Consider the following 56,540-nt stretch of genomic DNA (forward strand, 5'->3'; position numbering starts at 1 on the left):
ATGCGCTCGTGGCAGTCGTCCACCAGCTTGATGGCCGGCGTGCGTCAAGGTCCGACGACGATGCGCCGGGGCACTCGCATCAGGTTTCCGGCATTTGGGATTCCGACAACGGTGATTTGGCCGGGAAGCCATGCGCGTGGTGTGCGCTGTGGCGTGAGGTCAAGGCACTCGTACAGGAACAGGGAGGCAGCGATGCATCCCTATAAATCTCGCCCCATCGCTGATATGCACGTCTGGCTGACACCGCCAGATATCATTGGTCGCCTGGGCGACTTCGATCTTGACCCGTGCGCCGCACCAAGCCCCCGTCCGTGGGATACCGCGTTGCGCCATATCGAACTGCCGGAGGATGGCTTGACCGCCGATTGGCGCGGTCGAGTCTGGCTTAATCCGCCCTTCGGCGCCCACACTGCTGCATGGCTGGAGCGCATGGCCGCGCACGGCGACGGCATCGCGCTCGCGTTTGCCCGCACCGAGACTCGCATGTTCCAGAGATTCGTGTGGCCCCGCGCCCATGCAGTGCTGTTTCTAGCTGGTCGTCCTCACTTTTATCGACACAACGGCGGTCGGGCGCCAGGAAATTCTGGCGGCCCCATCTGCCTGATTGCCTACGGCGACATCAACCGAGCGGCACTGCGGAACAGCGGGATTCCTGGCGCCCTTGTAGAGACCAAAGAAATTGTTGGAGAACCTCATGATAACCAAAACTCACATCGCCCTGCCGCCGCTGCCAGACATGAGTAGCGGCGCTCTGAAGCTGGTATTCGAGGAATACGCCCGCGCAGCGAAGTGGCCTGAACAGATCAAATAATCCGGGTCATCGAGACGACCCGGCAAGCATGGAACATACCCCGCTGATGCGGGGTTTTTGTTGGGAGCGACTATGCCAGGAGATTTGTACCTGACGCCTGCCGAGTTGTGCGGCCTGACGGGCTACAAGACCCGTCCCGGCGTATCAAAATGGCTGGAGCGCAATAGCTGGCCTCACGCCGGATGCGGAAAAGACGGCTGGCCGCGAGTGCTGCGGCAGTATCATGATGACCGGATGATGGGATTAGCGCCTGCTCGAAAGAAAGCGGCGCCCGAGCCCGCGTGGAGCGTGACATGACCGCCAAACGCACGAAAAATACCAAGCTGGGCCTGTTGCCGCGCATGGACGCACGGCGGCGCAAGGACGGCGGCTACACGTACCGATACCTGACTTACGACCGCCAGTACATCAACCTGGGGCGCGACCGAGCCGACGCCATCCGGCAGGTGCTGGAATTCGAGCGTCGCGCGCCGACCACCGGCACCGTGCAGGAACTGGTCGCGGAATACCTGCAGAGCGCGAACTTCAAAAACGACATCGGCGCACGCACGCAGACGGACTACATCGGCTACAGCAAGCAGGTACTACGCATTTTCGGGGCCATGCAAGCGTCTGATGTCATGCCGCCGCACATCGCCCGCTACTTGCGCATCGAGCGGGCCAGCGCGCCATCACAGGCGAACAAGGAAATGGCGATGCTGTCGAGCGCGTATCAATTCGGCATCGAAGCGGGCATGGTGGCGTCCAATCCCTGCCGGCAGGTCAGAAAGAACAAGGAGCGCCCGCGCACCAGGTGCCCATCCTGGGCGGAAATCGAATCGTTCTGCATGACGGCCAAGGCCCGGGGCCCATCGTCCCACATCATCGGCCTGATGGCGAAATTCATCGCCCTGACCGGGCGGCGTCGAGCCGAGTTCATTCGCATGACAAAAGGCGATCTGACAGACGATGGTATCCGCGTGGTCTATGCCAAGGGCCGAGTTGATGACCCGGTAAAACGCGGCCTGATCGAATGGTCGCCAGCGCTTCGCGCGGTCATCGATGAACTCAAGACCGTGGATCGGCCGGTAGGGTCAGTTTACTTGTGGACGAATCGGGCCGGGCAGCCGTATACCGAGCAGGGTTTCAAAGCCATGTGGGCAAAGATCATGGGCACCTGGGGCGGTGAGCGATTCACTTTCCATGACCTACGGGCCTACTACGTGAGCGTGATGGTCGAGCGACAGCAAAATCCGGAGACTCATGCGAACCCCGCGACAACGCGCAAGGTCTATGACCGCAGGCGGGTTGTAAAGATCAAATCCAGCGCCTAAAATCGTGGTGACAGACCTTCGGAAACCCGCATGAACTCTATGTGGTGTTTTCGATCCATGTCACCAAATTTGCCCCGAGAAGCGCTTAAACGCTGACGTTTATACCGGATTGTGATTCCGGTTGTCGTGGGTTCGAGCCCCATCGGTCACCCCAGATTTTTTATCGCCGGGCCTGCCCCGGGACAAGAACGGCCACCCCGGCCAACAGCCGCCAAGAACGCGGTACGACAGTGAGGCTCCCGGATCGACCGGGCTGGCGGGGACGACCCCGCCCGATTGCATCCACGCGGTGACGGCACCGCCGCAGCGGACCGCTTTCACCATGCACATCCACGACCGCCCGTTATCCGAACGCGTCTTTCACGCGCTGACGTTCGAAATTCTCGCCATCTTCATTTCCGCCCCGCTGGCCGCCTGGCTCACCGGACACGGCGTCTTCGACATGGGCGTACTGACCGCCGTCATCGCCACGATCGCAGTGCTCTGGAACATGCTCTACAACTGGCTGTTCGACCGCCTGCAGGCGCGCGTCGGCTTCGACCGCACTTACAGTGTCCGGGTGGCGCATGCCTGCGGTTTCGAGGGCGGCCTGATCCTGATCGCCATCCCCTTCATCGCCTGGTGGCTGGGCATCTCGTTCTGGCAGGCCCTGCTGCTGGACATCGGCTTCGTGCTGTTCTATCTGCCCTATGGCTTTCTTTTCAACCTGGGGTATGACAAGATTCGGCAGAATCTGATCACCACTGACTGACGGTCCGGCAGCGCGTCCGGACACTACGGAAACGCCCCATGAACACGCCTCTGGACGCAATGCCGGCTCCCCAGGCCCCCGACTGGTCCCTGGCCCCCGAGGGCTGGGACTGGTCCGCGCAAGACGCGGACGGGCGCTGGTACTGGTATCGCACCGAACCCGTGCCCGGCATCGGCGGCGGCGTCTGGCGCTCGAATTCCCGCAACCAGCAATACGCCGCCACCGGCCAGCCCAATCCGGACTGGTTCGATTCCCTGCGGCACCGGCCATGAACGCGCTGGCCGATTTCCTCCAGGCCTACTGGCCACATCTGACGGCCCTGCTCTCGCTGGCCTTCAGTCTGGCCGTCGCGGCCCAGGCGGCCATGCACAAGAACGATGTCCGCGCGGCCATCGCCTGGGTCGGCGTCATCCTGATGTCGCCTTTCGTGGGCGCCCTCCTGTATCTGGTCGCGGGGATCAACCGCATCCGCCGCGACCAGATGTCCACCCAGCGCAGCCTTCTGATCAAGGACTACGTCGACAGCGCGCACCCGACCTTCGGTGACGTCGGACCGATCTCCGCCCCGCAGTTCGCCTCGCTGCGGGTGCTGTGCGATCAGGTCGGCCGGTTTCCGCTGCAGGACGGCAACCACATCACCCTGCTCGACAGCGGCGACCAGGCCTATCCCGCCATGCTGCACGCCATCGACGAGGCCGACCACTGCATCGCGCTCCAGAGCTACATCTTCGACCATGACCGCATCGGCCTGCGCTTTGTCGATGCCCTCAAGCGCGCCCAGGCGCGCGGCGTCGAGATCCGGGTGCTGATCGACGCCATCGGCGCGCGCTATTCGCGCCCGCCCATCCTGCGCCTGCTGGAACGCAACAGCATCCGCACCGACCGGTTCATGACCAATCCCCTGGGCCTGCGCACGGTCTACGCCAACCTGCGCAGCCACCGCAAGATCCTGTTCATCGACGGCCACCTGGGCTTCACGGGCGGCATGAACATCCGCGAAAGCTTCATGGCGTCCCTGACCGGACGACGCGCCGACATCGACACGCATTTCCGTATCGAGGGCCCGCTGGCCACCCAATTGTTCGCCGTCTTTGCCAATGACTGGGAATTCGCCACCAAAGAACGCCTGCAGATCGAGGACTGGGTCCGGGTCACCCCGCGGGCGCCCGCGCCGCAGGTTCCGGCGCGCTGCATCCGCAGCGGTCCCGACCGGTTCATCGCAGCCACGCACCGCGTGCTGCTGGGCGCCCTGGCCGTGGCGCAGCACCATGTGCGCATCCAGTCTCCCTACTTCCTGCCCGACCAGATCCTGATCGGCGCGCTGAACACGGCTGCCCGCCGCGGCATCCAGGTGGACATCGTGATCCCCGGACGCAACAACCTGCGCCTGGTGAACTACGCCATGACCGCCCAGCTGGCCCAGGTCATCGAGGCCGGCTGCCGCGTCTGGCGCTGCCACAAGAACTTCGACCACTCCAAGCTGCTCACCATCGACGACGCCTGGTCCTATGTAGGCTCCTCCAACATGGATCCCCGCAGCCTGCGGCTGAATTTCGAACTCGACATGGAGATCTACGACCGCCCCCTGGCCGAACAGATCGCGCAACGCATCGACGCGGATATCGAACGATCCAAACCCGTGACCCTCGAATCCCTGAAGGCCCTGCCCTACCTGAAGCAACTGCGCAACCGGATCATCTGGCTGGCAAGCCCCTATCTCTGAGGCCCCGCCCGCCCGGCCTCCGCGCTGCGCCGGCACCGCGCCGGAGCCGACGACGCACCGGCGTATGATGACACCTGTCCCACCTTTGCGCAGGAGTCCGATTTCATGAACCCGTCCCGGCCCGATTCCCACGACATGCCCTGGCACGAACAGACCCTGGTGCTGCATGGCGATGCCGTCTGCGGCCAGGGGGCCGACGTGGTCTCGCCGATCCACTACAGCGCCACCTTCCGCGCCGAAACCGCCGAACAGTTCTCGGAAATGGCCACCACCGTGCGGCCCGCGACCTTCTACACGCGCCACGGCAACCCGGTCAACAAGCGCGTCGAGGCCATCCTCGCCAGTCTGGAAGGCACCGAAAGCGCCTTGCTCACGGGTTCGGGCATGGGCGCCATCTGCACCACCATCCTGGCGCTGCTCAAGGCCGGCGACCACGTGGTCGCCCAGGAACGCCTCTACATGAGCACGGCCAAGCTGTTCTCGGAGGTGCTGACCCGCTACGGCGTGCAGGTCAGCTTTTTTGACCAGACGGACCTGGACAGCCTGCGCGCCGCGCTGCGGCCAAACACCCGACTGATCATGGTGGAGACGCCGGTCAACCCCAGCCTGTCCATCACGGATCTGGCCGCGGTGGCCGACATCGCCCGGCCGCGCGGCATCCTGACCGTGGCCGACAACACCTTCGCCTCGCCGCTGAACCAGCGTCCGCACGACCTGGGCATCGACATCGTGGTGCACAGCGCCACCAAATATCTGGGCGGCCACCACGACCTGATGGCAGGCGCCATCTGCTGCAGCGACGCCTTGGCCGAAACCATCTGGAAAATGCACGTCACCCTGGGCGCGGTGCTCTCGCCCATGGATGCCTGGCTACTGCTGCGCGGCCTGCGCACGTTGTCGCTGCGCATGGAACGCATCAACGCCAACGCCCTGGCGCTGGCGCGCTGGCTGGAGACCCGGCCGGAAGTCGAACAGGTCTTCTATCCCGGCCTGGAGAGCCATCCGCAGCACGCCCTGGCGGCGCGTCAGATGCGCGGCTTCGGGGCCGTGGTGGCCTATTCGATCCGGGGCGGCTATGCCGCCACCCAGCGCTTCGTCACCGCGCTGCGACTGGCGACCCAGGCCGTCAGCCTGGGCGGCGTCGAGACCCTGGCCGTGCACACCGCCTCCATGTGGGCCAGTTCCATGACCGAAGCCGACATGCAGGCCGCCGGCATAGAACCGAACTTCGTCCGCATGTCGATCGGCGTGGAACACGTCGATGACCTCAAAGCCGACCTGGCCCAGGCGCTGAATGAGGCAGGACGATAAACGGTCCCTGCGGACCGTTTATCGCCCACTGGTCCACAGCTAGTTCAATCCGGCCCTGTCCAGCCCGTACAGGGCATCAGCCGAACCCGGCACCGGCTGGAACGCCACCCCCAGGCGATTCCAGCCGTTGATGGCCACGACCAGAAAGCTCAGGTCGGCCAGTTCCTTTTCCGACAGGTGTGCGCGCGCACGTTCGAACAACGCATCGGACACGCCCTCGGGCGACAGCCGCGTCAGGGCCTCGGTCCATTCCAGAATGGCCTTTTCCCGGGCCGTGAACAGGGGCGACTCGCGCCATACCGCGACATGATGCAGGCGCAGTTCGCGCTCGCCCTGAATCCTGGCCTCCTTGACGTGCATGTCGACGCAAAAGGCGCAGCCGTTGATCTGCGATGCCCGCAGCGTCACCAGATGACCGATTTCAGCCAGAAAGGGATTGGCATGCAGCAGCTGGCTGAATTCGCTGTAATGACGTGCGGCTTCGGGTGAAGCCTGAAAATAATTCAGACGTTGGGTCATGGTCAGGCGCTTCCTGGAAAGACAAGAGAAGAATGTCCCGTCATTTTGCGCCGTTTTGACGCGGAACGCGTCCTGCGGGATTCAGCCGGGCTGCCCCTCATGCGCGCCCTTCACGAGGCGGCCGCCCCACTTGAGGCCCGCCCCACGGCAAAAGAAACACCCCGGCGGCCGATCAGGACCGTCGGGGTGCGAGAGCCCCGGGATAGCAACAGGCAGCGCCCGCCCGGGGAAAACAGCGGGATGGCGGCGGAGCCCGGCCGCCATCCGGACGATCAGTGCGCGCTGGCGGCAGCGGCGCCGATCCCGGTTTCGCTGCGCACGGTCTGCGCCTCGAAACCGGCCCGGTCGATGCGGCCGCGCTCGCTGTTGTCCGTCACGGAGAACAGCCAGATCGACACAAAACCGATCGTCATGGAGAACAGCGCCGGAGACGCATAGGGGAACCAGGCCGAACCCGCCGGATTGCCCAGCGTGGCCTCCCAGACGGACGGCGACACCACCGTCAGGCCCACGGCGCTGATCAGGCCGGCAAAGCCGCCGATCATCGCGCCACGCGTGGTGCAGCCCTTCCACAGCACCGACATGAACAGCACCGGGAAATTCGCCGAAGCCGCCACGGCGAAGGCCAGCGACACCATGAAGGCGATGTTCTGTTTCTCGAACGCGATCCCCAGCGCCACGGCGATGATCCCGAGGATGACCGTGGTGATCTTGGCGACCTTCATCTCCTGTTCGCGGGTGGCATGACCGTCCTTGACCAGGGTGGCATAGATATCGTGCGACACGGCGGAGGTGCCCGACAGCGTCAGACCGGCCACCACCGCCAGGATCGTGGCGAAGGCCACAGCCGACATGAAGCCCAGGAACACATTGCCGCCCACGGCGTCGGCCAGGTGCACCGCAGCCATGTTGCCGCCGCCGATCAGCGCGCCGGCCGCATCCAGGAACTGAGGATTGGTGGACACCATCACGATGGCGCCGAAGCCGATGATGAAGGTCAGGATGTAGAAATAGCCGATCCAGGACGTGGCCCAGAACACGGACTTGCGGGCCTCGCGCGCATCAGGCACGGTGAAGAAGCGCATCAGGATGTGCGGCAGACCGGCAGTGCCGAACATCAGCGCCATGCCGAAGGAAATGGCGCTGATCGGATCCTTGATGAAATTGCCCGGACCCATGATGGACTGTCCCAGAATGCCCGCCTGCGCGGCATCCTTGCCGGCCGTCAGGGCAGCCTGCGTCTTGACCTCTACCGCAGCGGCGAACAGGCGCTCCGGCGAAAAGCCGTAATGCCCCAGCACCATCAGCGCCATGAAGGTCGCGCCGCCCAGCAGCAGGGTCGCCTTGATGATCTGCACCCAGGTGGTGGCCGTCATGCCGCCGAACAGCACGTAGACCATCATCAGCACGCCGACCACGACCACCGCGATCCAGTATTCCAGGCCGAACAGCAGCTTGATCAACTGGCCGGCGCCGACCATCTGGGCGATCAGGTAGAACGCCACCACCACCAGGGTGCCCGACGCCGCGAAGGCGCGGATCGGCCCCTGCTTGAAGCGGTAAGCCGCCACATCGGCAAAAGTGAACTTGCCCAGGTTGCGCAGCCGCTCGGCCATCAGGAAGGTCAGGATCGGCCAGCCCACCAGGAAGCCGATGGAATAGATCAGGCCATCATAGCCATTGATCATCACGGCGGCGGAAATCCCCAGGAACGAGGCGGCGGACATGTAGTCCCCGGCAATCGCCAGACCGTTCTGGAAACCGGTGATGCCCCCGCCGGCGGTGTAGAAATCGGCGGTGGAGCGGGTCCGGGACGCCGCCCATTTCGTGATCCACAACGTCAGGAGCACGAACAGACTGAACATCGCGATGGCGGTCCAGTTGGTGGGCTGCTTCTGCAATTCGCCCAGGTCGCCGCCCGCGGCCAGCGCGGTCGAGGCCAGGGTCGCCAGGCTCAGCGCGCTCAGGGCGCGCACAGTCATGCGGTTCATTGTTCTGTCTCCTGTACGATCTCGCGGGTCAGGCGGTCGAATTCGTGATTGGCGCGACGGACGTACAGGCCCGTGATCAGCACGCTGAACACGATGACGCCGAAGCCGACCGGGAGGCCCCAGGTCATGACGCCTTCACCCAGTTTGAGCGCGAAGAGCTCCTTGTCGAACGCGATCACGCCAATGAAGCTGTAATACACCACCAGCATGATCACAGCCAGTGTCCAGCCGAAACGCAGCCGCGTGCGGCGCAGATACTGGTATTTTGGATTCGACACAATCGATTGTGTCCGCTTGTCTCCCATATTGTTCTCCTGAGTGGATGAGCGGGATAATTCGTATGGTGCGGTGCAAGATAGAAATCTGACCTTACAAGGGCCTTACATACGCCCCAACCGCTTGATTGATCAGGGAAAACACCTACCCAGGAATGCGCGTTAGAATCCAGGATCCGGTCCATCCGATGCCGCCGCGCCACACGCGACCGTCCGCGATCGCAGCGGATCGACAGACACGCGATCCGACCGCCCTTAGCTCAGCTGGATAGAGCAACGGCCTTCTAAGCCGTAGGTCACTGGTTCGAATCCAGTAGGGCGGGCCACCAGCTCACTGGCGGCATCCCGCAGTGCAACACCCTCCATTCTTGGCAGAGGAACACATCATGGCCTGGTCGGCATCCCGGTACACGATCTTCGAGAACGAACGCACCCGCCCGGTCCGCGACCTGCTGGCGGCAGTGCCGACGCGCCACCCCGCGCGGCTGGCCGACCTGGGCTGCGGCCCAGGCAATTCCACCGAAGTCCTGCGGACCCGCTATCCGGATGCCTGCATCACCGCGATCGACAGCTCCGGCGAGATGCTGACCGCCGCCCGGGCGCGGCTGCCGGAGGTCGATTTCCAGCAGACCGACATCGCCGTCTGGCAGCCCGAGGCCCCGCTCGATCTCATCCTGGCCAATGCCTCGCTGCAATGGGTTCCTGACCATGCCGCGCTGTTCCCGAGGCTGGCGGGCTTTCTGGCGCCCGGCGGCAGCCTGGCCATCCAGATGCCCGACAATCAGGACGATCCGTTCAAGACCCTGATGCGCGAGACGGCCACCGATCCCCGCTGGTCGGACCGCATCGGCCACGAGCGCAGCACCCGCTTTGCCGATCACCCCGTTCCCTGGTACTACGACCTGCTCAGCGCCTCTTGCGGCACCGTGAACATCTGGCGCACACGCTACTGGCATGTGCTGCCCGATGGCGTGGACGGGATCGTGGCCTGGTTCAAGGGCAGCGCCCTGCGGCCCTTTCTGGCGGCGCTGGACGAAGCCGAGCAGGCGCTCTTTCTGGCACAGTACCGCGATGCGCTGGTCCGGGCCTATCCGGTGCAGGCGGACGGCTCGGTGCTGCTGCCGATGCCGCGGCTCTTCCTGGTCGCCACACGTCAGGGCTGACCGGACTCAGGCTTCAATCTTCTGGCACCCTCGATCAGGCAGCTTGCCCTCCCTGAAGGGATCAGCCTGCCCTGACAAAACTGTCCTTCTCCCGTCTGGTGACGCCCCACCCACTCGCTAGACTTGCGACTGGCACGCGCATCAATGCCATGACACAGTCCATCACCGTATAGAACAGTCTGCTCATATGATTTCAAATAAGGCACCGCAACTAAAATTGGTTGCTGCCAGTCTGTTATGACCAGGCATGAAAAACTGATCACCAAACTGCAAAACCCCTCCGCCCCCTGATCAGCCACGAGGGCGTCACGGTCGCTGAACTGGCGCGCGCCTTCCAATCGGCCATCGATGAACATCCGGACGATTGCGATCAACTGGACCACAAACCGGAAATCCCATGCAAAGGTTCGTTCAACACGAGCAGACATGGCCAGGCGGAAACAAACCCCCGAAGACACACCGCGAAACGCGCTCCCCGCCCGCAAATGCTACAGTTCCAGGCACCATCCCGCCTTTGATTTCAACACCATGCGTCACCCTTGGCCTACCGGCTCGCACCCCGCTTTTTCTTTCGCCATCGGCTGCCTGTGCCTGATGGCCGGCTCCGCCCATGCGGGCCTGTCATACCGCCTGACCAGTCCGCAGGCCAGCCCCGGCAGCACGATCGAACTCGAAGGCCTGCTGACCAACGACACCGGCGCGGCGCTCTCGAGCCCGGTCACGCAGGAACTGACCGGACAGTGGGTGGATGCCCAGGGCCGGGCCATGCCCGCGCATTTCCAGCTGCGGACTTCGCCGGACGCCATCGACCTGCCTGCCAATACCTTTACCCGCATGGCCTGGAGCGGCCAGGTCCCGCCCGGCGCACACGGCCTGCTGACCCTGCGTCTGGACGGCGTGGTCAATACCTTGCTGGCATTGCAGGTCGGCGGAACCGGATCGCCGGGCACGACGGTGACGGCGCAGACGGAATCAGGCATGGCGACGACACCCGCGCCGACTGCCGTGACGCCGGCCCCGGCGCTCGCGCCCCTGCCGGCGACGGCGACAAACGCCTCCGAGGCTTCCGAACCGCCCCTGTCCCCTTTCGACACGTTCCGCAACGCGATTTCGCCTTACGAACCGATCTATTTCATGGTCGGCAACCGCGATGGCGCCAACGCCCGCTTCCAGGTCAGTTTCAAATACCGCCTGTTCAGCCCGGACGATCCGGCCCACCCCGGTTTCATGGACAACTGGTATCTGGGCTACACGCAGACCGCGTTGTGGGACCTGCATTCGGACTCCATCCCTTTCGTGGACACTACCTACAACCCCAGCTTTTTCTGGGCCCGCGACACGCTGTGGGAGAGCACCGGCAAGCGCTGGTCCCTGGGGCTGAATACCGGTCTCGAGCATAAATCCAATGGCAAGGACGACGAGGACTCCCGTTCGCTGAACGATCTCTACATCCAGCCGGAGTTCAACTATCGATTCGATGGTGGCAGCACGCTGAGCTTCCAGCCGCGCTTCAAATACTATGTCTGGACCGACCGCGACATGGATTACCCCGGTTCCCTGGGCTACGTGGACTGGAAGCTGCGCTGGGCCCAGGACGACGGCCTGATCCTGTCGGGCCTGTACCGTCAGGGCACGGAAGGCCGCAACGCGACGGAACTGACCGCCGCCTGGCCCCTGAAACGCACGTTCCTGCACATGAACGGCCATCTGTACATGCAGTATTTCCGGGGTTATGGCGAGACGCTGCTGGGCTACGATCAGAAATCCGGCTCGCAACTGCGCATCGGCATCGCGCTGGTGCCCTGAGGAAACCACGCCATGTTCACCCAGATCGGGATTTTCGCCCTGGCCTCCCTGGCGCTGCTGATGCTCAGCCGCCTGCTGCTGACGGCCTGGCTCTGGCCCCGCGTCCAGGCGGCGGGCGGCCCCTGGCCGATCTTCCGCTGGGGCCTGCGCATCGACCTGAACCAGATCGCCATGTGGGCCGGGATCCCGCTGCTGCTGGCGCCCTGGCTGGGCGACCGGCCGGTCGCCATTTTCCTGACGGGGATCTGGCTGCAGGTCGTCTGGCTGCTGTTCGTGCTGCTGGAGGTCTCCACGCCCCAATTCATCCAGGAATACGACAGCCGCCCCAACCGGCTGTACATCGACTATCTGAAATACCCGAAAGAGGTCTTCGGCATGCTCTGGAAAGGCTACAAGCCGGTCCTGCTGGGCGCCGCCGTGGGCCTGGGCCTGGCCGCCTGGCTGGGTCACACGCTGTTCGCCCGGGCGCAGCCCGACGCCCTGCCCGCCTGGCCCTGGCGCATCCTGCTGACGCTGGTTTTCGCGGCCCTCATCGCGCTGGCCATCCGGGGCACGCTGGGCCATCGCCCGATCAACCCGGCTTCGGTGGCCTGGTGCGGCGACAGCCTGCTCAACACGCTGCCGCTGACATCCCTGTACAACGTGCTGTTCGCCCTGTACGCCATCAAGAACGAGCGGTCGGCGGCCGATGTCTACGGCGACCTGCCCGACCCCGAACTGCACACGATCATCCAGACACAGGCAGGCCTGCCGCCCGGTCCGGCCGGGCTGCCTACCTTGCACACGCAATCTCCCAGCCAGCCATCGGCGCGCCCCCGCAACCTGGTCCTGATCGTCGAAGAGAGCCTCGGGGCCCAGTATGTCGGCAACCTGGGCGGCGCGGGTCTGACGCCCTGCCTGGATGCCCTGGCGGCCGGGGGCTGGAATTTCACTCGCGCCTACGCCACCGGCACCCGCTCGGTGCGCGGCCTGGAGGCGGTCACGGCGGGCTTTCCGCCAACCCTGTCGGACGCCGCGCTGCGCCTGAGCGGCGCCCAGAGCCGGTTCTTCACCCTGGCTCAACTGCTCAAACGACACGGCTACCGTTCGCGCTTCATCTACGGCGGAGAGGCCCATTTCGACAACATGAAAAGCTTCTTCCTGGGCAACGGCTTCGACGAGTTGCACGACCTGCCGACCTTCGATGCGCCGGCCTTTGTGGGCACCTGGGGAGCCAGCGACGAGGACATGTTCGACAAGCTGCATGCGTTGCTGTCGCAGGGCGGCCCACAGCCCACCCTGCACCTGGCTTTTTCGGTCAGCAACCACACGCCCTGGGAATACCCGGCCGGCCGCATCCCGACCGACGGCGATCCGGCCACCGTCGAGAACACAGTGCGTTATGCCGACTGGGCCATTGGCCGCTTTTTCGAGCAGGCCCGCGCCAGCGCCTACTGGAACGACACGGTCTTTCTGATCGTGGCCGACCACGATGCCCGCGTCGGCGGTGCCCAGCGCATCCCGCTGCGCCATTTCCACATTCCGGCCCTGATCCTGGGCGCGGGGGTCGAAGCATGTCGCGACGAGCGCATCATCAGCCAGATCGATCTGCCGCCGACCCTGCTGTCATTGATCGGCATCGACGATGCCCATCCCATGATCGGTCACGATCTGACGCGCACCCACACGGGCGGGCGCGCCATGATGCAATATGAGGAGCACTACGGCTACCTGCGCGGTGACACGCTGACAGTGCTGGAGCCACACCAGCCCGCGCATTTCTATCGTTACGAAGTGCCTGACGGCTACGCGCCACTGGCCCCGGATCCCGAACTTGGCCGCATCGCGCTGGCCCATGCCTTGTGGCCCACCTGGGCCTACCGCCACCAGGCCCATACGCTGCCGGAACTGCGGCTGCCCGGTCAGCCCTCATGATAGAATTTGCGGTCCAGTCGGGGCGTAGCGCAGCCTGGTAGCGCATCTGCTTTGGGAGCAGAGGGTCGCATGTTCGAATCATGTCGCCCCGACCAACCATGTTCAAGGAAACCGCAATGTCTTCTTCCTCATGTGACGATCTGGGCAAACTGATTCTGCGCCTGGGCCTGGGCATCATGCTGTTGCTGCACGGCCTGGCCAAACTGGATGGCGGCGTCGGCTGGATCGTGGACATGATGGGCCAGCGTGGTCTGCCGGGTTTCGTGGCCTACGGCGTCTATATCGGCGAGATCATCGCGCCGATCCTGATCATTCTGGGCCTGTTCACCCGCCTCGCGGGCCTGCTTTCCGTCGTCAACATGCTGTTCGCCATCGGCCTGGTCCACATGCCCGAACTGCTTAGCCTCGGTCGGACCGGCGGCTGGGCCCTGGAGCTCCAGGGCATGTTCCTGGTCGCCAGCCTCGCGGTTGCGCTGCTGGGCGCGGGAGGCTACAGCCTGGGCGGACGCAACGGCCGCTGGAACTGATCCCGGCCGGCCCCCTCCCGCACGAAACAGGGCCCGCGCTGGCGGGCTCGATGACCCCGCAGTACCATGTCCTCCTCGTCCCCGCCCGCATCGCAGGGGACACGACAAGGAGACATCATGCTGCACGCGCAAGGCGACTATCGGCAGACCCGGGATGCATTCGCCTGGGTGGTGCCTGAACGCTACAACATCGGAGTGGATGTCTGCGACCGCTGGGCCGACGGCAGCGGTCGTCTGGCCTTGATCGTGGATCGCGGTGACGCGCCGGCGCGGCACTATACCTTCGATCAGCTCAAGCACTGGTCCGACCGGCTGGCACTGGCGCTGCGCGCCCGGGGCGTGTCCCGGGGCGACCGGGTGGGCATTCTGGTACCGCAATCACTGGAGACGGCGCTGGCCCATCTGGCGGCCTACAAGCTCGGCGCCATCGCCGTGCCGCTGTTCACCTTGTTCGGCACCGACGCCCTGCACTACCGCCTGAGCCATTCGGGCGCCCGCGCGCTGATCACCCACACCGAGAGTCTGGCCAAGATCGCCGCGATCCGTCAGGACCTGCCGGATCTGGGCTGTGTGCTGGACATCGATGCGGAGTCCGGCGACACCTCATTCTGGGAGGCGGTCGAGTCGCAGGACGGGCTGGGATTCGTTCCTGTGGAGACGGCCGCCGACGATCCGGCCGTCATCATCTATACCTCCGGCACCACGGGCAAACCCAAGGGCGCCTTGCACGCGCACCGGGTGCTACCCGGCCATCTGCCGGGGGTGGAGATGTCCCATAATTTCTTTCCCGATCGCGCCACGCTGATGTGGACGCCCGCAGACTGGGCCTGGATCGGCGGATTGCTGGATGTCCTGATGCCGTCCTGGCACCACGGCGTGGCCGTCCTGGCCTGCCGCTTCTCGAAATTCGACGCCGCCACGGCCTGGCAACTGATGGCCAAGCATCGGGTCAGTCATACTTTTTTGCCGCCCACGGCCCTGAAGATGCTGCGCACGCTGCCGGATCCCGAACGCCTTGGCCGCCTGAGTCTGGTCTCGGTGGCCAGCGGCGGCGAGTCCCTGGGACCGCAACTGATCGATTGGGGCCGCCGGACGCTGGGGGTGACGATCAATGAGTTCTACGGGCAGACCGAGTGCAACATGATCGTCTCGTCCTGCGCGACGCTGTTCGAGCCTCGCGTGGGCGCCATGGGCCGGCCGGTACCAGGCCACGATGTGCGCATCATCGACGAGGACGGCCGGATTCAGCCGCCGGGGGTCGAGGGACACATTGCCGTGCATCGGCCCGATCCGGTGATGTTCCTGCAATACTGGCGGAACCCGGAGGCCACCGCCGGTGCCTTCATCGGAGACTGGCTGGTAACGGGCGACCGGGGCCTGCGCGACGAGGAGGGTTTCCTCTGGTTCAAGGGCCGGGGCGACGATGTGATCACCAGCGCCGGCTACCGCATCGGTCCGGGGCCGATCGAGGACTGTCTGCTGGGCCATCCGGCCGTGCGCATGGCGGCGGTGATCGGGGTGCCCGACCCGGAGCGCACGGAGATCGTCAAGGCCTGTATCGTCCTGAACGAGGGCTATGCAGGCGATGCCGCGCTGATCGCGGAAATCCAGGATCATGTGCGTCGCAAGGTCGCCGCGCATGAGTATCCCCGGCTGATCGAGTTCATGGACAGTCTGCCGATGACGACCACGGGCAAGGTGCAGCGCGGCCTGCTGCGGGAGCGGCATCTGGGGGGGTAGCTCATAGGGGGCTTCTCAAGCCGGGGCGGCCCTCCACCTCGCAACTTGTACGCCGCTCGGATGAAACAGGCACGAAACAGTCCGCAGGGACTATTTCATGTCCTGTTTCATCCAAATCTCCCTGTAATGTAGTCTTCGGTTTCTTTGCGGGAGGGCTTGATGAAGATCTGGTCGGTGTGGCCGAATTCCATCAACTCGCCCAGGTACATGTAGGCGGTGTAGTCGGAGCAGCGCGCGGCCTGTTGCATGTTGTGGGTGACGATGACCACGGTGTAGTCGGATTTCAGTTCGGCGATGAGTTCCTCGATTCTGGCCGTGGAGATCGGGTCCAGCGCGGAGCACGGCTCGTCGAGCAGCAGGACTTCGGGCTTGATCGCCACGCCGCGCGCGATGCACAGGCGCTGCTGCTGGCCGCCGGACAGGCCGTTGCCGCTTTGCCCAAGCTTGTCCTTGACCTCATTCCACAGGGCGGCCTTGGTCAGGGCCCATTCCACGCGCTCATCCATCTCGCCCTTGCTCAGGCGTTCGAACAACCGCACGCCAAAGGCGATGTTGTCGTAGATACTCATGGGAAACGGCGTGGGTTTCTGGAACACCATGCCGACCTTGGCGCGGATCAGGGAAATATCCAGCCGGGAATTGAGCAGATCCTCGCCGTCCAGTTCGATGGAGCCTTCGGCGCGCTGGCCCGGATAGAGCTCGAACATGCGGTTGAACGTGCGCAGCAACGTAGACTTGCCGCAGCCCGACGGACCGATGAAGGCCGTGACCTTGTTTTCGGCGATATCCATGTTGATATCGCGCAAGGCGTGGAAACTGCCATAGTGAAAGTTCAGGTTGCGCACAGCGAGCTTGGTGCGCTCTTGGACGTCAGGCGAGGTCGAAATCATGGTCGGCATCGGATTATTTGTGGAACAGGCTGCGGGCAGCAATGTTGATCCCCAGCACCAGCAGGGTGATCAGCGTGGCGCCCGCCCAGGCGAGCCGGTTCCAGTCCTCGAACGGGCTGGCGGCGTACTGGAAGATCACCACCGGCAGGTTGGCGATGGGCGCATTCATGTTCAGCGACATGAACTGGTTGTTCAATGCGGTAAAGAGCAGGGGCGCGGTTTCGCCGGCGATACGGGCCACAGCCAGCAGAATGCCGGTGATGATGCCCGAGCGCGCGGCCTTGTAGCAGATGAAGACGATGACGCGCCACTGCGGGCAGCCCAGGGCCGCGGCGGCCTCGCGCAGGCTGTTGGGCACCAGGCTCAGCATGTTGTCCGTGGCCCGGACCACCACCGGGATGACCAGGATCGCCAGCGCGAAGGCGCCCGCCCAGCCGGAATAATGGCCGACCTGCGCCACGTAGATGGCGTAGATGAACAGGCCGATGATGATGGAGGGCGCCGACAGCAGCACATCGTTCAGGAACCGTGTGGCCGGCGCGAGCCAGCCCCGGCGGCCGTATTCGGCCAGATAGGTGCCGGCCAGCACCCCGATGGGCGTGCCGATCAGGGTCCCCACGGCCGACATCAGCACGCTGCCGATGATGGCGTTCAGCAGACCGCCGTCCGCGCCGGGGGGCGGCGTGCTCTCCCACAGCAGCGATGGCGACAGGGCGGCGCCGCCCTTGATCAGCAGCGTCAGGATGATCCAGGCAAGCCAGAACAGGCCCGAGGCCAGCGTCAGGCCCGAAAGCCCGAGCATCAGGCGATTGAACAGACGCCGGCGCCGGTAGATCGGATTGTCGATGACGATAAGAGAGTCGGATACAGGCATCAGTGCTTGGCGCCTTCCTTGCGCGATAATTTCAGCAGCATGAATTTCGACAGGGCCAGCACCACGGTCGTGATCAGGAACAGGATCAGGCCCAGTTCGAGCAGGGCCGATTTCTGCAGGCCCCCGGCCTCGTTGAATTCATTGGCCAGCGCCGAAGCGATGGAATTGGACGGCGAGAAGATCGAAGCCGGCAGGTTGAAGGCATTGCCGATCACAAAAGTGACCGCCATGGTCTCGCCCAGCGCGCGGCCCAGGCCCAGCATGATCCCGCCGATGACGCCGTGTTTGGTGTAGGGCAGCATGATCTTCCAGACGACTTCCCAGGTGGTGCTGCCCAGGCCATAGGCGGATTCTTTCAGCAACGAGGGCACCTGTTCGAACACATCGCGCATCACCGCCGCGATGAAGGGAATGATCATGATGGACAGGATCAGGCCCGCCGTGAACAGGCCGATGCCCATCGGCGGTCCGCCGAACAGCTGTTCCAGCACCGGGATCCCTTCGAAAAAATCGACCATGTACGGCTGGACGTATTCCTGGAACAGCGGCACGAACACGAACAGGCCCCACATGCCGTAGATGATGGACGGAATCGCGGCCAGCATCTCGATCGCCACGCCCAGCGGACGGCGCAGCCAGACCGGCGCGAGCTCGGTCAGGAACATGGCGATCCCAAAGGACACCGGCACCGCGATCAACAGCGCAAGAAAGGCGCTGATCACCGTGCCCAGCACCGGCACCAGCGCACCGTAACTGTGCCGCACGGGGTCCCAGTCATTGGTCCACAGGAACGGCAGACCATATTCGGTCAGGGAGTCCCGGCTGCCATAGACTAACGACGCCAGGATCCCGGCCAGCAGGATAAAGACGAAAAACGCAAACAGGCGGGTCAGGTGCCGAAAACCGGCATCCACCAGGAGGCTGCGCTGCGTATTGGCCATGAAGGATTCATCCGTGGCGACAGGGCCCCCGAATCACCGGGGACCCGCATCGGAATTCAAAGGTTGTTATTTTCCCACAAACGAAGCGGCGCACGACCGCGCGCCACTTCGCCGGAGCGTGACGGTCCGGCTTATTTCCAGACCGCCGAACCGTCCTCGCCGCGCACCTGCTCGGCCCAGAGTCCGCGGATCTTGGCGGTCACGTCATCAGGCAGCGGCACATAGTCCAGTTCGCGGGCCATGTCACCGCCTTCGCGCCAGGCCCAGTCGAAGAAGGCCAGGACTTCACGGGCGCGCGCGGGATCGGTCTGCTTGCCATGCACCAGAATGAAGGTCGCCGCCGTGACCGGCCACGATTCCGCGCCCGGCTCGTTGTTCAGAACCAGACCCATGCCCGGTGCGGAGCTCCAGTCGGCATGCGAGGCCGCCGCGGCAAACGCTTTCTGCGAGGGCTGCACGAACTGGCCTTCGCGGTTCTGCAGTTGCGCCCAGGCCAGACCGTTCTGGTGCGCATAGGCGTATTCCACGTAGCCGATGGAGTTGGCCAGCTGGCGCACGTAGGCCGCGACGCCTTCGTTCCCCTTGCCGCCCTGGCCGGTGGGCCACTTGACCGCCTTGCCCTGACCGACCTGTTCCTTCCAGGTGGGGGACACCTGGGACAGGTAGTTGGTCCAGCCGAACGTCGTGCCGGAACCGTCCGAGCGGTGCACCACGACGATACCCTTGGCGGGCAGCGTCAGGTCCTTGTTCAGCTCGGCGATGGCGGGATCGTTCCATTTCTTGATCTTGCCCAGGAAGATGTCCGCCAGCACGGGACCGGTGAGCTTGAGCTGGCCTTCCTTGATGCCCTTGACGTTGACGACCGGCACGGTGCCGCCGATGACGGCGGGGAACTGGACCAGGCCGTTCTTTTCCAGGGCATCGGGTTTCATCGGATCGTCCGTGGCGCCGAAATCGACCGTCTTGGCGATGATCTGCTGCTGACCGCCACCGGAACCGATGGACTGGTAGTTGATGCGATTGCCGGTGGTCTCATGGTATTTGGCGGCCCACTTGGCATAGATCGGATAGGGAAAGGAAGCGCCCGCTCCCGTCAGGTCGGCGGCATGCGCCGCGACGCCCGCGGCGGCCATCATCGTCAGGCCGGCGGCGCATTGCGTCAGAAATCTTTTGAACATGTCTTGAACCCTATATGGTCTGTAATGATCGGCGGTCGCGGAGGTTCCCGGACCGTCAGGACGACATGGTAGAGGGTTGAAGTGACAGTTTCATGACAGTGCGCTCGCGGCTTGCACGCCGCTCGGATGAGACAGGCACGAAATAGTCTCTGCGGACTATTTCGTGCCTGCCTCATCCCAATCTTGCCATGAGGTGTTGATGGAGGTTGAACGGGACGCGGCGATTGCGCACACGCAAGTAGCGGCCGTCGGGCTGGGCGGCCCAGGCCAGCTGGTTGTCCCGCCAGGCGAAGGTGAAGGCCTCGTCGATGACCCGGCGGCGCAGGGTCTTGTCCAGCACCGGGAAGGCGATCTCGACACGCCGCAGGAAATTGCGATCCATCCAATCGGCGGAAGACAGATACAGGGGCTCGGCGCCATCCTGGTAGAAATAGAACACCCGCGAATGTTCCAGGAAACGACCAATGACCGACCGCACCCGGATACGGTCGGACAGACCCGGGACGCCGGCCTGCAGCGCGCAGGCCCCGCGCACGATCAGATCGATGCGCACCCCGGCCTGACTGGCCTCGTACAGAGCGCGGATCACCGCAGGCTCCAGCAGGGAATTCATCTTGGCGCGAATCCGGGCCCGTTTGCCCGCACGGGCGAATTCGGTTTCGGAACGGATCAGATCGAGCACGGTCGAATGCAGGGTGAAGGGCGACTGCAACAGCAGCTTCAACTCACGACGCGCGCCCAGGCCGGTGAGCAGGGAAAACACCTGATCCATGTCCTCGCACATCTGCTGATTGGCCGTCAGCAGACCGAAGTCGGTGTACAGCCGCACCGTGCGCGGATGGTAGTTGCCGGTCCCCAGGTGGCCGTAGCGGCGGATACGGCCGTCCTCGCGGCGCAGGACCAGGGCCATTTTCGCGTGAGTCTTGTGCCCCACCACGCCATAGCTGACGTGGGCGCCGACTTCTTCCAGCCGCGCAGCCCAGTTGATGTTGGTCTGCTCATCGAAGCGCGCCATCAGTTCCACCACGACCGTGACTTCCTTGCCGGCGCGCGCGGCCGACAGCAGCAGACTCATCAGCTCGGAGTCCTCGCCGGTGCGGTAGATGGTCTGCTTGATCGCCACGACCTTGGGATCCATCGCCGCGCTGCGCAGAAACATCAGCACCGGCTGGAAGGACTGGTAGGGATGATGCAGCAGGTGATCGCGCGCCGCGATGGCCGCGAACAGGTCGTCGGGCTGCTCCAGGTCGCGATCGAACGGCGCAGGCACATGGGGCCGGTAAGGCGGGTACTCCAGGTCGGGACGGTTGACCCGGTTGCACAGTTGCATCAGCCGGGCCAGATTGACCGGGCCATTGACGCGATAGGTGTCGGCCGCCCCCAGACTGAATTCACGCTGCAGGAACAATTCGAGATCGGGTGGCATGGCGTGCGCGATCTCCAGACGCACCGAAGCCCCGAAATTGCGCTGCGACAGCTCGCCCTGGAGCGCCTGACGCAGGTTGGTGATTTCTTCTTCGTCGACGAACAGGTCGCTGTTGCGCGTGACCCGCCATTGATAGCAGCCCTGGACATTCATCCCTGGGAAAAGATCGCCGACAAAAGCACTGATCAGGGTGGTGAGCAGCATGAAACCATCGGGAATGCCCGCAATCTCGGCGGACACCTTGACCATGCGCGGCAACGCGCGCGGGGCCTGGACGATGGCGATATGCCCCTCACGACCGAAAGCGTCCTCGCCACTGAGCGCGACGATGAAATTCAGACTCTTGTTGTAGACGCGCGGAAAGGGATGCGCCGGGTCCAGGCCGATGGGTGTCAACAGCGGCATCACATCACGCCGGAAAAGCCCATAGGCCCATTCCCGCTGCAGATCGGTCCAGCCCGTGGAATAGATCAGGCCCACCCCGTGTTCCATCAGCTTGGGCATGACCTCGCCGGTCAGCAGGCGGTTCTGCCGGTCCACCAGCGCATGCGCCACGCGCTGCACCCGGTCGAACGCCTCGTCGGGCGTCATGCCGTCCACGCCCTTCATGTCCGGCGTCTGGCGCTGCTGCTCCTTGAGGCTGGCCATCCGGATTTCGAAGAACTCGTCCATGTTCGAGCCGACAATGCACAGGTAGCGCAGGCGTTCGAGCACAGGCACATCCGAGCGCTCGGCCATGGAGAGCACCCGCTCGTTGAATTTCAGCACTGACAACTCACGGTTCAGAAGAACCGGCATTTCCTCGACGGCCCGCATGCGCGCCTCACAATCCTGTCATGAATCGGCCACTATAATCTCACAGTGTGACATTTTCTGGTAACACCATGAACGACCGGCTGGCCTCGATCGACCTGGGATCCAACACATTCCGGCTGTCCATCGGACGTATCGTGCGACACGAGGGCGCGGTTCATCTCTTGGCCGAGGACAAGCTGCGCGAGCAGGTCGCCCTGGCCAACGGCCTGGACGAGCACAAGCGCATCGACGCAGCCACCGTGGATCAGGCACTGGCGGCGTTGCGCCGCTTCGGCGAGCGCCTGCGCGGGTTCTCTCCGACCAACGTCCGCGCGGTGGCCACCAACACCTTCCGGGTGGCGCGCAATGCCGCCGACATCCTGCCCCAGGCCGAACACGCCCTGGGCTTTCCGATCGAGATCATTTCCGGCCAGGAAGAAGCCCGCCTGATCTACCTGGGCGTGATCCAGGACCTGCCGCAGTCGGGCCGCCGCCGGCTGGTGGTCGACATCGGTGGCGGTTCGACCGAATTCATCATCGGCGAACGCGATCAGCCCCTGGAACTGGCTTCCCTGGAACTGGGCTGCACGACCTGGACGCGACGCTTCTTCCCCCAGGGCGGCATCACCGAAGCCCGGATGCAACAGGCCATTCTGGCGGCTCGCGGCACGGTCGAAACCATCGCTGGCCGCTACCGCAACCTGGGCTGGAAAGAGGCCTACGGCTCGTCGGGGACCGCCAAGGGTCTGCTGGCCATTCTGACCGAGAACGGCCTCAGTACCCGCGACATCACGCTCAAAGGCATGGAGCGGCTGCGCGCCGCCCTGGTGGACGCGGGCGAGGTCCGCCTGGAGGCCTGGGCCGGCCTGAAACCCGAGCGGGTCCCTGTGCTGCCCGGCGGCCTGGCCATCATGATCGCCCTTTTCCAGGAACTGGGCATCGACCGGATGCAGGCGGGCGACGGCGCCCTGCGCATGGGCGTCCTGCAGGATCTGCTGGGCCGCGATCTGCACCGCGACCAGCGTGACGAGACCGTGCGCCAGATGCGCGGCCGCTACCGGCTCGACGCGACCCAGGCCGGGTTCGTGCATCGCCTGGCGCTGCAACTCTTCGACCAGCTCGATCTGGCATCCGACCCCGACACCCCCGAGTTGCGCCGGGCGCTGGCCTGGACGGCCGAACTGCATGAGATCGGTCTGCTGATCGCCCGCAACGACTATCACAAGCACAGCGCCTACATCCTGGAAAACGCCGACATGCCGGGTTTTTCACGCCATGACCAACAGCTGCTGGCGTTCCTGGCGCTGGGCCATCAGGGCAAACTCGCCAAGGTGCGCATCTACACGCCCAGCCGGGCCCGCTGGCTGGCCCTGTGCTGCCTGCGTCTGGCCGTCCTGCTGCTGCGCCGACGGGAATCCCTGGATGCCCTGCCCCTGAGCCTGCGGGCGCAGGCCCAGCACATCACACTGCGTCTCCCGTCGGACTGGCTGGCCGCCCATCCCCTGAGCGGCTTTCAACTGGAAAAAGAAGCCGCCATCTGGCGCAAGGCCGGCTTTACCATGGAAACCCTCGCAGACTGAACGCCCCACCGCGGACAGGCATCCGCCATGCCACGCGCGGGGGTGCCGCAGGCGCCTTCTATGCGATCCCGAAATGCCGCCGATAGCGGGCATCCAGCCATTCCAGGTCCAGCAGGATCGGAAAATCGGCCGTATGAAAATCCGGGTCCCAGGCCGGCGCCCCGCAGATCGTCGCCCCCAGCGCCAGATAGCCCTTGATCAGCGGCGGCACGCGCGCGGGCAGCGTGCTGTCCAGGCGATCCACCGGATAAGGATGCAGCGGCCGGATGCGCGGCGTATCGGGATGACGCGCCATCAGGGCGAGCGCCCGGCGCCAGACCTCCGAAGCCGTGGCGCCGCCGTCGCGCAGACTGACGCTGGCACAGCCCAGCATGTAGCGATAGCCCCCCTGCGTCATGACCTGAGCCAGCCCGGACCACAGCAGCATGATGGCCGACCCGTGCCGGAACCCGGCGTCAATGCAGGAGCGCCCGACCTCGACCAGGCGCGGGCGCAGCGCCGCCAGCGGCGTCAGATCGAACTCGGATTCCGAGTAGTAGCCACCCGCCTGGCGCGAAGCCTCGGGCGTGAGCAGCCGGTAGGTGCCCACCACCTGACCGGAGCCGGTATCGCGCACCATGAAATGCACGCACCATGGATCGAAAGGATCCACATCGCGATCGCCCACGGCATGCGGGAACACCGCCCCCATGTCCTCCGTGAACACCCGGAACCGCAGGCGTTGCAAGGCCTCCAGATCCGCCTGGTGATGTGCGACGGTCAGCGCCAGTCCACCGGCTTGCACCCCGGGCCAGTCTATGCGTTTCATCGTTCCCGCGTACTGGGAGGAAGGCTGAGTGAGCATGGCAGATCCCCGAAAATCACGACATCGGGATTATTCTGCCACTCCTCTATGTGAATCATGTGACAACGGCGCTCAGGCCAGTTTGACCGCCACGAGCCGTCGCACCCCATCCTCGGCCAGCGCCTCGTCGTCGGCCTCGACCATGAGGCGCAGCTTGGGTTCGGTACCCGATGCGCGGATCAGAACCCGGCCCCGATCGCCCAGCATCGAGCGCACCTCGTCGGAGACCTGCTTCAGAATGGCATGCGTCTGCCAGTCCAGCCCGGGCGCCAACGGGACATTGACCATTTTCTGAGTGTACATGGACAGGTCGGCCACCAGATCCGCCAGGGACGCATCGGCGTGCCGCATCGCCGCGAGCACCTGCAACGCGGCCACGATGCCATCGCCTGTGGTGTGGCGATCGAGACACAGCAGGTGACCGGAGCTTTCGCCGCCGTACAGCCAGCCGTGACGGTGCAGGACCTCGAGCACGTACCGGTCGCCGACCTTGGCGCGCTCGAACGGAATGGCAAGCTCGCGCAGACGGCGCTCGAAACCGAAATTCGTCATCAGCGTGCCGACGACACCCTCGATGGGCTGCGTGCGCGCGCGATCGCGCACGATGGCATAAAGCAGCTCATCCCCATTGAACAGGCGGCCGGAAGCATCCACCATTTGCAGGCGGTCGGCGTCGCCGTCCAGGGCGATGCCCAGGTCCGCCCCCTGGGCGGACACGGCCGCAACCAGGGTCTCGGGATGCGTGGCGCCCACTTTTTCGTTGATGTTGAAGCCATCAGGCTCGCAACCGATCACGGAGACGTCGGCCCCCAGTTCGCGGAACACGTGGGGCGCGATGTGATAGGCGGCGCCATGGGCGGCATCCACCACGATCTTCAGGCCCTGCAGGTCCAGCTCGCTGGGGAAGGTGCTCTTGCAGAATTCGATGTAGCGCCCGGCGGCATCGCTGATGCGCCGCGCTCGGCCCAGGCCGGCCGAATCGGCGCAGCCCAGTGGCTCGTCCAGCAAAGCCTCGATCGCGGCTTCGGTCTCGTCGGGCAGCTTGGCGCCGGCCCCGGAAAAGAACTTGATGCCGTTGTCGTAATGCGGATTGTGGGATGCGCTGATGACGATCCCGGCGGCCAGGCGCCAGGCCCGCGTCAGGTAGGCCACGGCGGGCGTCGGAATCGGGCCGGCCAGCATCACGTCCACCCCGGCGGCCGAAAGCCCGGCCTCGAGCGCGGATTCGAGCATGTAGCCGGAGATGCGGGTGTCCTTGCCGATGACCACGGTGGGCCGTCCGGCGGACGATGCGCCACGGGTCAGCACCCGGCCCGCCGCATAGCCCAGCCGCAGCGCGAACTCGGCGTTGATGCGGTCGCCGCCGACGATGCCGCGCACCCCATCGGTCCCAAAATATTTGCGTGCGCTCATGCACGGACTCCTTGTTCGACAGCCGACCATACCCGCAAGGCATCCACGGTGTCGGCCACATCATGGACGCGCAGAATATGCGCGCCTCGCATCACGCCGGCCAAGGCCGCCGCCACGCTGCCACCCAGGCGCCGGGACGCGGGCCGCCCCGTGACGGCGCCGATCATGGACTTGCGCGACACACCCAGCAGGCCGGGATAATCCTGGCCCACGGCCTGCGAAAACTGCTGTAGCAAAGTGTAATTGTGCGCCACCGTCTTGCCGAATCCAAATCCGGGATCCAGGACGATGCGGTCGGCCGCGATCCCGGCCTGGCGCAGGCGCTGCGCCCCTTGCGCCAGGAAGTCGTGGATTTCCGTGACGACATCCCGATAGACCGGGGCATCCTGCATGGTGCGCGGCTCGCCGCGCATGTGCATCAGGCACAGCGCGCAATCGGCCCGCGCAACGGCCTCGACCGCCCCGGGCGCCGAGAAACCACGGATGTCGTTGATCATGTCGGCGCCCGCCGCCAGGGCGGTCCGCATCACGGCGGGCTTGCAGGTATCCACCGACAGGGGCACGCCGCAATCGCCCAGGGCCTCGATCACCGGCATGATCCGGCGCAGTTCCTCGTCGGCGGGAACCGCCTCGGCGCCGGGTCGCGTGGACTCGCCGCCGATATCGAGCAGGTCGGCGCCCTCATCGAGCAGCGAGCGCGCATGCGCAATGGCCTCATCGGCTCGGAAATGGATGTTGCCGTCGGAAAACGAATCCGGCGTGACGTTGACGATCCCCATCACCAGGGGGCGCTCCAAGGACAAGCGGAAACGCCCGCACTGAAGATGGTCAGGCATGGAAAATCAACGGTCGTGTCAGACGGGCGTCGTGGCGGGGCCTTTGTCGTTGCTGGCGGCCGGCTGGCCGGCCGACGGGGTCTTGGGCGTATCGCCCCCCGAGGACGGCGGCTGCGGCGCGCGCGGCGGACGGCCCGACATGATGTCGTCGATCTGCTCGGCGTCGATGGTTTCCCATTCGAGCAGCGCATTGGCCATGGCGTGCATCTTGTCCTGGTTGGACTCGATCAGGTTGCGCGCCACCCCGTACTGCTCGTCGATGATCTTGCGGATCTCGGAATCGACCTTTTGCATGGTCGCCTCGGACACGTGCGTGGTCTTGGTCACGCTGCGTCCCAGGAAGACCTCACCCTCGTTCTCGGCGTACACCACGGGGCCCAGGGAATCCGTCATGCCATAGCGCGTCACGATGTCGCGGGCGATGGCGGTCGCGCGCTCGAAATCGTTGGAGGCGCCGGTGGTCATCTGGTCCATGAAGACTTCTTCGGCGATCCGGCCGCCGAACAGCACCGCGATGGTGTTCAGCAGACGTTCCTTGTCCATGCTGTAACGGTCGTTCTCCGGCAGCTGCATCGTCACCCCCAGGGCGCGTCCGCGCGGGATGATGGTGACCTTGTGGACCGGATCGGTCTTGGGCAGCAGACGCGCCACCAGCGCATGGCCGGATTCATGATAGGCCGTGTTGCGGCGTTCTTCTTCGGGCATGATCATGGAGCGGCGCTCGGCGCCCATGATGATCTTGTCCTTGGCCTTTTCCAGGTCGTTCATGTCCACCGTGCGGCCATTGCGACGCGCCGCGAACAGCGCCGCCTCGTTGATCAGGTTGGCCAGGTCGGCGCCGGAAAAGCCCGGCGTGCCGCGCGCCAGCACATTCGGATCGACGTTCTGGGCGATGGGAACCTTGCGCATGTGGACTTTGAGGATCTGCTCGCGGCCACGGATATCGGGCAGCGACACGACCACCTGACGGTCGAAGCGGCCCGGGCGCAGCAACGCCGGATCCAGCACGTCAGGACGGTTGGTGGCGGCGATCACCAGCACACCCTGGCCGGTTTCGAAGCCATCCATCTCGACCAGCAACTGGTTCAGGGTCTGCTCGCGCTCGTCGTTGCCCCCGCCCAGACCAGCGCCGCGCTGGCGACCCACGGCGTCGATTTCATCGATGAAGATGATGCAGGGCGACTGTTTTTTGGCGTTCTCGAACATGTCGCGCACACGGGCCGCGCCGACACCGACGAACATCTCGACGAAATCGGAGCCCGAGATGCTGAAAAACGGCACCTTGGCTTCGCCGGCAATGGCCTTGGCGAGCAGGGTCTTGCCCGTGCCCGGCGGGCCGACCATCAGCACGCCGCGCGGGATGCGGCCACCCAGACGCTGGAATTTGGTGGGGTCGCGCAGAAAATCGACCAGTTCCTGGACGTCTTCCTTGGCCTCGTCGCAACCGGCGACGTCCGCGAAGGTGATGGTGTTGTTGTTCTCGTCCAGCATGCGCGCGCGCGACTTGCCGAAGCTGAACGCCCCGCCCTTGCCGCCGCCCTGCATCTGGCGCATGAAGAAAATCCACACCCCGATCAGCAACAGCATCGGGAACCATGAAATGAACAGGCTGGCCAGGAAGGAAGGCTCCTCGCGGGCCTTGCCGGACACCTGGACACCGTTCTTGACCAGCTCGGGCACCATCCACAGGTCGCCCGGCGAGGTCAGACTGTAGGAACGGCCGGATTCCGGCGACACGTAGATCGTGTCGCCCTGAATGTCGACCTTGTTGATGCGGCCGGCACGGGCGTCGTTCATGAATTGCGTGTAGCTGACCGAATCCCCGCCCGCGACCGGGCGTCCATCGAACTGCTTGAACACCGTAAAGAGCACGAGCGCGATCACCAGCCAGACCGCAACCTTGGAAAACGAGTTGTTCAAAGCCAACCTCCTGGGTGTGTACTGCTGTCCGCCCGCCATGTCGGGCGCCGAGACCGGCACCGCTCAATTACAACAAGCTGACAGATACGTCAATATTTCATTCTACCTGAATCCGCCGTGCGGACGCAGCGCCGCGCAGGGCAAACCGCACGGAATCCAGACAACGGGGCAACCACGGACGGGGACCGCCTCATGGCTGCGCCGACGGGACATCCTTGAAGCCTCGACCGACCAGGAAGGTCTCGGAGGATTCGTCCCGCGATGCCTTGGGCTTGCGCTCGACCACCCGGACAAAATGCTGCTTGAACAACTGCACGATCTGTGAAAATCCGCTGCCGTGAAAGGCCTTGACGATCAAGGCACCCTCGGGCTTGAGGTGACCGCAGGCAAACTCGAGCGCCAGTTCGCAGACATGGGCGATGCGGGCCGAATCCGCCGAGGCCACCCCCGACAGATTGGGGGCCATGTCGGAAATCACAAGGTCCACGGCCTGCCCTTGCAAGCGCTCATGCAGATGCGCCAGGATGTCATCCTCGCGGAAATCACCCTGGATGAACTCCACCCCCGCGATGGGCTCCATGGGCAGCAGGTCCAGCGCCAGCACGCGGCCATCGATCACGCCCCCCGCCGTCAGCAGGCGTTCGCGCACGATCTGCGACCAGCTGCCCGGCGCCGACCCCAGGTCCACGACCACGTCGCCGCGCCGCAGCAGTTTTTCCGTATCCAGGATTTCGGTCAGCTTGAACGCGGCACGGGCCCGATAGCCTTTCTGTTGCGCCATTTTGACGTAAGGATCATGAATATGCCGCTGGACCCAGGCTTTGGAGAATTTTTTCTTGGCCATTCTCGTACAATTTCACTATGCCGAAACTCGAACTGACCTCTCAGCAGCGCAGCGCCCTGCGCGCCGCCGCTCATCCCCTGCACCCCGTCGTCATGATCGGCGACCGCGGCCTGACTGCCGCCGTGCTGGAAGAAATCGACCGCTCGCTGGCGGCCCATGAACTGATCAAGGTCCGCGTCGCCGGCGCCGAACGCGCCGAACGCGACACGATGCTGGCCGAGATCTGCGAAACGCTCTCTTGCGCCGCCGTGCATCATCTCGGCAAAACGCTGATTATCTATCGACCCGATCCGCTTGCGCAACAAGCCGCCCAGGCCGCCGAAAACACCACCCGGGCCGTGCGCCGCAAATCCGAGCCCTACGTGCCCAAAAAGCAGGCGGCGCAGCCCCGGGCGGCCCGCACCGCCGCCGGTGTGCGCCGGCAAGACCCGGAAAAGCAGCCCGCACCGGATGCCGCGCCGAAAACCCGCCGGGCGGAATCCAAACCCCGCCCGGCCGACGGCAGCCCGGCCACCAGACCGGCACGGGGCAATCGCGCCGATGCCGGTCACGGTATCCCGCGCCGCAGTGGCAGCGCGCTGTCGCTGCGGGCCGGCGCCCGGCGCGGCCGCACCAGCCGCTGATCATCCTGGGCCGACGCCGGATTGCGAGGATCGGGGCATCCCTCCGCCTCGCCGCTTGCAGGCGGCTCCGGTTCGGCAGGCACTGAACCGTCCGCAGAGACGATTCAGTGCCCGGACCCACCCTCACCGATAACTGACCGAACAGACCTCATATTCGCGCACGCCGGCTGGCGCGCGCACTTCGACCACGTCGCCTTCGCTCTTGCCGATCAGCGCCCGCGCAACGGGGCTGGACACCGAGATCATGTTGGCGCGGATGTCGGCTTCCAGGTCACCGACGATCTGATAGGTCAGGCGCTCGCCCGATTCCAGATCCTCGATCTCGACGGTCGCGCCGAACACGGCCTGGCCGGCCACATCCAGATCGGCCGGATTGATGATCTGGGCGTTGGACAGGGTGCCTTCCAGTTCCTGGATGCGGCCCTCGATGAAGCCCTGACGTTCACGCGCGGCATCATATTCGGCATTTTCGGACAGATCGCCCTGGGCGCGCGCTTCGGCGATGGCGTTGATGACTTCGGGGCGGTCCACCGTCTTCAGACGGTGCAATTCGGCCTGTAAGCGCTCTGCCCCGCGAACTGTCAAAGGAATCGCAGACATAATTTCGACTCAAAAGTAAAAAACGCCCCATGCGCGGGACGCCTGACAACGAAAGAGATGGGCGAAGTGTGGTGGTTCCGGCCCGCTGAGGGCTGCCTGATCACGCATGCCCGCACTCAGGGGTCATGCGAAACGGTCACGACATGACGTCATCCGCTTGCTGATCGGGTGGCCTGCCGGTTCGCCCGTGAAAAACCCCGGCCAGAAACCGGGGTGCTGTAGGGATATTGTGGGCAATCGGAAGGGAAAAAGCAAGCGCTATCCACCGGATTTACAGCGGGTTGCATGGGCAAGCGCCACGCCCGCCGCACAGCAGGCGCGACGGGCCACTCAGCGTTTTTCCCGGCGCCCCCGCAACAGCGCGTGCAGCAGGATGGCGCCGAAAGTCGCGGTGCCGATGCCGTCGAGCTTGAACCCGCCGATGGCCATCGAAAAATTGCCCGCGCCCAGCACCAGCGTGACCGCCGCCACGATCAGGTTGCGGTTGTCGCTGAAATCGACCTGATTGACCACCCAGATGCGCGCGCCCGCTATGGCGATCAGACCGAACACCACCACGGACATGCCGCCCAGCACCGGGGCCGGGATGGCCTGGATCACCGCGCCGAACTTGGGCGAGAATCCCAGGACCAGCGCCACCAGGGCCGCCACCACGAACACCAGGGTCGAATAGATGCGGGTCGCCGTCATCACGCCGATGTTTTCCGCATAGGTCGTCACCCCGGTGCCGCCCAGGGCGCCGGAAATCATCGTCGCCACGCCGTCGCCCATGAAGGCGCGGCCCAGGTACCGATCCAGGTTCTGGCCGGTCATGGCGCTGACCGCCTTGATGTGCCCCAGGTTCTCAGCCACCAGGATGATGGCCACCGGCGCGATCACGCTGATGGCGTGCGATTCGAACACCGGCGCCGTCAGCGTCGGCAATCCCAGCCAGGGGGCGGCGGCGATGGCGGAGAAATCGATCGGCTTGCCCAGGCCCAGGCCATTGGCCAGGATCAGATAGAGCACGCAGGCGACGAACAACCCCACCAGAATCAGCAGACGCTGCACCAGGCCACGGGTATAGACCGCCACACCGCCGACACACAGGATGGTCAGCAGCGCCATGGAGGACTCGAACAGCGAACCGCCCATCGCCCCCTTGGCCGCGATCGGCGCCAGATTCAGGCCGATCACGGCCACAACGGCACCGGTGACCACCGGTGGCATCCAGTGGTCGATCCAGTCCGCCGCCCCGCCCTGACGCGCATTGAGCAGCGCGGTCAACAGGCCGATCCCGGTATAGATCAGGCCGCAGATGACGATGGCGCCCAGTGCCACGCCCATGTTCAGGTTCGGCCCGCTGCCCGCATACCCGCTGACGGCGATCACGCCGCCGATGAAGGCGAAACTGGAACCCAGGTAGCTGGGCACCCGGCCACCGACGAACAGGAAGAAGATCAGGGTCCCCACACCCGACATCAGGATGGCCGTATTGGGATCGAAACCCATGATGAGCGGCGCCAGAATCGTCGAGCCGAACATGGCCACGACATGCTGCGCACCCATGGCCACGGTCTGGGGCCAGGGCATGGTTTCGTCGGGCTGGACCACGGCGCCGTCGGCGGTGCCGGAAACGCGGCGCCACGTGGGGAAATAAGAAGTTGTCATGAAAGCGTCATGGCCGGGAGGCCTTCCGGAAAAGAAACGTGGATGAGAGAAATTCGAAGATCAGGCTGGCCGCAAGTGTAAGGCGGCCATCCACGCCCTCGCAAGATGGCGGCATCCCGACGGGCAAGGGCCAGCCCCGTCCCGCCCGCAGCGCCGGTACCAGCGCATCGGCATGGCGGAGCTTCATCGGGACCGGCACGACCTGGGAAAACCCGCCCTGCCCGGGGTGCTCTACACTGTCGCTTCGCTATCCTGAATACAACCTCGAACCCGGCCTGACCTGGATTTTCCAGAACTGGATCTTCCCCGAGCACAAGGGCGGCGCCGCCCACATGGGGCGCGCGGCCTTTTTCCAAGGGCGACCGTTCCGGGAATTTCGTGACGCTGGCCAGCGGCCTGGACGGCGACGACGAGGCGCTGCCGATCCGGGACGAAACGTCCCTGCGCATCACCGCCCTGGACGACGCTGAGCTGGTCCTGGTGGACGCGGCCGAGGCTTGAGGCCCGGCCGCGAAGAGGCCCGACACGCTGCGACCACACCACGGCGCAATGCTGCCACACCACGGTGAGGTACCGCTACACCACGGCCCGATGCCGCTGGATGCAGGTCTCCAGGACCGTTTCCCCAGGACGGCTCCACCAGTCCTCGGAAAAGATCTCGACCTCGCACAGGCCGGCATAGCCGGCCGCCTCCATCTCGCGGCGGATGCGCTTGAGTTCGATGACGCCATCCCCCATCATGCCGCGATCGTTCAGCAGATCGCGAGTGGGCGCCAGCCAGTCGCACACATGGTAGGCCAGCAGCCGCTCGGCGCCCGCACGCCGGATCTGGGCATGCAGTTTGGGGTCCCACCACACGTGATACACGTCAACGGCCACGCCCAGCATGCCGCTGCGGTCGGGATCGAGCGCATCGCACAGGTCCAGCGCCTGTTCCAGGGTATTGATGCAGGCGCGCTCGGCGGCCTGCATGGGATGCAGCGGCTCGATCGCCAGCGGCATACCGACCGAGCGGGCATATTCCAGTGTGGCGGCGATTCCGTCGCGCACCTCGCCGCGCGCCCGCGCCATGTCGGTATAGGCCGGCCGACCCTGCAAGGCGCCCGGCAGCGCGCCCACCACCAGGACCAGGCAGGGCGCGTCCAGCGTCTTTGCTTCGTCCACCGCGCGCCGGTTGTCCTCCAATGCCGCAGCCCGCCCGGCGGCATCAGCGGCCGGAAAGAATCCGCCGCGGCAATAACCCGACAGACCGATCCCTGTGGCCCGCAACTGGCGGGCAATGGCCTCCAGCCCCACGGCCGCCACCTGATCGCGCCAGGGCGAGATGGCCCGGATCTCGCGCCGGGCGCATTCATCGATGATCGTGTCCAGCCGCCACTGCTTGCGCACCGTGGCGGTATTCAGGGACAGCAGCGCATGATCCTTGGACAAGTCCCGCATGCCGCGCCCCTCAGGATTGATGAATGCCATGCACAGCGAGCCATTGCACCATGCGCTCGACGGCGAGGTCGGGACGTTCGAGCACCCCGGCCTGATCCGCCAGCCGGAACAGCTCGGCCATGTGCTGGACCGAACGCGTGCTCTGCTGTCCGCCCACCATGGAGAAGTGATCCTGGTGGCCATTGAGCCAGGCGACGAAGACCACCCCCGTCTTGTAGAACCGTGTCGGCGCCGCGAAGATATGGCGCGACAGCGGCACCGTCGGCGCGAGGATCTCATGAAAGCGCGCCGTCTCTCCAGCGGCCAGGGCGGCCAGCGCCGCGCTGGCCGCCGGCGCGATGGCATCGAAGATCCCCAGCAGGGCATCACTGTGCCCGTGGGTGGGCAATGCCCCCGCGCCATCGCCGGCGATCAGCTCGGCATAGTTGAAATCGTCGCCGGTGTACATGCGCACGCCGGCCGGCAGACGGCGCCGCATCTCGATCTCCCGGCCCTTGTCCAGCAACGAGATCTTGATCCCGTCCACCTTGTCCGCATGGGCGGCGATGACGTCCAGCGCGGTATCCATCGCGCGCGAGACATCCTCGCTGCCCCAATAGCCTCGCAGCTGCGGATCGAACATATCCCCCAGCCAGTGCAGAATCACCGGCTCGCGCACTTGCTCCAGGATGCGGCCGTAAACCCGGGCATAGTCCTCCGGACCCCGCGCCACACGCACCAGGGCGCGGCTGGCCATGAGGATCAGCCGGCCGCCCAGGGCCTCGATGGCGCCGACCTGCGCCTCGTAGGCTGCGATGACATCGTCCAGGGTGCGCGCCGCTTCCGGCGCCAGATGATCCGTGCCGCAGCCCGAGGCCACCCGGGCGCCGGGCACGTCCCGCGCCGCGTCGAGCGAACGGCGGATCAGTTCGAGCGACGTCGGCCAATCCAGGCCCATGCCGCGCTGTGCCGTGTCCATGGCCTCGGCCACCCCCAGGTCCAGGGACCACAGGTAACGGCGATAACCGAGGGTGGCGTCCCAGTCGATGGCGCAATCGATCCAGGGATCGACAGCTGCGAGCGGGTCCGCAACCACATGCGCCGCCGAATAGGCGATCCGGTTGAATGTCGCGCCGCCGGTCGCCTGGGGGACAGGCACGCCGCGCAGGGTATAGGTTTCAAGCCCGCCAGATGATGTGGGCAACAGGATACGTCCGCTCATGACCCTCTCCTCAGTTCTTCGGGAACAGCGCGGGCACATCGATCCAGCGGCGTTCCTGCCAGCTCTGCAACGCCGTTTCGACCAGTTGCACGCCCTTGGCGCCCTCCTCGAGGGTCCAGCGGAAGGGCGCATCGGCCGCGATGTGGCGGATGAAATGCTCCCACTGGATCTTGAAGCCATTGTCGTAGACCTCCGTATCGGGCACGATCTGCCACTGTTCCATGAAAGGCATCTTCTGCTTCTCGTCGGGATTCCAGATCGGACGCGGCGTGCTGACCCGGGGCTGGACGACGCACTCGGTCAGGCCGGCGACCGCCGAACCGTGCGTACCATCCACATGGAAGGTCACCAGATCGTCGCGACGCACACGCGTGGTCCACGAACTGTTGACCTGCGCGATGACCGGCTCGCCGCCATGGCCTTCGAGCTGGAAAGTGGCATAGGCCGCATCATCGGCGGTGGCTTTGTAGGGCCGGCCCTGCTCGTCCAGGCGCTCGGGAATGTGCGTCGCCCCCAGGCAGGAAACGGACCGGACCTCGCCGAACAGGTTGTCCAGCACATAACGCCAATGGCAGACCATGTCGAGGATCATGCCGCCGCCGTCCTCTTTGCGATAGTTCCAGGACGGGCGCTGGATGGGCTGCAGATCGCCTTCGAATACCCAGTAGCCGAATTCGATGCGCACTGAAAGCATGCGACCGAAAAAACCCGAACGGCGCAGCATGTCCAGCTTGCGCAGGCCCGGCAGGAACAGCTTGTCCTGCACGACGCCGTGCTTGATGCCGGCCTCCTGCGCCAGGCGGCAGACCCGGAGCGCCTCGTCCAGGCCGGTGGCGATGGGTTTTTCGCAGTAGATATGCTTGCCTGCGCCGATCGCCCGGGCCAGGAGGTCCGGACGCATCTGCGTCGTGCCCGCATCGAAGAACACCGTGTCCTCCGGGTTGGCAAGGGCGGCCTCCAGATCATCGGTGCAACGCTCGATGCCGTGCGCCTGGGTCAGGGCCCGGACCTTGTCCAGGTTGCGGCCCACCAGGATCGGATCCGGCATCACCCGGTCGCCATTGGCCAATGCCACGCCGCCCTGGCGACGGATCGCCGCGATAGAGCGGATCAGATGCTGATTCATGCCCATGCGTCCGGTGACGCCATGCATGATGATTCCAAGACGTTGCGTGCTCATGGAAGTCCTTTCACTCAATAAACGGAACGCATCGCGTCCCAGGAAACATGACCGCCGGCCACCCCGGTCGCAAAACCGGCGCAGTCGAGGCCGCTCAGATCAATGCCGCCGCCGTCGATGCGCAAACGGACGGCGCCTTCGGAATGCGCATAAAGCGTCGGGAACGCCCGCAGGAATCCGTGTTGCTCTGCCTGCGGCGCACAGGACAGGCCATTGACGTAGTGATGTCCGTTGCGTTCGACATGGGCCAGGCCCAGCCAGCCCACCAGGGCAAGATCCTGCTGAATGCCCAGCCCCGCCTGCATCGTCAGATCCTCGCCCGACAGGAAAAAGGCACGGCCGGTGTCCCGCGACCAGGCCGCGCAGCGCGCCGCATTGAGCACGGACTTGTAGAAACCCTTGCAACTCTTGCTGGATACGCCGGTGTAGCCCATGGCCCGCGCCCGGGGGAACGCATCGACGGTGGCGTCCGACTCATCGATCAGCAGCGGGACGCGCGCGGCCAGCGCCGAGACATCCGTGTCCAGCGTCTGCGCGCGCGCCAGCGGCTGCTCGATGAATGCCAGACGGTTCGCCAGCGGCGCCAGCGCGGGCATCCGTTCCAGGTGATCGAGGAATTCGGCCAGGTGCGCCGCATCACGGTACTGTTCATTGCCATCGAGCGTCACCCCATCCATGACGTCGCGGATCACCGGCACGATCTGCGCGAGACGATGCGCATCCGATTGCGCGTCGCCCGACAACTTGAGCTTGAAATGGCGATGACCGTACCGGGCGACAGCCTGCGCGAGACAGGAGGGCAGGCCATCTGTCGGGGCGTCCTGCGGCGGAGCGATGAGCGCATCGGTCAGCCCGACCGTATGCCGGGCTGCGATCTGCCGCCCGGCATACGACGCGGGGTGCGCGGCCAGGAAGGCGTCCAGATCAAAACCGGCCAGGTCACCGGCCAGGCCGGACGCCTGCACACGCATGCCGGCAGCATTGGCCGACATGGCCTCGCCAAAGCTCACGCCCAGGGCATGGCAGGCCGCATCGAACACGGCGCGATCCACCAGCGCGGGGCCGTACGAGGCCACCAGCCCGGGCAGGCCACACCGCTGCGCGGTTTCATGGATGGCCCGGTAATGACGGGCAAAATGTCCCCAGGCGGTATCGGAACAGGGATCAGACACATAGGCTTCGCGCGCCAGCGACAAGGCCTCGCGCAACTGGATGAAATTCAGTTCCTGCGTCAGATCGGGGGACTTGTCGAACCACTTGGGGATCATCATCTCGGCCGCGCAGCCCGTCTCGGTGCGGCCATTTTCCAGCCGGATGCGCACGCGGACGTAGACCTGCGGGCAGCCGGTCACCGTCGCGGCGCCAAATCTGAAGGGCAGCCGCAGCTTGACATCACGCTCGGCAAAGCCGATGTCCTCGATCACAAAACGAATGGCATGCATGCTCGTATCCCGCCTCGGGCGGGTCTCAGTGATCCAATATGCCCTCGGAGTAGAAGTGCGCGCGGATCCGCCTGGCGTACTTCGCGAACTCGGGCGAGCCCATGACTTCCAGCGAACGCATGCGCGGCAGATCGATGTCATAGACCGCCGCGATGGAACCTGGACGCTCGCTCATGACAATGACCCGGTCCGACAAGAAGATCGCCTCGGGAATGCTGTGCGTGATCAGAAGGACCGTCTTGCGGGATTCGGCCCAGATCCGTTGCAGTTCGAGATTCATTTTCTCGCGCGTCATGGCATCGAGCGCGCCGAAGGGCTCGTCCATCAGCAACAGCGCGGGGTCGTGCAGCAAGGCCCGGCAGATCGAGGCGCGCTGCTGCATGCCGCCCGAAAGCTGCCAGGGATACTTGCGTTCAAAGCCCGACAGGCCGGCCATCTCGATCAGCTGGAGCGCGCGCTCGCGCGCCGGCCCCATCGGCATGCGGCGCATTTCCGCCTGCAGCAGGATGTTGTCCAGCACGCTGCGCCAGGCCAGCAGGACCGCGCTCTGGAAAACGATGCCCACGTCCTTGCGGGGACCCGAGATGGGCTGCCCCGCCAGAGACAGCCGGCCCTCGGTGATGGGCAGCAGGCCCGCCACCATCTTCAGCAGGGTGCTCTTGCCGCACCCCGAAGGCCCGACGACGGACACGAACTCGCCCGTGCGGATGCTGAAATCCAGCGGCTTGAGGGATTCGACGTCGCCATCGCGGGTCTGGTAGACCTTGGTGACGCCTTCGGCTTCGATCAAGATGTCATCGGACATGAGTCGGTCTCGTGCTGCTTCAGTTCTTGGGGAGATAATCCAGGGTCACGTAGTCGGACGGCTTGCCGCGATGCGCCGGATCGACACCGCCGTACTCGACCAGGATGTCCAGGGATTTGTCGACATTGTCCATGGTGACGCGGAACGGCCGCTCGTTCCTGGTCTCCTCGGTGTGATAGAGCTCGATGCTGCGCTTGAGGCCGACCAGCAGCGTCTCGGGCACCCCCGCCTTGGGCTTGGCTTCCAGCATGGCATCCACGGCGGCCTGCGGATCTTTTTCGGCGGCTTCGACGGCGCGCGTCGAGGCGCGCATGAACCGTCGCGCCAGATCGGGATGCTCGGCAAGCCAGTCCTTGTTGACGATGAGGCCGGAACTGATCTGATTGACGCCGGAATCGGCGAAACGGATCGGATAGACCGGCTTGCCGGTCGCATCCTGCAGCTTGATGGCCTGGTCCATGACGTAGCCCAGCAGCATGTCGGCGCGGCCCGTCATGACCGCATTGAGCTTGGTCTGGGCATCCCCCGAAACGATCTTGATCTGCTTGGGGTCGATCTTGTTGGCCTTGAGAAAGATCGGCCACATCTGCGACAGGGAATCCCCCGGCGTGACCGCCACCGTCTTGCCGACGATCTGCTGCGGCGTCCGGATGCCCTTTTCCTCGAAACTCATGACTGACATGGGGCTGATCTGGAACAGGACACCGGTGGAGATCAGCGGCGCTCCCTTGGCTGCCGCCTTGATCATGGTGGTGATGTCGATGTAGCCGAAATTCACCGACTCGGCCGCCACCGCCTGGGCGGTCACGGCCGAACCCCGGCCTTCCTGGATGTCCAGGTTGATGCCTTCTTCGGCGTAATAGCCGAGTTTCTTGCCCAGGAAGAAGGGTGCGTGCTCACTGTACAGATACCAGTTCAGCATCAGCGTCACATCGTCCTTGGGCTTGTCCTCGGCCCGGGCCGGCGCGGCGCCGATCATCGCGGCGACCAGGGCCAGTCCCAATCCCGTCTTGAGCCAGTTTCGAATCATGCGTGTCTCCTTCCGGGCACTGTCGGCCCGCTGTATCCATCCGCCCGCGGCGGTCCGAGAAAACCCCTAGCGCTGCGAGGCATGCCAGGGAATCATCATGCGTTCGATCAGGTCCACGACCGCGAACAGCAGCACGCCGATGACCGAAAGCAATACCAGGCCCGCAAACATCAGCGGCAGATCGAAGTTGCCGTTGGCCACTTGCAGGACATATCCGATGCCGGAGTTCGAACCGACGAACTCACCCACCACCGCGCCGACCACGGCCAGCGTGACCGAGACCTTCAGGCCGCTGAACATCGCGGGCAGCGCTGCCGGCAGACTGATCTTGAAAAAGGTCTGCAACCGGCTCGCGCCCATGGAACGCGCCAGATCAAGCATGTCGGATTCGACCGACTTGAATCCCATGACGGTGGAGACCACGACCGGGAAGAAACCCAGCAGAAAGGCCGTGATCACCTTGGGCAGGATGCCAAAGCCGAACCACACCACGAACAACGGCGCGATCGCGACCTTGGGCACGCTCTGCGAAAACACCAGCAGCGGGTAGACATAGGACTCCACGACGCGGGAATAGGCGATCACCATGGCGATGGGCACCCCGACCACAATGGACAGCAGAAAGCCCCAGACGGTCGCCTCGGTCGTGAAATAACTCTCGGACAGCAACAGGGGCCATTGCTCGACGAGCTGGACCAGGACCTTGCCGGGCGGCGGAATGAGATAGGCAGGAATGCTGAAAAGCCGGATGGAGAGATCCCAGATCACCAGCAGGAACAGAACCAGCAGAAATGGCCGGAGGGCCGGGGACAGTATCAGCTTGCGCAGCATCCAGGTCTCCTGCGGCGCCTCCCGACCGGATCCCGGCAAGCCACGCGCGCTTTTTATCTAATTCACCAATTAGTGAATTATGGACGCAGCCTGTTTTATATGTCAATGAAACAGAAACTAGGGATATCCCTTAAGATTGTTTGGCAATTGCGTCGAGAGCCTGCGGCTGGCTGGACGCGTAGCCGACGATCAGATCGGTCATGTGCGCCAGCCGCTCGTCGAGCGCATCGTCGGCGCGCAGATCGCGGCCGAAGATCACGGACAGCGTGTGATTGTTCGCCAGGTAGAAAAACCCGAGCGAGGCCACAGAGATATAGAGCTGCACGGGATCGATCCCCGCGCGAAACAGCCCCTGCGCCTGGCCGCGCTCGAGCAGCCGGTCCAGCAGCGAGACCAGAGGGGAATGCATTTCGCGGATCTTGCCCGACTGCTTCAGATGACTGGCGCGCATGATGTTCTCGCTCGACAGCAGCGACAGGAATTCGGGATGCGTCAGAAAATAGCGCCAGGTGAAGGTCACGAGCATGCGCAGCGCCTCGACCGGTTCGAGCATATCGAGACGCAGCGCCTGCTCGGCCTGGCGGATGTCGGCGTAGGCATGCTCCAGCACGGAGAGGAACAGCTCATCCTTGTTGCCAAAATAGTAGTAGATCAGGCGCTTGTTGACCCCCGCGCGCACCGCGATACGATCGACCCGCCCCCCCGCGAAACCATGCTCGGTGAACTCATCGCAGGCGGCTTTCAGGATCGCCGCCTGAGAGCGGTCGGTATCACGCGAGGCAGGCGCCTGCCGCACGACAGGAGCCTGCGATGAATTCTGTTTTTGTGCCATGGTCCGATTTTACGTGGCTTTGTCCAGGGATGCCGCGAACAGGCCGGACATCCGACCGGCTGCACGAGCCAGCGCGCCAACACTGCGCATGGACGGATGCGGCATGCGAACCACAGGGCGCGAGAAGCGATTCAGCGCAGGCCCGTGCGCGGCTTGCGCTTGCGGCGCGCGGCGACCCGGTCATACAGGGCATCGGGCACCAGCCGCAGCAGCCGGGCGACCCAGGCCATGGGCCATGGGATGACGCGATAGGACACGCCGGCGTCGATCGCCCGCACGGCCTGTTCGGCAAAGCGTTCGACCGGCATCAGGAATGGCATGCGATAGGGATTGCGCGCCGTCATGGGCGTGGCAATGAACCCCGGCGCCAGCGTCACGACGCGCACACCGGTGCCATGCAGTTCGACCCGCAGGCTTTCGCAGTACGCGCGCACGGCCGCCTTCGAGGCGCTGTAGGCGCCGGCGCCCGGCAGGCCGCGCACGCCGGCCACGCTGCCGATGCCCGCCAGCGTGCCCTGCCCCCGCGCGCGCATCGGCGCGACAAAGGCCTCGAATGTGGCGACCATGGCCAGCACGTTGGTGTCGATGATGGCCTTGAAAACCGCATGATCCTCCGGCGCGTCGGTCAGGGTGCCGGCGCTGATGCCGGCACTGGCAATGACCCGGTCGACCGGGCCGCGCGCCAGAAAATCCCGCGCCGCCTCATGCAGCACCGCGCGGTCACGCACATCGAGCGCATAGATCCGATGCCCCTGCCCCGGCAGGCTGTCGCACAGGGCCTGCAATGCCTCGCGGCGGCGGCCGACCAGCCCCAGCACGGCGCCACGCGCCGCATAGCGGCGCGCCAGGGCGGCACCGATGCCGCTGCTGGCGCCCGTCAAGAAAATGCGTTCAGGCGGTTCGGCAGGAGTCCCCGATCCGCTCGCCGGCGCGGCCGGAGACATCGCATCGGGACGATCCCCCGCCATCGGGACCTCAGGCCGCGACGGCACCGTGCATCGATTGCAGCGAATACACTTTCAGGCCGCCGCCCTGACGCAGGTACTGCAGACCCTCGACGGCCGCGCGCGCGCCCGCGATGGTGGTGAAGAAAGTCACCCGGTTGGCCAGCGACTGGGTGCGGATGGCCCGCGAATCGGCAATGGCGTTGCGGCGTTCCTCGACCGTGTTGATGACCATCGCGATCTCGCCGTTCTTGATCATGTCGACGATGTTGGGACGGCCTTCGGTGACCTTGTTGATGACCTGGACCGCCAGCCCGGCCGCCTCGATCACGGCCGCCGTGCCGCGCGTGGCGATGAGCCTGAAGCCCAGCGCGGTCAGGCCGCGGGCCACCTCCACAGCGCGCGTCTTGTCCTGATCGCGCACACTGATGAAGACATGGCCGGACTCGGGCAGCACCGCGCCCGCGGCAATCTGGGATTTGACGAAAGCCTCGCCAAAGGAATCGCCCACGCCCATGACTTCGCCGGTGGATTTCATTTCCGGTCCCAGGATGGTATCGACGCCGGGGAACTTGACGAAGGGGAAGACGGCCTCCTTGACGCAATAGCGCACCGGCGACGGAATCGAGGTGATCCCTTGCGCGGCCAGGGGGCGTCCGGCCATGACGCGCGCGGCGATCTTGGCCAGCTGACGGCCAGTGGCCTTGGACACGTAGGGCACGGTGCGCGAGGCGCGCGGATTGACCTCCAGCACATAGACGTCGCCATCCTGAATGGCGAACTGCACATTCATCAGGCCCTTGACGTTCAGGGCGCGGGCCATCAGCGCCGTCTGACGCTCGATCTCGTCCACGATCTCGGGAGACAGCGAGTACGGCGGCAGGCTGCAGGCGGAATCGCCCGAGTGCACGCCGGCCTGCTCGATGTGTTCCATCACGCCGCCGATGATGACCTGCTCGCCATCGGCCAGGCAGTCCACATCGACCTCGGTGGCATTGTTCAGGAAATGATCCAGCAGCACCGGGGAATCATTGCTGACCTTGACCGCCTCGCGCATGTAGCGCTCCAGGTCCTGAGGCTCGTGCACGATTTCCATGGCGCGCCCGCCCAGCACATAGCTGGGGCGCACCACCAGGGGATAGCCGATCTCGCCGGCCAGGGCCAGGGCCTCGCTTTCGGTGCGGGCCGTGCGATTGGCCGGCTGGCGCAGGCCCAGCTTGGCCAGGAGCTTTTGAAAACGCTCGCGGTCCTCGGCCACATCGATGGAATCCGGGCTGGTGCCGATGATGGGCACGCCATTGGCCTCCAGGGCGCGGGCCAGCTTCAGCGGCGTCTGGCCGCCGTACTGCACGATGACGCCGGCCGGATTTTCCTTGTGGATGATTTCCAGCACGTCTTCCAGCGTCAGCGGCTCGAAATACAGCCGGTCGGAAGTGTCATAGTCGGTGGACACGGTCTCCGGATTGCAATTGACCATGATGGTCTCGAAACCATCCTCGCGCAGCGCCAGGGCCGCATGCACGCAGCAATAGTCGAACTCGATGCCCTGGCCGATGCGGTTGGGCCCGCCGCCCAGGACGACGATTTTCTTGCGATCGGTCGGCGCGGCCTCGTCCTCGTCCTCGTAGGTCGAGTACATGTAGGCCGTGGTGGTGGCGAATTCGGCCGCGCAGGTATCCACGCGTTTATAGACCGGTCGCACGCCCATCTGATGACGCAGCTTGCGCACCTCGGACTCGGTGGCATCCAGCAGGAACGCCAGACGCCGGTCGGAGAATCCGCGCCGCTTGAGTTCGCGCATGGTGTCGTCGTCCAGCTCGGACAGCGTGCGCTGTTCCAGCGCCAGTTCGATATCGACGATTTCCTTGATCTGAGCCAGAAACCAGGGATCGATCCTGGTCAGCTGATGGACCTCTTCCAGAGAGAATCCCTGGGCAAAGGCATCGCCCACATACCAGATGCGTTCCGGACCGGGCTCACCCAGTTCGACCTGCAGGCGCTCACGATCGGTGGTCATCTGGTTCAGCCCGTCGATACCGACCTCCAGGCCGCGCAGCGCTTTCTGGAAGGATTCCTGGAAGGTGCGGCCAATGGCCATGACCTCGCCCACCGCCTTCATCTGGGTCGTCAACCGCGAGTCAGCCTGGGGGAATTTCTCGAAAGCGAAACGCGGCACCTTGGTGACGACATAGTCCAGCGTCGGCTCGAACGAGGCGGGCGTGGCCCCGCCGGTGATCTCGTTGCGCAGTTCGTCCAGCGTGTAGCCCACGGCCAGCCGGGCCGCGACCTTGGCGATGGGGAAACCCGTCGCCTTGGAGGCCAGCGCCGAGGACCGCGACACGCGCGGATTCATCTCGATGACGATCATGCGGCCATTGGCCGGATTGATCGCGAACTGGACGTTCGAGCCCCCCGTGTCCACACCGATCTCGCGCAGCACCGCGATCGATGCGTTGCGCATGATCTGGTATTCCTTGTCGGTCAGCGTCTGCGCAGGCGCGACGGTGATCGAGTCGCCCGTGTGCACGCCCATGGGGTCCAGGTTCTCGATGGCGCACACGATGATGCAGTTGTCGGCGCTGTCGCGCACGACTTCCATCTCGAATTCCTTCCAGCCCAGCAAGGATTCCTCGATCAGCAGTTCATTGGTCGGCGATGCCTCCAGACCGCGGCGGCAGATGGTCTCGAATTCCTCGGCGTTGTAGGCGATGCCGCCTCCCGTGCCGCCCAGCGTGAAGCTGGGACGAACGACCGCCGGGAAACCCGACGAGCCCAGCTCGGACGCGATGCGCTTTTGCACGGCCCAGGCCTCGTCCATGCTGTGCGCGATACCCGATTTGGCCGACTCCAGGCCGATCGAGGTCATCGCGTCCTTGAATTTCAGGCGGTCTTCGGCCTTTTCGATGGCATGGGCATTGGCGCCGATCAGCTCGACGCCGTGCTTTTTCAGCACGCCGTGGTGTTCCAGGTCCAGCGCGCAGTTCAGCGCCGTCTGGCCGCCCATGGTGGGCAGGACGGCATCGGGCTTCTCAACCTCGATGATCTTTTCCAGAGCCTGCCAGGTGATGGGCTCGATATAGGTGACGTCGGCCGTTTCCGGGTCCGTCATGATGGTGGCCGGATTGCTGTTGACCAGAATGGTGCGGAATCCGTCGGCCTTCAGGGCCTTGCAGGCCTGCGCGCCGGAATAATCGAATTCGCAGGCCTGGCCGATGATGATCGGGCCGGCCCCGATGATGAGGATGCTGTGGATGTCTGAACGCTTGGGCATGAGAGAACGGGATCTTTTTATTTGGACGACCGGGCTTTGTGTTGCGCCATCAGGTCGATGAATTTGTCGAACAGCACCAGGATGTCGTGCGGGCCGGGGCTGGCTTCCGGGTGTCCCTGGAAGCAGAAGACCGGGCGGTCGGTCAGTTCGAAACCCTGCAGGGTTCCGTCGAACAGCGACACGTGCGTGATGCGGGCATTGGCGGGCAGGCTGTCGCCATCCACGGTGAAGCCGTGATTCTGGCTGGTGATGAACACCCGGCCGGTGTCCAGGTCCTGCACCGGATGATTGGCGCCGTGATGGCCGGTCTTCATCTTGACCGTGCGGCCGCCCAGGGTCAGGCCCAGGACCTGCTGGCCCAGACAGATGCCGAACAGGGGGATGCCGCGATCCAGCACGGCGCGGCAGGTCTCGGCGGCATAGTCGCAGGCGGCCGGATCGCCCGGTCCGTTGGACAGGAAGACGCCATCGGGCGCCTGGGCCAGAATGTCGGCCACGGGCGTACGCGCCGGCACCAGCGTGAGGCGGCACCCGCGATCGGCCAGCAGGCGCAGAATATTGGACTTGATGCCGTAGTCATAGGCGACGACGTGGTACTGGGTCTGTTCCTGGCGGCGAAACCCGCGCCCCAGTTGCCAGGTGCCCTGCAGCCAGGCGCCGGGCTGCTTGGTGGAGACCTCCAGGGCCAGATCCTGGCCCTCCATGCCGCCAAAGCCGCGCGCCAGCTCGACAGCGCGGTCGGTGTCCTCACCCACCAGGATGCAGGCGCCCTGGGCGCCGCGCTCGCGCAGAATGCGGGTCAGCTTGCGGGTATCCACGCCCGAAATCGCCACGACACCCTGAGCCTTCAGGTATTCGGGCAGCGACTGCCTGGCCCGGAAATTGGACAGCAGCGCCGGACAGTCGCGCACCACCAGACCGGCGGCATGCACCCGGTTGGATTCGACGTCCTCGGGGTTGACGCCGGTATTGCCGATATGGGGATAGGTCAGGGTGACGATCTGGCCACTGTAGCTGGGATCAGTGAGGATCTCCTGGTAGCCGGTCATGGCGGTATTGAAGACGATTTCGGCCACGCTGGTCCCGTCGGCGCCGATCGAAACGCCTCTGAATACGGTACCGTCAGCCAAGGCGAGAATTGCTGGTGCGAGTCCTGCGGACCCCTCGGAAAAGATTGACGGCAGCAAAATGAAACCCCGGTTATGAAGGCCCCCCGAGCCAGACTTGACCCGAGGATCCCAAATTCAACATTCAAACCTTCCTATTATACCGTTGAACCCGGGTTACCCCTGAGACCCCGCTCCGGCCAGCGTCAGGCCGCCCCGAACGCAGGTCCCGGGCCCCGCAACGAACCGGGGCCGACACCGTCCTAGCCTGTTGCGGGAAATAGTCTACAGTAAGGTTTTTGCAACCTCGCCGCCATTCACTGGAACCACCGTTCTCATGAGCAACCAACTGGACGCCCTGCGCACACTGACGACCGTCGTGGCCGACACGGGGGATTTCGAGACCATGCGGGCCTACCGGCCGACCGACGCCACCACGAATCCCTCCCTGATCCTCAAGGCCGTGGGTCAGCCCACCTATCGCCCCCTGCTGGAGCAAGTGCGGCGCGATCACCCGAACGCCTCGCTGACCGAACAGGTCGACCGGCTGCTGGTGGCCTTCGGCCGCGAGATCCTGTCCATCGTGCCCGGCCGCGTTTCGACCGAGGTCGACGCCCGACTGTCGTTCGACACACAGGCCAGTATCGAGCGCGCCCGGCAGATCATCGCCCTGTACGAGGCGGGCGGCATCGCGCGCGAGCGCGTGCTGATCAAGCTGGCTTCGACCTGGGAGGGCATCCAGGCCGCCCGCACCTTGCAGGCAGAAGGCATCCACTGCAATCTGACGCTGCTGTTTTCCCTGACCCAGGCGATCGCCTGCGCCCAGGCCAAAGTGACCCTGATCTCGCCCTTCGTGGGCCGCATCTACGACTGGTACAAGAAAACGGCCGGCGCCGACTGGGACGAGACCGCGAACACCGGGCCCGACGATCCGGGCGTGCAGTCGGTGACGCGCATCTACCGCTATTTCAAGGCCTACGACATCCCCACCCAGGTCATGGGGGCCAGTTTCCGCAATATCGGCCAGATCCGCGCCCTGGCGGGCTGCGACCTGCTGACGATCAGCCCGGCCCTGCTGAACGAGCTGGCCGCATCGAACGATCCCCTGGCGCCGCAACTGTCCGCGGCCGCAGCCAAGACGGGCGCGCCCGAATGGATCGCCAGCAACGAAGTCGTCTTCCGCACCCATCTGAACGAGGATGCCATGGCGACGGAAAAGCTGGCCGAGGGCATCCGGATTTTCACCGCCGACGCCATCAAGCTGGACGCGCTGGTGAGTCAGGCGGAGTGATGTATCCGGGCGCCTTGCAAGGCGCGAGTTTCAGGTCTTGTCCGTCGCCCCGGGGCCGGGCTGCCAGACCAGCAGGCGGCGTTCCGCCAGCGACACGATGCCATCCAGCAGCAGCGCGAACACCGTCAGTACGACAATGCCGGCGAACACGGTATTGACGTCGAGCGTGCCTTCGGCCTGCAGGATCAGGTAGCCGACCCCGGCCGCCGAACCCAGGTATTCGCCCACCACCGCCCCGACGAAGGCCAGCCCCACGGACGTGTGCAGGCTGGAGAACACCCAGCTGGTGGCCGAGGGGATGTAGACATGGCGCAGCAACTGTCGACGGCTGGCGCCCAGCATGCGGGCATTGTCCAGCAATGTCGGACTGACCTCGCGCACCCCCCGGTAGACGTTGAAAAAAACGATGAAGAACACCAGCGTCACGGCCAGGGCGACCTTGGACCAGATGCCCAGGCCGAACCACATGCCGAAGATCGGCGCCAGGATGACGCGGGGCATGGAGTTGGCCGCCGTGACGTAGGGTTCGAGCAGCGCGCTGGCGCTGCGCGACAGGCCCAGCCACAGGCCGAAGCCCAGCCCGCCGATGGTCCCGATGAAGAACGCCAGCACGGTTTCGGACAGGGTGATCCACAGGTGGCGGTAGATCCCGGCGTCGGTGACGAACCAGGCCCAGACGACCTGGGCGACTTCCAGTGGCCGGCCGAAGAAGAATGCCACGTTGCGGTTCAGAGAGGCCCAGTACCAGACCAGCAGGACGGCGGCCAGCAAAGCCAGTTGCAGCACGCGCAGCACGGGTTTGGAGAGTTCGGATTTCATCGGTGCGGGCGCTCCGGTGGGGGGCTCGGGTCCGGGGACGGACAGGATCGCGGGCCGGTCATGGTCATGGGATCAGGCGCGCCGCTGCCGTTCGTAGCCCTTCAGGACTTCGTCGCGCAGCACCGCCCAGATGGCCTGATGCAATTCGACGAACCGGGGCTGCATGCGGACTTCGGCCACGTCGCGCGGACGCGGGATGTCGATGGCGAATTCCCCGATCGGCCGGGTTTCGGGACCCGCCGACAGCACCACGACGCGATCGCTCATGGCGATGGCCTCGTCCAGATCGTGGGTGATGAACAGCACGGCCTTGCGCCGGGCCATCCACAGGTCCAGAACCTCGTTTTCCATCAACTGGCGGGTCTGGATGTCCAGGGCCGAGAACGGCTCGTCCATCAGGATGATGTCGGGATCGCGGATCAGGGTCTGCGCCAGCATGACGCGCTTGCGCATGCCGCCCGACATCTGGTGCGGATAGCGGTTCTCGAAACCGCCCAGGCCGACCCGGCGCAGCCATTCGCGGCTGCGCTCGGCGATCTCGGCGGCGGCCACTCCGGCGAACTCCAGGCCGGCGGCAACATTGGCCTGCGCGTCGCGCCAGGGCATCAGCGCCTCGCCCTGAAACATGTACCCCGCCCGCGCATTGACACCGCGCAGCGCCTCACCGAACACCCGGACCTGGCCCGATGAAGGCCGCAACAGCCCGGCGGCCATGTTCAGCAGGGTGGACTTGCCGCAGCCCGTGGGCCCCACGACCGAGACGAACTCGCCAGGCGCCACCACCAGGGTGGCGTCACGCATGGCGGTATAGGACGTGCCGTCGGGCGCGTTGAACGTGCAGGTCACCTGATCCAGCGACAGGGCGGGGAAACCCGCCCCGTCTCCGGCTCGACGATCGGGCTCAGGCATGGGGGTATGTCTGGTTGGCCTTGGCAGCGAACTGGTTGGTCCAGATGCGAGAGATGTCGATCTTGGTGCGATCGAAATTCGGCACGAATTCGGCCAGCGCATTGAGCGCCGTCTGCGGGCCGTCCTCGGGCACCAGCCCGTCGGGCGAGAGGCCCTCGTGGTTGCCCTTGAGCGCCAGCTTGTACAGATCCGGGTCGCCCAGCAGGTAGGACTCTGGCACCAGCTTGGCGATGTCGTCGACCGAAGCGGCCTGGATCCATTTGTCGGCCCGCACCATGGCATTGGCCAGCGCCTGGGTCGTGTTGGGATTGGCGTCGATGAAGGCCTGCGAGGCGTACAGGCAGCCCGCCGGCATGTTGCCGCCAAAAATCGTCTGCGCATCGGACAGGGTGCGAGTGTCGGCGATGACGCGGATGGCGTCTTCCTTGACCAGGGTGCTGATGACTGGGTCCAGATTGGCGATGGCATCGATCTGGCCGGAGCGCATGGCCGTGATCGCCCCTGCGCCCGCCCCCACGCCGATGAAGGACACATCGGCAGGCTTGAGCCCGTGCTGCGCCAGAAAGAAGCTGACCATCATGTTGGTCGAGGACCCCGGCGCCGTGACACCGATTTTCTTGCCCTTGAGGTCGGCGGGCGACTTGTAGCCGGCCATGGTCTTGTTTGAAACCGCCAGCACGATCATGGGCGCCCTGCCCTGCAGGACGAAGCAACGGTAGAACTGCCCCTTGGCCTGCAGATTGATGGTGTGCTCGAAAGCGCCCGACACCACGTCGGCGCTGCCTCCCACCACGGCCTGCAACGCCTTAGAGCCGCCCGCGAAATCAGCGATCGTGAGGTCCAGCCCCTCGTCCTTGAAATAGCCCTTCTGGTTCGCCACGGACAGCGGCAGATAGTAGATCAGCGCCTGGCCGCCGACGGCAATGGTGAGGGATTTTTTCTCGAGCACACTGGCCGCGCCCTGTGCAATGGACAGTCCGGGCACCACACCCAGCAACCCTGCGGCGCCGGCGGTCTTGAGCAGTTCACGACGTGAAATCGACATGATGGCTTGTCTCCCTGGTGATCATGCGAGATGAGAGAGCCTCTGGCGCGCAGAGGCTCCATTGAAGATTCGATGATAGCGCAGTGGAAAAGACAGGCCTACCGGAGCCAGACTCCGACACGGGGATCATGGCGGCACGGCGCGAGAATCACGGCGGCACGGCATCCCGGGGGATCAGCCGGGCCGGCGCTCCATCAGCGCCCAGGCAATCGTGCCGGCATCGACATATTCCAGCTCGCTGCCGCTGGGCACGCCGCGGGCCAGCCGGGTGACCTTGACGCCGCATTCGCGCAGCATCTCGGACAGATAATAAGCCGTGGTCTCGCCTTCGGCGGTGAAGTTGGTGGCCAGGATGACCTCACGCACGCCCCCAGCCCCGACCCGCTCACGCAGCGCAGCGAACCGGACCTGGTCCGGGCCGATGCCTTCCAGGGGCGCCAGCCGGCCCATCAGCACGTAGTACAGGCCCTGGTAGCCATGGCTGGCCTCGATCATGTTCTGATCGGCGGGCGTCTCGACGACGCACAGCACGGAAGGATCCCGATTCTGATCTTCGCAGGTGGGACACACCGGCGTCTGGGAAAAGGAATTGCAGCGTTCGCAATGGCACAACCCGTCCACGGCATCGCGCAGGGCATCGCCCAGGCGCAAAGCGCCGTCCGGGTCATGCTGCAACAGGTGATAGGCCATGCGCCTGGCCGTGCGCACCCCCACCCCGGGCAACCCTCGCAGCGCGTCGATCAGGGCGCGCAGCGGCTCCGGTTCAGGCAGGCCGGTGGCCATTTCAGAACGGCAGTTTCATGCCCGGCGGCAGGGACATGCCGGCCGTCACCGCGGACATCTTTTCCTGGGCCGTGGCTTCGGCCTTGCGCTGGGCGTCGTTGAAGGCCGCCGCGACCAAGTCTTCGATCATGTCACGATCATCGTCGAACAGCGACGGATCGATGGCCACGCGCTTGACGTCATATTTGCAGCTCATGGTCACCTTGACCAGGCCGCCGCCCGCGGCGCCTTCGACCGTCAGTTCGGCCAGGGCGTCCTGGGCCTTTTTCATGTTTTCCTGCATCTGCTGGGCCTGGCGCATCAGCCCGGCGATCTGTCCTTTCATCATGGGAGGATCCTGGTTCGGTGGGTTCAAGCAAAGGGAGGGACTATAACCTAGTGATGCCTCGACGGGGCATCGCCGGGACGAATCGAGCCCGGCACGACACGGGCGGCAAAACGCTGCGCCAGCGCGCGGACCAGCGCATCCTGCTCGACCGCCTGCTCGGCCGCCCGCTGGCGTCGGCCACGCTCGGCCTGATCGACGGCATGCGCGGTGTCCTCGCCCGTCACACCGTATTCGACTTCCAGGCGCAGGACGCGACCGAAATATTCCGACAGCACCGTCCGCAACCGATCATGGCCCCCGCCGTCCGCATAGGTCCGGATGGCGACCCGCAGACGGATCTGGTGATCGTTGCCCGACAGCCATTCGCTGTTCAGCGCCAGCGCCCGGGCCGCGCCACCGATCGGCAGTTCGGCGGCCACCGCGGGCCAGTCCTGGGCCGTCATCCGGCCGGGTTCGGGGGTTTCGGACGCGAACGCGGCAGCCGGCTCGGCAGGCAACCCGGCGATGACCCCGGACGAACCCGGATCCATTCCCAGATCATCCAGGGAGGCGGCGGCATCGAAGGCACCGATCAGATCATCGGGTACCGCGTCCGTCCAGTCATCCGAGGCGGACGCCGCCTCGTCCGGAGGCGCTGGCGGAGCCGGGTCGGGGTCCGGCGCGGGATCAGGATCCGGCGCCGGCACGGGCGGCCGGGGCGCAGCCCTGGAAGCCCGAGGCTCCCCGGCGGCCGGGGCCGACGCCACCAGAGCGGTCGCTGCCGGGGCGGTCGCTGCCGCATCGGCCGTTATCGGAGCGCAGACCGGCTGATCCGGCGCGGATTCCCAGGCGGGGCGTTCATCAGAGCCGGTCCCTTGAACAGGGGCGGCAGTCTCGTTATGGTCGGCGGCCTCGGCGTGGTCGGCGGCCTCGTTGTGATCGACAGCCCCGGCACAGACAGCAGCCACGGCTTCATCAGCGACTCGGGCATGACTGGCGGTTGCAGCAGGGTCGGCAGCGGCATGATCCGCAGCTGCGGCGGGGACCGGAGACTCAACCGGCGCCTGGTCCGTGCCCGCCTGGTCCGTGCCCGCCGTCGGCGGCGACCCCATCGTCACGGGCGGCACACGGCCCTCGGGCAACAAGGCCAGCATGCGCAGACAGGCCATGATGAAGCCGGCCTGCTCGTCGGGCGCCAGCGCGAGTTCCTGGCGGCTGTGCACCGCCACCGCGTAAAACAGCTGCACATCATCCGGCGTCAGGGCGGCGGCCAGCGCCGTGACATCCTCCGCCAGAGGATCATCGGCCTGGGCATGGCCCAATCGCTGGGCAATGGCGACCCGCGACAGCAGCACGGCCAGATCGCCAAGCGCGGCCCGGAACGACAGGCCGCGCGACACCAGATCATCGGCCATGGCCAGGATGCCGGGCGCGTCGGCGGACGCCAGCGCCCGCAGGAGATCCAGCAAGTGGCGCTGGTCCAGGGTGCCGAGCATCTCGCCCACCGCAGCGGCCGTCAGATTGCCCGCCGAAAAGGAAATGGCCTGATCCGTCAAGGACAGGGCGTCGCGCATCGAACCCGCCGCGGCCTGGGCAATCAGGCGCAGCCCCTGGGGATCCGCCGGGACCGACTCCTGCGCCAGGATGTCCTGGAGGTGATCGACGATGGCAGGCACCGTCATCTGCTTGAGATTGAACTGCAGGCAGCGCGAGAGCACCGTGACCGGGATTTTCTGCGGATCGGTGGTCGCAAGGATGAACTTGACGTGCTCGGGCGGCTCTTCGAGGGTCTTCAGCATGGCGTTGAACGCATGCCCGGTCAGCATGTGGACCTCGTCGATCATATAGACCTTGAAGCGCCCGGACGACGGCGCGTAGACCGCCTGCTCCAGCAGCTGGGTCATTTCGTCGACGCCGCGGTTCGAGGCGGCGTCGAGTTCGATGTAGTCCACGTAACGGCCCGCATCGATCTCCGTGCAGGCCTGGCAATGGCCGCAAGGCGTGGCGGTGATGCCCTGGACGCAGTTCAGAGATTTGGCGAGGATGCGCGACAGTGTGGTCTTGCCGACGCCGCGCGTGCCGGTGAACAACCAGGCATGATGCAGTCTGCCGGCCGACAGCGCATGGGTCAGGGCACGCACGACGTGATCCTGGCCAATCAGCGTATCGAATGAACGGGGGCGCCATTTGCGCGCCAAGACGAGATAGCTCATAGGCCGCCCTGGTGGGGGAAAGGAAAGGCGAGCCTGACTTCGGCACTGGTTCCGCGCGGCTGTGGCTGCTTCGTTCCCGACCTGACCAGGTTCACCGCCGAACCATGCGAAGGGGCCCGCCCTTGGGATTCTAACAGGGTTTCGCGCGCCGGTCGGCCCCCCCGACCGGAATGCCCGCCGTCCAGACGGAATCATCCTGCCCGGTCTCTTGACTATTTTTTGACCTATGGTAATGGCAACACGAGCCGCTCACCAGTAGAATCCTCCCCGTTACTTATTCCTATCACTGGAGCACAGACATGTCTCTCACAAAACGATGCGCGGCGGAATTGCTGGGCACCTTCTGGCTGGTGTTCGGCGGGTGCGGCAGCGCCCTGTTCGCTGCGGCCTATCCCGAACTCGGCATCGGCTTTGTCGGCGTGGCGCTGGCATTCGGCCTGACGCTGCTGACCATGTGCTACGCCATCGGCCACATCTCGGGCTGCCACATCAACCCCGCCGTCACGGTCGGCCTCGTCGCCGGCGGGCGGTTCCCCGCGCGCGAGATGGTGCCGTACATCGTGTCCCAGGTGATCGGCGGGATCGCCGCCAGCCTGGTGCTGTACCTGATCGCGAGCGGCAAGGCGGGCTTCGACCCCACGGCGGGATTCGCCTCCAATGGCTACGGTGAGCACTCACCCGACGGCTACAGCCTGACGGCGGCGCTGATCGCGGAAATCGTGCTGACCGGCTTTTTCCTGTTCATCATCATGGGCGCCACACACAAGCGCAGCGTGGCCGGCCTGGCCGGCGTGGCGATCGGCCTGTCGCTGACCCTGATCCATCTGATCAGCATCCCGGTCACCAACACCTCCGTCTACCCGGCCCGCTCCACCGGGGTGGCCCTGATCCAGGGCTCCTGGGCACTCGACCAGCTGTGGCTGTTCTGGCTGGCCCCGCTGGTGGGCGGGATCCTGGGCGCCCTCGTCTACCGCTTCGTGCAGCCCGACAACGACTGACCCCGACACCCAGCGGATCACCTCTGGCCGCCGCCACGCCGGCGGCCCGCAGCTTGCCCGCCGAGGCCCCTGTCCGCATGACGCTGATCGTCATGCGGACAGGGGCCTCGGCACATGGGCAAGCTAGCGTGAACACCGCGCCGGACAACGGTCAAGCCCATCCGGATCTTTATATGGATACGGATTGATTCGTATTGACAAGCTCTCATCCATCGCACGAAACTGAATCCGCCCCCCCATGAGGGACATCAGTATCGGCAGTACCTGCTTATATTCAAGTTTCATCTCACCTGCGCCACCTTAGGTAGGCGACGCACATCATCGAAGCGTTACAGAGGAGAGTTGCATGAATGATATTCACAGCAGTACAGGCGCAGTCATCAGTCGTCGCACATTACTGAAAGCAGCGGGGGCGGCGGGTGTCGCCGCACTGGCCCAGCCTCAGATCATCAGGGCGCAGGGCGACCAGCCGGTCAAGCTTGGCGTCGACAACCCGCTGACCGGCACCTACGCCATCACCGGCCGCAACGAACTGCACGGCATGGAACTCGCCGTCGAGGAGATCAACGCCAAGGGCGGCATCCTGGGACGTCCTGCCACGCTGATCGTCGAGGACTCCACCAGCGGCGACGCAGGGGTCGCCGTCCAGAAAGCCCGCAAACTCATCGACAAGGACAAGGTCGATTTCCTGGTCGGCAACGTGAACTCGGGCCTGACCATGGCCATGTCGGCAGTCGCCTACGAAAAAGGCGTCTTCATGATGGACCCGGGCGGACACGCCGACCCGATCACAGGCACCGAATGCCACTGGAACGTCTACCAGGTCGACCCTTCCACGACGCTGCTGGTCAATGCCATCGCCCCGTCCCTGGTCAAGCGCTTCGGCAAAAAATTCTATTTCCTGGTCCCGGACTACGCGTTCGGCCATGGTCTGCTCAGCGCCTACAAGGCCAACCTGCAAAAACTGGGCGCCAGCAACCTGGGCGCAGACCTGATTCCACTGGGCACGACGGAATACTCGCCCTATCTGATCAAGGCGCAGGCGGCCAACCCGGACGTCATCGTCATCCTGCAAAACGGCGAGGACCAGACCAATGTGCTCAAGCAGGCCGTGCAGTTCGGCCTGGACAAGCGCTTTCACATCGCCGGCGCCAATATCGAGCTCGAAACCCTCGAAGCCCTGCCCCCGACCGCGCGCATCGGCAACTGGGTCATCGAGTGGTACTGGAATCAGCCCGGCGTCCCGTTCGTCAAAGAATTCACCGAGGCCATCACCAAGAAAACCGGACGTGTCCCGACTGCGCGCACCTGGTTCGGCCACACCGCCATCCACGCCTGTGCCCTGGCGGCCAACACGGCCAAATCCCTGGACGCCGTCAAGATGGCGCGCGCGCTCAACGGCTTCACGCTGCCGCCCGAAGTCGCCCTTCAACCCCATCCCGCCACCTTCCGGGCGGATCAGCACCTGCTCATCGGCACACTCTGGGCCGGCCATGCGCAAACACAGGGTGATGCCGGCCCTGACGACCTCTTCAAGATCGACGAAGTCATCGAAAGCAAGACCATCGCGCCCTCGGTCGAAGAGACCGGATGCAAGATGACCTGGCCGACCTGATCCAGCCGCATGCGCTTGCAAACCGGGCGGTCCGCACCAGGCCTCGAGACCAAAGGCCGCCCGATTGATGCTCCCTGGCCACGCACCACGCCGGACGCGCGCAGCGCCCGGACGGGGTTCCTTTAGCGCCTGACCCCACCGGACAGGTTCCAGTCGAACGGAGACGCCTCGTGACTCAGCTGGTCCTATTCAACGTATTCAACGGATTGGTGATCGGCGC

The 56,540-nt window shown here is 65.1% G+C and carries 52 protein-coding genes, 2 tRNA genes and 1 other RNA gene (1 of these 55 running past the window's edge); 21 read left to right on the plus strand and 34 right to left on the minus strand.

The genetic code is table 11. The features are described 5' to 3' along the window. Nucleotides 1–192 precede the first annotated feature (192 nt). The 7 genes from ACK5JE_RS06145 (at nucleotide 193) to ACK5JE_RS06175 (ending at nucleotide 5,909) form a co-directional block, all read left to right on the plus strand. Complete coding sequence (locus ACK5JE_RS06145) at nucleotides 193–744, plus strand: adenine methyltransferase (RefSeq protein ID WP_416800817.1); 552 nt, start codon at nucleotides 193–195, stop codon at nucleotides 742–744. Between the two features lie 139 nt (nucleotides 745–883). After that, the gene (locus ACK5JE_RS06150) at nucleotides 884–1,108 is read left to right on the plus strand and encodes a DUF4224 domain-containing protein (protein ID WP_416800818.1); all 225 of its coding nucleotides are present in this window, start codon (nucleotides 884–886) and stop codon (nucleotides 1,106–1,108) included. Then, a complete protein-coding gene (locus ACK5JE_RS06155; RefSeq protein ID WP_416800819.1) occupies nucleotides 1,105–2,124 on the plus strand; it encodes a tyrosine-type recombinase/integrase in 1,020 nt (339 codons plus the stop codon). The genes ACK5JE_RS06150 and ACK5JE_RS06155 overlap by 4 nt, the downstream gene beginning before the upstream one ends. 322 nt (nucleotides 2,125–2,446) lie before the next feature. Further along, a complete protein-coding gene (locus tag ACK5JE_RS06160; RefSeq protein ID WP_416800820.1) occupies nucleotides 2,447–2,875 on the plus strand; it encodes a multidrug/biocide efflux PACE transporter in 429 nt (142 codons plus the stop codon). 38 nt (nucleotides 2,876–2,913) lie between these two features. Next, nucleotides 2,914–3,147 carry a hypothetical protein gene (locus ACK5JE_RS06165; protein WP_416800821.1) on the plus strand — a complete coding sequence of 78 codons (234 nt, stop codon included), beginning with the start codon at nucleotides 2,914–2,916 and terminating at the stop codon, nucleotides 3,145–3,147. Beyond that, nucleotides 3,144–4,598 carry a cardiolipin synthase gene (gene cls, locus ACK5JE_RS06170; protein WP_416800822.1) on the plus strand — a complete coding sequence of 485 codons (1,455 nt, stop codon included), beginning with the start codon at nucleotides 3,144–3,146 and terminating at the stop codon, nucleotides 4,596–4,598. Before ACK5JE_RS06165 ends, cls begins: the two co-directional genes overlap by 4 nt. A gap of 105 nt (nucleotides 4,599–4,703) precedes the next feature. After that, nucleotides 4,704–5,909, plus strand: coding sequence for a trans-sulfuration enzyme family protein (locus tag ACK5JE_RS06175; protein ID WP_416800823.1), 1,206 nt, complete (start codon nucleotides 4,704–4,706; stop codon nucleotides 5,907–5,909). Nucleotides 5,910–5,948: 39 nt separating this feature from the next. On the opposite strand, the gene ACK5JE_RS06180 is transcribed toward ACK5JE_RS06175, so the two are convergent. From ACK5JE_RS06180 to ACK5JE_RS06190, 3 genes are all read right to left on the minus strand, one after another. Continuing rightward, on the minus strand, nucleotides 5,949–6,428 hold the full coding sequence (locus ACK5JE_RS06180; RefSeq protein ID WP_416800824.1) for a carboxymuconolactone decarboxylase family protein: 480 nt from the start codon (nucleotides 6,426–6,428) through the stop codon (nucleotides 5,949–5,951). 272 nt (nucleotides 6,429–6,700) lie between these two features. Next, nucleotides 6,701–8,410: a cation acetate symporter gene (locus ACK5JE_RS06185; protein WP_416800918.1), complete on the minus strand. Its 1,710-nt coding sequence runs from the start codon at nucleotides 8,408–8,410 to the stop codon at nucleotides 6,701–6,703. A 5-nt stretch (nucleotides 8,411–8,415) separates the two neighbouring features. Then, nucleotides 8,416–8,724 (minus strand): DUF485 domain-containing protein, encoded by a 309-nt coding sequence (locus tag ACK5JE_RS06190; protein ID WP_416800825.1) that lies wholly within the window; start codon nucleotides 8,722–8,724, stop codon nucleotides 8,416–8,418. A gap of 219 nt (nucleotides 8,725–8,943) precedes the next feature. On the opposite strand from ACK5JE_RS06190, the gene ACK5JE_RS06195 reads away from it, so the two are divergent. Next, nucleotides 8,944–9,020, plus strand: a tRNA-Arg gene (locus tag ACK5JE_RS06195). A 60-nt stretch (nucleotides 9,021–9,080) separates the two neighbouring features. Next, nucleotides 9,081–9,857: a trans-aconitate 2-methyltransferase gene (gene tam / locus ACK5JE_RS06200; RefSeq protein ID WP_416800826.1), complete on the plus strand. Its 777-nt coding sequence runs from the start codon at nucleotides 9,081–9,083 to the stop codon at nucleotides 9,855–9,857. Here tam and ACK5JE_RS06205 read toward each other — a convergent pair. After that, complete coding sequence (locus ACK5JE_RS06205) at nucleotides 9,848–10,285, minus strand: hypothetical protein (protein ID WP_416800827.1); 438 nt, start codon at nucleotides 10,283–10,285, stop codon at nucleotides 9,848–9,850. The genes tam and ACK5JE_RS06205 overlap by 10 nt on opposite strands. Nucleotides 10,286–10,385: 100 nt before the next feature. Here ACK5JE_RS06205 and ACK5JE_RS06210 point away from each other — a divergent pair, with 100 nt between their 5' ends. The 5 genes from ACK5JE_RS06210 (at nucleotide 10,386) to ACK5JE_RS06230 (ending at nucleotide 15,844) form a co-directional block, all read left to right on the plus strand. Next, complete coding sequence (locus ACK5JE_RS06210) at nucleotides 10,386–11,663, plus strand: phospholipase A (protein WP_416800828.1); 1,278 nt, start codon at nucleotides 10,386–10,388, stop codon at nucleotides 11,661–11,663. A gap of 12 nt (nucleotides 11,664–11,675) precedes the next feature. Further along, complete coding sequence (locus tag ACK5JE_RS06215) at nucleotides 11,676–13,577, plus strand: LTA synthase family protein (RefSeq protein WP_416800829.1); 1,902 nt, start codon at nucleotides 11,676–11,678, stop codon at nucleotides 13,575–13,577. A gap of 18 nt (nucleotides 13,578–13,595) precedes the next feature. Beyond that, nucleotides 13,596–13,672: transfer RNA gene (locus ACK5JE_RS06220), tRNA-Pro, on the plus strand. A gap of 21 nt (nucleotides 13,673–13,693) precedes the next feature. Beyond that, on the plus strand, nucleotides 13,694–14,104 hold the full coding sequence (locus ACK5JE_RS06225) for a DoxX family protein (protein WP_416800830.1): 411 nt from the start codon (nucleotides 13,694–13,696) through the stop codon (nucleotides 14,102–14,104). Nucleotides 14,105–14,221: 117 nt separating this feature from the next. Then, the gene (locus ACK5JE_RS06230) at nucleotides 14,222–15,844 is read left to right on the plus strand and encodes an acyl-CoA synthetase (RefSeq protein ID WP_416800831.1); all 1,623 of its coding nucleotides are present in this window, start codon (nucleotides 14,222–14,224) and stop codon (nucleotides 15,842–15,844) included. Nucleotides 15,845–15,951: 107 nt separating this feature from the next. On the opposite strand, the gene pstB is transcribed toward ACK5JE_RS06230, so the two are convergent. From pstB to ppk1, 5 genes are all read right to left on the minus strand, one after another. Then, entirely contained in the window at nucleotides 15,952–16,734 is a 783-nt protein-coding gene (pstB, locus tag ACK5JE_RS06235; protein WP_416800832.1) for a phosphate ABC transporter ATP-binding protein PstB, read from the minus strand. Nucleotides 16,735–16,747: 13 nt separating this feature from the next. Next, nucleotides 16,748–17,608, minus strand: coding sequence for a phosphate ABC transporter permease PstA (gene pstA / locus ACK5JE_RS06240; protein WP_416800833.1), 861 nt, complete (start codon nucleotides 17,606–17,608; stop codon nucleotides 16,748–16,750). Next, nucleotides 17,608–18,549 (minus strand): phosphate ABC transporter permease subunit PstC, encoded by a 942-nt coding sequence (gene pstC, locus ACK5JE_RS06245; RefSeq protein ID WP_416800834.1) that lies wholly within the window; start codon nucleotides 18,547–18,549, stop codon nucleotides 17,608–17,610. The genes pstA and pstC overlap by 1 nt, the downstream gene beginning before the upstream one ends. A gap of 131 nt (nucleotides 18,550–18,680) precedes the next feature. Then, on the minus strand, nucleotides 18,681–19,727 hold the full coding sequence (gene pstS, locus ACK5JE_RS06250; RefSeq protein WP_416800835.1) for a phosphate ABC transporter substrate-binding protein PstS: 1,047 nt from the start codon (nucleotides 19,725–19,727) through the stop codon (nucleotides 18,681–18,683). Nucleotides 19,728–19,899: 172 nt separating this feature from the next. Then, nucleotides 19,900–21,969 carry a polyphosphate kinase 1 gene (gene ppk1, locus ACK5JE_RS06255; protein WP_416800836.1) on the minus strand — a complete coding sequence of 690 codons (2,070 nt, stop codon included), beginning with the start codon at nucleotides 21,967–21,969 and terminating at the stop codon, nucleotides 19,900–19,902. 68 nt (nucleotides 21,970–22,037) lie between these two features. Between ppk1 and ACK5JE_RS06260 the strand changes: the two genes are divergently transcribed. Next, complete coding sequence (locus ACK5JE_RS06260; RefSeq protein ID WP_416800837.1) at nucleotides 22,038–23,528, plus strand: exopolyphosphatase; 1,491 nt, start codon at nucleotides 22,038–22,040, stop codon at nucleotides 23,526–23,528. A 58-nt stretch (nucleotides 23,529–23,586) separates the two neighbouring features. Here ACK5JE_RS06260 and ACK5JE_RS06265 read toward each other — a convergent pair whose 3' ends face one another. The 5 genes from ACK5JE_RS06265 to ACK5JE_RS06285 all read right to left on the minus strand — a co-directional run bounded on the left by ACK5JE_RS06265 (nucleotide 23,587) and on the right by ACK5JE_RS06285 (nucleotide 29,385). Next, nucleotides 23,587–24,372: a GNAT family N-acetyltransferase gene (locus ACK5JE_RS06265; protein WP_416800838.1), complete on the minus strand. Its 786-nt coding sequence runs from the start codon at nucleotides 24,370–24,372 to the stop codon at nucleotides 23,587–23,589. 72 nt (nucleotides 24,373–24,444) lie between these two features. Continuing rightward, a complete protein-coding gene (gene glmM / locus ACK5JE_RS06270; RefSeq protein WP_416800839.1) occupies nucleotides 24,445–25,785 on the minus strand; it encodes a phosphoglucosamine mutase in 1,341 nt (446 codons plus the stop codon). Further along, a complete protein-coding gene (gene folP, locus ACK5JE_RS06275; RefSeq protein ID WP_416800840.1) occupies nucleotides 25,782–26,621 on the minus strand; it encodes a dihydropteroate synthase in 840 nt (279 codons plus the stop codon). The genes glmM and folP overlap by 4 nt, the downstream gene beginning before the upstream one ends. A gap of 18 nt (nucleotides 26,622–26,639) precedes the next feature. Further along, entirely contained in the window at nucleotides 26,640–28,541 is a 1,902-nt protein-coding gene (gene ftsH, locus ACK5JE_RS06280) for an ATP-dependent zinc metalloprotease FtsH (protein WP_416800841.1), read from the minus strand. A gap of 190 nt (nucleotides 28,542–28,731) precedes the next feature. Then, nucleotides 28,732–29,385, minus strand: coding sequence for an RlmE family RNA methyltransferase (locus ACK5JE_RS06285; RefSeq protein ID WP_416800842.1), 654 nt, complete (start codon nucleotides 29,383–29,385; stop codon nucleotides 28,732–28,734). 17 nt (nucleotides 29,386–29,402) lie between these two features. Here ACK5JE_RS06285 and ACK5JE_RS06290 point away from each other — a divergent pair, with 17 nt between their 5' ends. After that, complete coding sequence (locus ACK5JE_RS06290; RefSeq protein ID WP_416800843.1) at nucleotides 29,403–30,008, plus strand: YhbY family RNA-binding protein; 606 nt, start codon at nucleotides 29,403–29,405, stop codon at nucleotides 30,006–30,008. A gap of 123 nt (nucleotides 30,009–30,131) precedes the next feature. Here the strand turns inward: ACK5JE_RS06290 and greA are convergent, their stop codons facing one another. Together greA and ACK5JE_RS06300 are read right to left on the minus strand one after the other, a co-directional pair. Next, nucleotides 30,132–30,608, minus strand: a complete 477-nt coding sequence (gene greA, locus ACK5JE_RS06295; RefSeq protein WP_416800844.1) for a transcription elongation factor GreA — start codon at nucleotides 30,606–30,608, stop codon at nucleotides 30,132–30,134. A gap of 330 nt (nucleotides 30,609–30,938) precedes the next feature. Then, the gene (locus ACK5JE_RS06300; RefSeq protein ID WP_416800845.1) at nucleotides 30,939–32,258 is read right to left on the minus strand and encodes a solute carrier family 23 protein; all 1,320 of its coding nucleotides are present in this window, start codon (nucleotides 32,256–32,258) and stop codon (nucleotides 30,939–30,941) included. A 378-nt stretch (nucleotides 32,259–32,636) separates the two neighbouring features. On the opposite strand from ACK5JE_RS06300, the gene ACK5JE_RS06305 reads away from it, so the two are divergent. After that, entirely contained in the window at nucleotides 32,637–32,759 is a 123-nt protein-coding gene (locus ACK5JE_RS06305; protein WP_416800846.1) for a hypothetical protein, read from the plus strand. Nucleotides 32,760–32,834: 75 nt separating this feature from the next. Here the strand turns inward: ACK5JE_RS06305 and ACK5JE_RS06310 are convergent, their stop codons facing one another. From ACK5JE_RS06310 to carA, 11 genes are all read right to left on the minus strand, one after another. Next, nucleotides 32,835–33,698 (minus strand): sugar phosphate isomerase/epimerase family protein, encoded by an 864-nt coding sequence (locus tag ACK5JE_RS06310; RefSeq protein ID WP_416800919.1) that lies wholly within the window; start codon nucleotides 33,696–33,698, stop codon nucleotides 32,835–32,837. 10 nt (nucleotides 33,699–33,708) lie between these two features. Continuing rightward, entirely contained in the window at nucleotides 33,709–34,899 is a 1,191-nt protein-coding gene (locus ACK5JE_RS06315; protein ID WP_416800847.1) for a dihydrodipicolinate synthase family protein, read from the minus strand. A 10-nt stretch (nucleotides 34,900–34,909) separates the two neighbouring features. After that, nucleotides 34,910–36,079 carry a Gfo/Idh/MocA family protein gene (locus tag ACK5JE_RS06320; protein WP_416800848.1) on the minus strand — a complete coding sequence of 390 codons (1,170 nt, stop codon included), beginning with the start codon at nucleotides 36,077–36,079 and terminating at the stop codon, nucleotides 34,910–34,912. A 14-nt stretch (nucleotides 36,080–36,093) separates the two neighbouring features. Next, on the minus strand, nucleotides 36,094–37,521 hold the full coding sequence (locus tag ACK5JE_RS06325) for an enolase C-terminal domain-like protein (protein WP_416800849.1): 1,428 nt from the start codon (nucleotides 37,519–37,521) through the stop codon (nucleotides 36,094–36,096). A gap of 25 nt (nucleotides 37,522–37,546) precedes the next feature. Beyond that, the gene (locus ACK5JE_RS06330; RefSeq protein ID WP_416800850.1) at nucleotides 37,547–38,326 is read right to left on the minus strand and encodes an ABC transporter ATP-binding protein; all 780 of its coding nucleotides are present in this window, start codon (nucleotides 38,324–38,326) and stop codon (nucleotides 37,547–37,549) included. 19 nt (nucleotides 38,327–38,345) lie between these two features. After that, complete coding sequence (locus ACK5JE_RS06335) at nucleotides 38,346–39,356, minus strand: ABC transporter substrate-binding protein (RefSeq protein ID WP_416800851.1); 1,011 nt, start codon at nucleotides 39,354–39,356, stop codon at nucleotides 38,346–38,348. 66 nt (nucleotides 39,357–39,422) lie between these two features. Then, complete coding sequence (locus ACK5JE_RS06340; protein ID WP_416800852.1) at nucleotides 39,423–40,187, minus strand: ABC transporter permease; 765 nt, start codon at nucleotides 40,185–40,187, stop codon at nucleotides 39,423–39,425. A 130-nt stretch (nucleotides 40,188–40,317) separates the two neighbouring features. After that, nucleotides 40,318–41,019 (minus strand): TetR/AcrR family transcriptional regulator, encoded by a 702-nt coding sequence (locus ACK5JE_RS06345; RefSeq protein WP_416800853.1) that lies wholly within the window; start codon nucleotides 41,017–41,019, stop codon nucleotides 40,318–40,320. A 131-nt stretch (nucleotides 41,020–41,150) separates the two neighbouring features. Further along, nucleotides 41,151–41,963, minus strand: coding sequence for an SDR family oxidoreductase (locus ACK5JE_RS06350; protein ID WP_416800920.1), 813 nt, complete (start codon nucleotides 41,961–41,963; stop codon nucleotides 41,151–41,153). 31 nt (nucleotides 41,964–41,994) lie between these two features. Next, nucleotides 41,995–45,234 (minus strand): carbamoyl-phosphate synthase large subunit, encoded by a 3,240-nt coding sequence (gene carB, locus ACK5JE_RS06355; RefSeq protein WP_416800854.1) that lies wholly within the window; start codon nucleotides 45,232–45,234, stop codon nucleotides 41,995–41,997. 17 nt (nucleotides 45,235–45,251) lie between these two features. After that, nucleotides 45,252–46,421 (minus strand): glutamine-hydrolyzing carbamoyl-phosphate synthase small subunit, encoded by a 1,170-nt coding sequence (gene carA / locus ACK5JE_RS06360; protein ID WP_416800855.1) that lies wholly within the window; start codon nucleotides 46,419–46,421, stop codon nucleotides 45,252–45,254. A gap of 256 nt (nucleotides 46,422–46,677) precedes the next feature. Here carA and tal point away from each other — a divergent pair, with 256 nt between their 5' ends. Beyond that, the gene (gene tal / locus ACK5JE_RS06365; protein WP_416800856.1) at nucleotides 46,678–47,631 is read left to right on the plus strand and encodes a transaldolase; all 954 of its coding nucleotides are present in this window, start codon (nucleotides 46,678–46,680) and stop codon (nucleotides 47,629–47,631) included. A gap of 30 nt (nucleotides 47,632–47,661) precedes the next feature. On the opposite strand, the gene ACK5JE_RS06370 is transcribed toward tal, so the two are convergent. The 7 genes from ACK5JE_RS06370 to ffs form a co-directional block, all read right to left on the minus strand. Continuing rightward, nucleotides 47,662–48,450: an ABC transporter permease gene (locus ACK5JE_RS06370; protein WP_416800857.1), complete on the minus strand. Its 789-nt coding sequence runs from the start codon at nucleotides 48,448–48,450 to the stop codon at nucleotides 47,662–47,664. A 72-nt stretch (nucleotides 48,451–48,522) separates the two neighbouring features. After that, the gene (locus ACK5JE_RS06375; protein ID WP_416800858.1) at nucleotides 48,523–49,359 is read right to left on the minus strand and encodes an ABC transporter ATP-binding protein; all 837 of its coding nucleotides are present in this window, start codon (nucleotides 49,357–49,359) and stop codon (nucleotides 48,523–48,525) included. Then, a complete protein-coding gene (locus ACK5JE_RS06380) occupies nucleotides 49,352–50,404 on the minus strand; it encodes an ABC transporter substrate-binding protein (RefSeq protein ID WP_416800859.1) in 1,053 nt (350 codons plus the stop codon). Before ACK5JE_RS06380 ends, ACK5JE_RS06375 begins: the two co-directional genes overlap by 8 nt. A gap of 174 nt (nucleotides 50,405–50,578) precedes the next feature. Next, nucleotides 50,579–51,187 (minus strand): recombination mediator RecR, encoded by a 609-nt coding sequence (gene recR, locus ACK5JE_RS06385; RefSeq protein ID WP_416800860.1) that lies wholly within the window; start codon nucleotides 51,185–51,187, stop codon nucleotides 50,579–50,581. Nucleotide 51,188: 1 nt separating this feature from the next. Then, nucleotides 51,189–51,515: a YbaB/EbfC family nucleoid-associated protein gene (locus ACK5JE_RS06390; protein ID WP_416800861.1), complete on the minus strand. Its 327-nt coding sequence runs from the start codon at nucleotides 51,513–51,515 to the stop codon at nucleotides 51,189–51,191. A 47-nt stretch (nucleotides 51,516–51,562) separates the two neighbouring features. Further along, on the minus strand, nucleotides 51,563–53,707 hold the full coding sequence (gene dnaX / locus ACK5JE_RS06395) for a DNA polymerase III subunit gamma/tau (protein ID WP_416800862.1): 2,145 nt from the start codon (nucleotides 53,705–53,707) through the stop codon (nucleotides 51,563–51,565). A 23-nt stretch (nucleotides 53,708–53,730) separates the two neighbouring features. Continuing rightward, an RNA gene (gene ffs, locus ACK5JE_RS06400) (signal recognition particle sRNA small type) lies at nucleotides 53,731–53,828 on the minus strand. A gap of 178 nt (nucleotides 53,829–54,006) precedes the next feature. Between ffs and aqpZ the strand changes: the two genes are divergently transcribed. The 3 genes from aqpZ to ACK5JE_RS06415 form a co-directional block, all read left to right on the plus strand. Then, nucleotides 54,007–54,705, plus strand: coding sequence for an aquaporin Z (aqpZ, locus tag ACK5JE_RS06405; protein WP_416800863.1), 699 nt, complete (start codon nucleotides 54,007–54,009; stop codon nucleotides 54,703–54,705). A gap of 346 nt (nucleotides 54,706–55,051) precedes the next feature. Beyond that, nucleotides 55,052–56,320, plus strand: a complete 1,269-nt coding sequence (locus ACK5JE_RS06410; RefSeq protein ID WP_416800864.1) for an ABC transporter substrate-binding protein — start codon at nucleotides 55,052–55,054, stop codon at nucleotides 56,318–56,320. A 170-nt stretch (nucleotides 56,321–56,490) separates the two neighbouring features. After that, nucleotides 56,491–56,540, plus strand: the beginning of a protein-coding gene (locus ACK5JE_RS06415) for a branched-chain amino acid ABC transporter permease (protein ID WP_416800865.1). Its footprint extends 823 nt past the window's final position; 50 of the gene's 873 nt are visible here — the first part of the coding sequence; its start codon is at nucleotides 56,491–56,493; its stop codon lies off the right edge, out of view.

Source organism: Castellaniella sp., from assembly GCF_047971665.1.
Lineage (GTDB): Bacteria > Pseudomonadota > Gammaproteobacteria > Burkholderiales > Burkholderiaceae_B > Castellaniella.

Excerpts from the sequence above, each read along its gene's own strand:
- ACK5JE_RS06145 (WP_416800817.1), top strand. The coding sequence starts at position 193 with ATGCATCCCTATAAATCTCGCCCCATCGCTGATATGCACGTCTGGCTG.
- ACK5JE_RS06150 (WP_416800818.1), top strand. The coding sequence starts at position 884 with ATGCCAGGAGATTTGTACCTGACGCCTGCCGAGTTGTGCGGCCTGACG.
- ACK5JE_RS06155 (WP_416800819.1), top strand. The coding sequence starts at position 1,105 with ATGACCGCCAAACGCACGAAAAATACCAAGCTGGGCCTGTTGCCGCGC.
- ACK5JE_RS06160 (WP_416800820.1), top strand. The coding sequence starts at position 2,447 with ATGCACATCCACGACCGCCCGTTATCCGAACGCGTCTTTCACGCGCTG.
- ACK5JE_RS06165 (WP_416800821.1), top strand. The coding sequence starts at position 2,914 with ATGAACACGCCTCTGGACGCAATGCCGGCTCCCCAGGCCCCCGACTGG.
- cls (WP_416800822.1), top strand. The coding sequence starts at position 3,144 with ATGAACGCGCTGGCCGATTTCCTCCAGGCCTACTGGCCACATCTGACG.
- ACK5JE_RS06175 (WP_416800823.1), top strand. The coding sequence starts at position 4,704 with ATGAACCCGTCCCGGCCCGATTCCCACGACATGCCCTGGCACGAACAG.
- ACK5JE_RS06180 (WP_416800824.1), bottom strand. The coding sequence starts at position 6,428 with ATGACCCAACGTCTGAATTATTTTCAGGCTTCACCCGAAGCCGCACGT.
- ACK5JE_RS06185 (WP_416800918.1), bottom strand. The coding sequence starts at position 8,410 with ATGACTGTGCGCGCCCTGAGCGCGCTGAGCCTGGCGACCCTGGCCTCG.
- ACK5JE_RS06190 (WP_416800825.1), bottom strand. The coding sequence starts at position 8,724 with ATGGGAGACAAGCGGACACAATCGATTGTGTCGAATCCAAAATACCAG.
- tam (WP_416800826.1), top strand. The coding sequence starts at position 9,081 with ATGGCCTGGTCGGCATCCCGGTACACGATCTTCGAGAACGAACGCACC.
- ACK5JE_RS06205 (WP_416800827.1), bottom strand. The coding sequence starts at position 10,285 with ATGTCTGCTCGTGTTGAACGAACCTTTGCATGGGATTTCCGGTTTGTG.
- ACK5JE_RS06210 (WP_416800828.1), top strand. The coding sequence starts at position 10,386 with ATGCGTCACCCTTGGCCTACCGGCTCGCACCCCGCTTTTTCTTTCGCC.
- ACK5JE_RS06215 (WP_416800829.1), top strand. The coding sequence starts at position 11,676 with ATGTTCACCCAGATCGGGATTTTCGCCCTGGCCTCCCTGGCGCTGCTG.
- ACK5JE_RS06225 (WP_416800830.1), top strand. The coding sequence starts at position 13,694 with ATGTCTTCTTCCTCATGTGACGATCTGGGCAAACTGATTCTGCGCCTG.
- ACK5JE_RS06230 (WP_416800831.1), top strand. The coding sequence starts at position 14,222 with ATGCTGCACGCGCAAGGCGACTATCGGCAGACCCGGGATGCATTCGCC.
- pstB (WP_416800832.1), bottom strand. The coding sequence starts at position 16,734 with ATGATTTCGACCTCGCCTGACGTCCAAGAGCGCACCAAGCTCGCTGTG.
- pstA (WP_416800833.1), bottom strand. The coding sequence starts at position 17,608 with ATGCCTGTATCCGACTCTCTTATCGTCATCGACAATCCGATCTACCGG.
- pstC (WP_416800834.1), bottom strand. The coding sequence starts at position 18,549 with ATGGCCAATACGCAGCGCAGCCTCCTGGTGGATGCCGGTTTTCGGCAC.
- pstS (WP_416800835.1), bottom strand. The coding sequence starts at position 19,727 with ATGTTCAAAAGATTTCTGACGCAATGCGCCGCCGGCCTGACGATGATG.
- ppk1 (WP_416800836.1), bottom strand. The coding sequence starts at position 21,969 with ATGCGGGCCGTCGAGGAAATGCCGGTTCTTCTGAACCGTGAGTTGTCA.
- ACK5JE_RS06260 (WP_416800837.1), top strand. The coding sequence starts at position 22,038 with ATGAACGACCGGCTGGCCTCGATCGACCTGGGATCCAACACATTCCGG.
- ACK5JE_RS06265 (WP_416800838.1), bottom strand. The coding sequence starts at position 24,372 with ATGCTCACTCAGCCTTCCTCCCAGTACGCGGGAACGATGAAACGCATA.
- glmM (WP_416800839.1), bottom strand. The coding sequence starts at position 25,785 with ATGAGCGCACGCAAATATTTTGGGACCGATGGGGTGCGCGGCATCGTC.
- folP (WP_416800840.1), bottom strand. The coding sequence starts at position 26,621 with ATGCCTGACCATCTTCAGTGCGGGCGTTTCCGCTTGTCCTTGGAGCGC.
- ACK5JE_RS06285 (WP_416800842.1), bottom strand. The coding sequence starts at position 29,385 with ATGGCCAAGAAAAAATTCTCCAAAGCCTGGGTCCAGCGGCATATTCAT.
- ACK5JE_RS06290 (WP_416800843.1), top strand. The coding sequence starts at position 29,403 with ATGCCGAAACTCGAACTGACCTCTCAGCAGCGCAGCGCCCTGCGCGCC.
- greA (WP_416800844.1), bottom strand. The coding sequence starts at position 30,608 with ATGTCTGCGATTCCTTTGACAGTTCGCGGGGCAGAGCGCTTACAGGCC.
- ACK5JE_RS06300 (WP_416800845.1), bottom strand. The coding sequence starts at position 32,258 with ATGACAACTTCTTATTTCCCCACGTGGCGCCGCGTTTCCGGCACCGCC.
- ACK5JE_RS06310 (WP_416800919.1), bottom strand. The coding sequence starts at position 33,698 with ATGCGGGACTTGTCCAAGGATCATGCGCTGCTGTCCCTGAATACCGCC.
- ACK5JE_RS06315 (WP_416800847.1), bottom strand. The coding sequence starts at position 34,899 with ATGAGCGGACGTATCCTGTTGCCCACATCATCTGGCGGGCTTGAAACC.
- ACK5JE_RS06320 (WP_416800848.1), bottom strand. The coding sequence starts at position 36,079 with ATGAGCACGCAACGTCTTGGAATCATCATGCATGGCGTCACCGGACGC.
- ACK5JE_RS06325 (WP_416800849.1), bottom strand. The coding sequence starts at position 37,521 with ATGCATGCCATTCGTTTTGTGATCGAGGACATCGGCTTTGCCGAGCGT.
- ACK5JE_RS06330 (WP_416800850.1), bottom strand. The coding sequence starts at position 38,326 with ATGTCCGATGACATCTTGATCGAAGCCGAAGGCGTCACCAAGGTCTAC.
- ACK5JE_RS06335 (WP_416800851.1), bottom strand. The coding sequence starts at position 39,356 with ATGATTCGAAACTGGCTCAAGACGGGATTGGGACTGGCCCTGGTCGCC.
- ACK5JE_RS06340 (WP_416800852.1), bottom strand. The coding sequence starts at position 40,187 with ATGCTGCGCAAGCTGATACTGTCCCCGGCCCTCCGGCCATTTCTGCTG.
- ACK5JE_RS06345 (WP_416800853.1), bottom strand. The coding sequence starts at position 41,019 with ATGGCACAAAAACAGAATTCATCGCAGGCTCCTGTCGTGCGGCAGGCG.
- ACK5JE_RS06350 (WP_416800920.1), bottom strand. The coding sequence starts at position 41,963 with ATGTCTCCGGCCGCGCCGGCGAGCGGATCGGGGACTCCTGCCGAACCG.
- carB (WP_416800854.1), bottom strand. The coding sequence starts at position 45,234 with ATGCCCAAGCGTTCAGACATCCACAGCATCCTCATCATCGGGGCCGGC.
- tal (WP_416800856.1), top strand. The coding sequence starts at position 46,678 with ATGAGCAACCAACTGGACGCCCTGCGCACACTGACGACCGTCGTGGCC.
- ACK5JE_RS06370 (WP_416800857.1), bottom strand. The coding sequence starts at position 48,450 with ATGAAATCCGAACTCTCCAAACCCGTGCTGCGCGTGCTGCAACTGGCT.
- ACK5JE_RS06375 (WP_416800858.1), bottom strand. The coding sequence starts at position 49,359 with ATGCCTGAGCCCGATCGTCGAGCCGGAGACGGGGCGGGTTTCCCCGCC.
- ACK5JE_RS06380 (WP_416800859.1), bottom strand. The coding sequence starts at position 50,404 with ATGTCGATTTCACGTCGTGAACTGCTCAAGACCGCCGGCGCCGCAGGG.
- recR (WP_416800860.1), bottom strand. The coding sequence starts at position 51,187 with ATGGCCACCGGCCTGCCTGAACCGGAGCCGCTGCGCGCCCTGATCGAC.
- ACK5JE_RS06390 (WP_416800861.1), bottom strand. The coding sequence starts at position 51,515 with ATGATGAAAGGACAGATCGCCGGGCTGATGCGCCAGGCCCAGCAGATG.
- dnaX (WP_416800862.1), bottom strand. The coding sequence starts at position 53,707 with ATGAGCTATCTCGTCTTGGCGCGCAAATGGCGCCCCCGTTCATTCGAT.
- aqpZ (WP_416800863.1), top strand. The coding sequence starts at position 54,007 with ATGTCTCTCACAAAACGATGCGCGGCGGAATTGCTGGGCACCTTCTGG.
- ACK5JE_RS06410 (WP_416800864.1), top strand. The coding sequence starts at position 55,052 with ATGAATGATATTCACAGCAGTACAGGCGCAGTCATCAGTCGTCGCACA.